General features: G+C 71.5%; 53 protein-coding genes and 1 tRNA gene (1 of these 54 cut by a window edge). 19 read left to right on the plus strand and 35 right to left on the minus strand.

What is annotated here, in order from left to right; all coding sequences use genetic code 11:
- From ABD224_RS07190 to ABD224_RS07200, 3 genes are all read left to right on the plus strand, one after another.
- Positions 1-1777 (plus strand): alkaline phosphatase family protein (locus ABD224_RS07190; protein ID WP_425580930.1); only part of this gene is annotated, 1777 nt, incomplete at its 5' end.
- Between the two features lie 228 nt (positions 1778-2005).
- A complete protein-coding gene (locus tag ABD224_RS07195; RefSeq protein WP_344048070.1) occupies positions 2006-3571 on the plus strand; it encodes a sodium-dependent transporter in 1566 nt (521 codons plus the stop codon).
- Entirely contained in the window at positions 3571-3708 is a 138-nt protein-coding gene (locus ABD224_RS07200; RefSeq protein ID WP_344048072.1) for a methionine/alanine import family NSS transporter small subunit, read from the plus strand. The genes ABD224_RS07195 and ABD224_RS07200 overlap by 1 nt, the downstream gene beginning before the upstream one ends.
- A 125-nt stretch (positions 3709-3833) precedes the next feature.
- On the opposite strand, the gene dusB is transcribed toward ABD224_RS07200, so the two are convergent.
- The 4 genes from dusB to ABD224_RS07220 form a co-directional block, all read right to left on the minus strand.
- The gene (gene dusB, locus ABD224_RS07205; protein ID WP_344048074.1) at positions 3834-4973 is read right to left on the minus strand and encodes a tRNA dihydrouridine synthase DusB; all 1140 of its coding nucleotides are present in this window, start codon (positions 4971-4973) and stop codon (positions 3834-3836) included.
- A gap of 215 nt (positions 4974-5188) precedes the next feature.
- Positions 5189-5623, minus strand: a complete 435-nt coding sequence (locus tag ABD224_RS07210) for a septal ring lytic transglycosylase RlpA family protein (protein ID WP_344048076.1) — start codon at positions 5621-5623, stop codon at positions 5189-5191.
- Between the two features lie 129 nt (positions 5624-5752).
- The gene (locus ABD224_RS07215; protein WP_344048078.1) at positions 5753-6598 is read right to left on the minus strand and encodes a glycoside hydrolase family protein; all 846 of its coding nucleotides are present in this window, start codon (positions 6596-6598) and stop codon (positions 5753-5755) included.
- Positions 6599-6612: 14 nt separating this feature from the next.
- On the minus strand, positions 6613-7413 hold the full coding sequence (locus ABD224_RS07220) for a thaumatin family protein (RefSeq protein WP_344048080.1): 801 nt from the start codon (positions 7411-7413) through the stop codon (positions 6613-6615).
- Between the two features lie 318 nt (positions 7414-7731).
- Between ABD224_RS07220 and ABD224_RS07225 the strand changes: the two genes are divergently transcribed.
- Positions 7732-7983, plus strand: a complete 252-nt coding sequence (locus tag ABD224_RS07225) for a hypothetical protein (RefSeq protein WP_344048082.1) — start codon at positions 7732-7734, stop codon at positions 7981-7983.
- Between the two features lie 126 nt (positions 7984-8109).
- Here ABD224_RS07225 and ABD224_RS07230 read toward each other — a convergent pair whose 3' ends face one another.
- Positions 8110-9492: a glycine--tRNA ligase gene (locus ABD224_RS07230; protein WP_344048084.1), complete on the minus strand. Its 1383-nt coding sequence runs from the start codon at positions 9490-9492 to the stop codon at positions 8110-8112.
- Positions 9493-9676: 184 nt separating this feature from the next.
- Between ABD224_RS07230 and ABD224_RS07235 the strand changes: the two genes are divergently transcribed.
- The 4 genes from ABD224_RS07235 (at position 9677) to ABD224_RS07250 (ending at position 12894) form a co-directional block, all read left to right on the plus strand.
- Entirely contained in the window at positions 9677-10639 is a 963-nt protein-coding gene (locus tag ABD224_RS07235; RefSeq protein ID WP_344048087.1) for a metal ABC transporter substrate-binding protein, read from the plus strand.
- A gap of 65 nt (positions 10640-10704) precedes the next feature.
- The gene (locus tag ABD224_RS07240) at positions 10705-11472 is read left to right on the plus strand and encodes a metal ABC transporter ATP-binding protein (RefSeq protein ID WP_344048089.1); all 768 of its coding nucleotides are present in this window, start codon (positions 10705-10707) and stop codon (positions 11470-11472) included.
- Positions 11472-12419, plus strand: a complete 948-nt coding sequence (locus ABD224_RS07245; RefSeq protein ID WP_344048091.1) for a metal ABC transporter permease — start codon at positions 11472-11474, stop codon at positions 12417-12419. Before ABD224_RS07240 ends, ABD224_RS07245 begins: the two co-directional genes overlap by 1 nt.
- 58 nt (positions 12420-12477) lie before the next feature.
- Positions 12478-12894 carry a Fur family transcriptional regulator gene (locus tag ABD224_RS07250; protein WP_344048093.1) on the plus strand — a complete coding sequence of 139 codons (417 nt, stop codon included), beginning with the start codon at positions 12478-12480 and terminating at the stop codon, positions 12892-12894.
- A gap of 159 nt (positions 12895-13053) precedes the next feature.
- On the opposite strand, the gene ABD224_RS07255 is transcribed toward ABD224_RS07250, so the two are convergent.
- From ABD224_RS07255 to leuA, 5 genes are all read right to left on the minus strand, one after another.
- On the minus strand, positions 13054-13890 hold the full coding sequence (locus tag ABD224_RS07255) for an isoprenyl transferase (RefSeq protein ID WP_344048095.1): 837 nt from the start codon (positions 13888-13890) through the stop codon (positions 13054-13056).
- Positions 13891-13960: 70 nt separating this feature from the next.
- Positions 13961-14707 carry a DNA repair protein RecO gene (recO, locus tag ABD224_RS07260; RefSeq protein ID WP_344048097.1) on the minus strand — a complete coding sequence of 249 codons (747 nt, stop codon included), beginning with the start codon at positions 14705-14707 and terminating at the stop codon, positions 13961-13963.
- Positions 14708-14776: 69 nt separating this feature from the next.
- A complete protein-coding gene (locus ABD224_RS07265) occupies positions 14777-15247 on the minus strand; it encodes a protein-tyrosine phosphatase family protein (protein WP_344048099.1) in 471 nt (156 codons plus the stop codon).
- A 272-nt stretch (positions 15248-15519) separates the two neighbouring features.
- On the minus strand, positions 15520-16218 hold the full coding sequence (locus ABD224_RS07270; RefSeq protein ID WP_344048101.1) for a TerB family tellurite resistance protein: 699 nt from the start codon (positions 16216-16218) through the stop codon (positions 15520-15522).
- A gap of 207 nt (positions 16219-16425) precedes the next feature.
- Positions 16426-18147 (minus strand): 2-isopropylmalate synthase, encoded by a 1722-nt coding sequence (gene leuA / locus ABD224_RS07275; protein ID WP_344048103.1) that lies wholly within the window; start codon positions 18145-18147, stop codon positions 16426-16428.
- A 403-nt stretch (positions 18148-18550) separates the two neighbouring features.
- On the opposite strand from leuA, the gene ABD224_RS07280 reads away from it, so the two are divergent.
- The 8 genes from ABD224_RS07280 to era all read left to right on the plus strand — a co-directional run bounded on the left by ABD224_RS07280 (position 18551) and on the right by era (position 25807).
- Positions 18551-19621 (plus strand): M4 family metallopeptidase, encoded by a 1071-nt coding sequence (locus ABD224_RS07280; RefSeq protein ID WP_344048105.1) that lies wholly within the window; start codon positions 18551-18553, stop codon positions 19619-19621.
- A 22-nt stretch (positions 19622-19643) separates the two neighbouring features.
- On the plus strand, positions 19644-19910 hold the full coding sequence (locus tag ABD224_RS07285) for a protealysin inhibitor emfourin (RefSeq protein WP_344048108.1): 267 nt from the start codon (positions 19644-19646) through the stop codon (positions 19908-19910).
- Positions 19911-19963: 53 nt separating this feature from the next.
- On the plus strand, positions 19964-21337 hold the full coding sequence (locus ABD224_RS07290) for a GH1 family beta-glucosidase (protein WP_344048110.1): 1374 nt from the start codon (positions 19964-19966) through the stop codon (positions 21335-21337).
- A gap of 152 nt (positions 21338-21489) precedes the next feature.
- Positions 21490-22569: a PhoH family protein gene (locus tag ABD224_RS07295; RefSeq protein WP_344048112.1), complete on the plus strand. Its 1080-nt coding sequence runs from the start codon at positions 21490-21492 to the stop codon at positions 22567-22569.
- Positions 22570-22581: 12 nt separating this feature from the next.
- A complete protein-coding gene (gene ybeY, locus ABD224_RS07300; RefSeq protein ID WP_344048115.1) occupies positions 22582-23079 on the plus strand; it encodes an rRNA maturation RNase YbeY in 498 nt (165 codons plus the stop codon).
- 7 nt (positions 23080-23086) lie between these two features.
- Entirely contained in the window at positions 23087-24409 is a 1323-nt protein-coding gene (locus ABD224_RS07305) for a hemolysin family protein (RefSeq protein ID WP_344048117.1), read from the plus strand.
- Positions 24410-24447: 38 nt separating this feature from the next.
- Positions 24448-24810, plus strand: a complete 363-nt coding sequence (locus ABD224_RS07310) for a cytidine deaminase (RefSeq protein ID WP_344048119.1) — start codon at positions 24448-24450, stop codon at positions 24808-24810.
- A 43-nt stretch (positions 24811-24853) separates the two neighbouring features.
- Positions 24854-25807, plus strand: coding sequence for a GTPase Era (gene era / locus ABD224_RS07315; protein WP_344048121.1), 954 nt, complete (start codon positions 24854-24856; stop codon positions 25805-25807).
- Between the two features lie 63 nt (positions 25808-25870).
- On the opposite strand, the gene ABD224_RS07320 is transcribed toward era, so the two are convergent.
- The 11 genes from ABD224_RS07320 to hrcA all read right to left on the minus strand — a co-directional run bounded on the left by ABD224_RS07320 (position 25871) and on the right by hrcA (position 39265).
- Positions 25871-27901 carry a glycoside hydrolase family 31 protein gene (locus ABD224_RS07320; RefSeq protein WP_344048297.1) on the minus strand — a complete coding sequence of 677 codons (2031 nt, stop codon included), beginning with the start codon at positions 27899-27901 and terminating at the stop codon, positions 25871-25873.
- A gap of 175 nt (positions 27902-28076) precedes the next feature.
- Positions 28077-29192: a carbohydrate kinase family protein gene (locus tag ABD224_RS07325; RefSeq protein ID WP_344048299.1), complete on the minus strand. Its 1116-nt coding sequence runs from the start codon at positions 29190-29192 to the stop codon at positions 28077-28079.
- 275 nt (positions 29193-29467) lie between these two features.
- Positions 29468-30376, minus strand: coding sequence for a ribonuclease Z (locus ABD224_RS07330; protein WP_344048123.1), 909 nt, complete (start codon positions 30374-30376; stop codon positions 29468-29470).
- Positions 30377-30399: 23 nt separating this feature from the next.
- Complete coding sequence (locus ABD224_RS07335; RefSeq protein WP_344048125.1) at positions 30400-30753, minus strand: histidine triad nucleotide-binding protein; 354 nt, start codon at positions 30751-30753, stop codon at positions 30400-30402.
- Positions 30754-30867: 114 nt separating this feature from the next.
- Complete coding sequence (locus ABD224_RS07340; protein ID WP_344048127.1) at positions 30868-34107, minus strand: S41 family peptidase; 3240 nt, start codon at positions 34105-34107, stop codon at positions 30868-30870.
- Positions 34108-34210: 103 nt separating this feature from the next.
- Positions 34211-34771: a hypothetical protein gene (locus ABD224_RS07345; protein ID WP_344048129.1), complete on the minus strand. Its 561-nt coding sequence runs from the start codon at positions 34769-34771 to the stop codon at positions 34211-34213.
- A gap of 209 nt (positions 34772-34980) precedes the next feature.
- Positions 34981-35721 carry a 16S rRNA (uracil(1498)-N(3))-methyltransferase gene (locus ABD224_RS07350; RefSeq protein WP_344048131.1) on the minus strand — a complete coding sequence of 247 codons (741 nt, stop codon included), beginning with the start codon at positions 35719-35721 and terminating at the stop codon, positions 34981-34983.
- Positions 35718-36413, minus strand: a complete 696-nt coding sequence (locus tag ABD224_RS07355) for a nitronate monooxygenase (protein WP_344048133.1) — start codon at positions 36411-36413, stop codon at positions 35718-35720. The genes ABD224_RS07350 and ABD224_RS07355 overlap by 4 nt, the downstream gene beginning before the upstream one ends.
- Positions 36414-36447: 34 nt before the next feature.
- A tRNA-Pro gene (locus ABD224_RS07360) sits at positions 36448-36549 on the minus strand.
- A gap of 559 nt (positions 36550-37108) precedes the next feature.
- On the minus strand, positions 37109-38248 hold the full coding sequence (dnaJ, locus tag ABD224_RS07365) for a molecular chaperone DnaJ (protein ID WP_344048135.1): 1140 nt from the start codon (positions 38246-38248) through the stop codon (positions 37109-37111).
- Positions 38249-39265 carry a heat-inducible transcriptional repressor HrcA gene (gene hrcA / locus ABD224_RS07370; RefSeq protein ID WP_344048137.1) on the minus strand — a complete coding sequence of 339 codons (1017 nt, stop codon included), beginning with the start codon at positions 39263-39265 and terminating at the stop codon, positions 38249-38251.
- Between the two features lie 139 nt (positions 39266-39404).
- On the opposite strand from hrcA, the gene ABD224_RS07375 reads away from it, so the two are divergent.
- Both ABD224_RS07375 and ABD224_RS07380 read left to right on the plus strand, forming a co-directional pair.
- Positions 39405-40139 carry an MBL fold metallo-hydrolase gene (locus ABD224_RS07375; RefSeq protein ID WP_344048139.1) on the plus strand — a complete coding sequence of 245 codons (735 nt, stop codon included), beginning with the start codon at positions 39405-39407 and terminating at the stop codon, positions 40137-40139.
- A gap of 32 nt (positions 40140-40171) precedes the next feature.
- Positions 40172-41026 (plus strand): DUF3097 domain-containing protein, encoded by an 855-nt coding sequence (locus ABD224_RS07380; RefSeq protein WP_425580931.1) that lies wholly within the window; start codon positions 40172-40174, stop codon positions 41024-41026.
- A gap of 154 nt (positions 41027-41180) precedes the next feature.
- Here ABD224_RS07380 and hemW read toward each other — a convergent pair whose 3' ends face one another.
- The 4 genes from hemW to lepA all read right to left on the minus strand — a co-directional run bounded on the left by hemW (position 41181) and on the right by lepA (position 48717).
- The gene (hemW, locus tag ABD224_RS07385) at positions 41181-42413 is read right to left on the minus strand and encodes a radical SAM family heme chaperone HemW (protein WP_344048141.1); all 1233 of its coding nucleotides are present in this window, start codon (positions 42411-42413) and stop codon (positions 41181-41183) included.
- Positions 42414-42518: 105 nt separating this feature from the next.
- Positions 42519-44483, minus strand: a complete 1965-nt coding sequence (locus tag ABD224_RS07390) for a SpoIIE family protein phosphatase (protein ID WP_344048143.1) — start codon at positions 44481-44483, stop codon at positions 42519-42521.
- 231 nt (positions 44484-44714) lie between these two features.
- Positions 44715-46589, minus strand: a complete 1875-nt coding sequence (locus ABD224_RS07395; RefSeq protein WP_344048145.1) for an AMP-dependent synthetase/ligase — start codon at positions 46587-46589, stop codon at positions 44715-44717.
- 259 nt (positions 46590-46848) lie between these two features.
- Positions 46849-48717 (minus strand): translation elongation factor 4, encoded by a 1869-nt coding sequence (lepA, locus tag ABD224_RS07400; protein ID WP_344048148.1) that lies wholly within the window; start codon positions 48715-48717, stop codon positions 46849-46851.
- Positions 48718-48937: 220 nt separating this feature from the next.
- Here lepA and rpsT point away from each other — a divergent pair, with 220 nt between their 5' ends.
- Positions 48938-49204 carry a 30S ribosomal protein S20 gene (gene rpsT, locus ABD224_RS07405; protein ID WP_344048151.1) on the plus strand — a complete coding sequence of 89 codons (267 nt, stop codon included), beginning with the start codon at positions 48938-48940 and terminating at the stop codon, positions 49202-49204.
- Between the two features lie 199 nt (positions 49205-49403).
- On the opposite strand, the gene holA is transcribed toward rpsT, so the two are convergent.
- The 10 genes from holA to ABD224_RS07455 all read right to left on the minus strand — a co-directional run.
- A complete protein-coding gene (gene holA, locus ABD224_RS07410; protein ID WP_344048153.1) occupies positions 49404-50393 on the minus strand; it encodes a DNA polymerase III subunit delta in 990 nt (329 codons plus the stop codon).
- A gap of 174 nt (positions 50394-50567) precedes the next feature.
- Complete coding sequence (locus tag ABD224_RS07415) at positions 50568-50813, minus strand: hypothetical protein (protein WP_344048155.1); 246 nt, start codon at positions 50811-50813, stop codon at positions 50568-50570.
- A gap of 33 nt (positions 50814-50846) precedes the next feature.
- Positions 50847-51659, minus strand: a complete 813-nt coding sequence (locus ABD224_RS07420) for an arylamine N-acetyltransferase family protein (protein WP_344048157.1) — start codon at positions 51657-51659, stop codon at positions 50847-50849.
- A 257-nt stretch (positions 51660-51916) separates the two neighbouring features.
- Positions 51917-52489: a class IV adenylate cyclase gene (gene cyaB, locus ABD224_RS07425; RefSeq protein WP_344048159.1), complete on the minus strand. Its 573-nt coding sequence runs from the start codon at positions 52487-52489 to the stop codon at positions 51917-51919.
- A gap of 153 nt (positions 52490-52642) precedes the next feature.
- Positions 52643-53758 carry an ATP-grasp peptide maturase system methyltransferase gene (gene tgmC / locus ABD224_RS07430; protein WP_425580935.1) on the minus strand — a complete coding sequence of 372 codons (1116 nt, stop codon included), beginning with the start codon at positions 53756-53758 and terminating at the stop codon, positions 52643-52645.
- 8 nt (positions 53759-53766) lie between these two features.
- Entirely contained in the window at positions 53767-54717 is a 951-nt protein-coding gene (tgmB, locus tag ABD224_RS07435; protein WP_344048163.1) for an ATP-grasp ribosomal peptide maturase, read from the minus strand.
- Positions 54714-55043 (minus strand): putative ATP-grasp-modified RiPP, encoded by a 330-nt coding sequence (gene tgmA / locus ABD224_RS29425; RefSeq protein WP_425580932.1) that lies wholly within the window; start codon positions 55041-55043, stop codon positions 54714-54716. The genes tgmB and tgmA overlap by 4 nt, the downstream gene beginning before the upstream one ends.
- A 227-nt stretch (positions 55044-55270) precedes the next feature.
- Positions 55271-55477, minus strand: coding sequence for a hypothetical protein (locus ABD224_RS07445; protein ID WP_245863097.1), 207 nt, complete (start codon positions 55475-55477; stop codon positions 55271-55273).
- Complete coding sequence (locus tag ABD224_RS07450) at positions 55474-55785, minus strand: DUF6415 family natural product biosynthesis protein (protein ID WP_344048171.1); 312 nt, start codon at positions 55783-55785, stop codon at positions 55474-55476. The genes ABD224_RS07445 and ABD224_RS07450 overlap by 4 nt, the downstream gene beginning before the upstream one ends.
- 221 nt (positions 55786-56006) lie before the next feature.
- Positions 56007-57001, minus strand: the 3' portion of a protein-coding gene (locus tag ABD224_RS07455) for a helix-turn-helix domain-containing protein (RefSeq protein ID WP_067389950.1). The gene runs 232 nt beyond the window's last position; the window shows 995 of its 1227 coding nt (coding positions 233-1227); its start codon lies beyond the right edge, outside the window; its stop codon occupies positions 56007-56009.

Here is a 57001-nt window from a genome sequence, read left to right on the forward strand (position 1 = left end):
CCCCGCCGCCGCCCGGCCCCGGGCCCCTCAGCCGGAGGCAGCCGCCCCGCGCCCCCTCCGTCTCCTCCGCGCCCTCGGCCCCCGCGCCGTCCGGCAGGGCTTCCGGCGCCGGCGGGAGGCGCACCCGGCACCCGCCCGTGTGCCGTCCCGCACCGTCACCGTCCTCGCCTTCCTCCTGGTCGTCGTCGCCCTGCTGCTGCCGAACAAGCCGGACCAGTTCAAGGTCGCGACCTTCACCCGGCTGCCGGTGGAACTGCTGCTCTGGGGAGCCCTGCTGATCGTGCTGCCGCGCCGGCCCCGCACGGTGGCGGCGGCGCTCGGCGGGCTGGTCCTCGGTGCGCTGACCGTGCTGGCCCTGATGGACATCCAGTTCCACGAGTACCTGGGCCGCGGCTTCAACGTGATCCTGGACTGGCAGCTGCTGGACGACGCCCAGTCGTATCTCGCGGACACCCTGGGCGGCACCGTCGCCCTGCTCGCCGCCGTCGGTGTCGTGCTCCTCGTCCTGGCGCTGCTCGTCCTGATGACGCTCGCGGTCGTCCGCATCGGCACCTTCCTCGGCCGCGACAGGACCCGCTCGATGCGCGGACTGCTGCTCCTCAGCGTGCTGTGGATGCTGTGCGCGGCCCTGGATCTGCGGATCTCCGGCTTCCCGGTGGCCTCCCGGCACACGGTCGCGATGTTCGAGTACCGCCAGGAGGGGATACGCACCACGCTCGAGGACGAGCGGGAGTTCGCGCGGATGGCGAAGGCCGACCCGTTCGGCGACACCCCGGCCGATCAGCTCGTGCCGGACCTGCGCGGCAAGGACATGATCTTCACCTTCATCGAGAGCTACGGCCGCAGCGCGATCGAGGACCCGATCATGGCGCCCGGCGTCAACCGCACTCTCGAGGCCGGCACCCGGGCCCTGGCCGAGAAGGGCTTCCACGCCAAGAGCGGCTGGCTGACCTCCGCGACGTACGGCGGCGGCAGCTGGCTCGGCCACTCCACGTTCATGTCGGGCCTGTGGATCGACAACCACAGCCGCTACCGCACGGTGACCGCCGGCGACCACCTCACCCTGACCAAGGTGTTCAGGAAGACCGGCGCCTGGGACACGGTCGGCATCATGCCGGGCGTGCAGAAGACCTGGCCGGAGGCCAAGTGGTACGGCCTGGACAAGGTCTACAACGCCTTCCAGATGGGCTACAGGGGACCCAAGTTCAGCTGGTCGACCATGCCCGACCAGTACGCCCTGGAGGCGTTCGAACGCCTGGAGCACGGCAGGAAGCGCGACAAGCCGCTGACCTCGTTCGTCATCCTGACCTCCAGCCACCAGCCCTGGGCGCCGATCCCGAGGATGGTCGGCTGGGACGAGCTCGGCGACGGCTCGGTCTTCAAGGAGATCGAGGCGTCCGGCGTCAAGGCGGCGGACATCATCACCGACCCGATCCGCTCCCGCGAGGAGTACGGCAAGTCGGTCCAGTACTCGCTGACCGCCCTCACCGAGTGGATGGAGCGCTACGCCAAGGACGACACCGTGCTCGTCGTCCTCGGCGACCACCAGCCCAAGGCCCAGGTCAGCGGCAGCAACGCCAGCCGGGACGTACCGGTCTCCATCGTCGCCAAGGACCCGAAGGTCCTGGAGAAGATCGCCGACTGGGGGTGGACCGACGGTCTGCGGCCCGCCCCTGACGCCCCGGTGTGGCGGATGGACGCCTTCCGCAACCGCTTCCTGACCGCGTACGGTTCCGTCCCCCACCCGGCCGGAGGCCAGGGAACGTTGCAAAAGTAACGACATCCGTACAGAGAGCTACCGGATCACGAACACGTTCCGTGTCACCGTCCGCCCGGCGACCGCAACGGCCCCCTCAGCCGCGCAGCCCCTGCGCGCCTCTTGACGGCACTGCGCGCCGGGCAGCGGTAACAAGTGCGTGCATCCTGCACAGACCCCTGTTCATCAGGCACTTCTGTTGCTAGCGTGCCGCTCTGCGCAAAAGAAGATGACCAAGGAAACGTGTTCATGTCCAGTCCCTCCCGCGAGCAGTGGGGAAGCCGCGCGGGCTTCCTGTTCGCCGCGATCGGGTCGGCGGTCGGTCTCGGCAACATCTGGCGTTTTCCCGCCGTTGCCTATGAGAACGGTGGCGGGGCCTTCCTGCTGCCGTATCTCGTCGCGCTGCTGACCGCCGGTATTCCGTTGCTCGTCCTCGAATACGCGATCGGGCACAAATTCCGGAAATCGCCCCCGGCGGCCTTCCGCGGACTCGCCAGACCCACGGAAGCGCTCGGCTGGTGGCAGGCCGCGATCTGCTTCGTGATCGCCGCCTACTACGCCGTCATCATCGCCTGGGCGGTGCGCTACATCGGCTATTCCTTCGGCGAGCAGTGGGGCAAGGACCCCAACGGCTTCTTCTTCGGAAACTTCCTCCAGGCCGCCGAGAAGCCCGGCCTCATGTCCTCCTACGTCGGCGGTGTGCTCTGGCCGCTCATCGCGGTCTGGGCGGTCGTGCTCGTCATCCTGGCGCTCGGCATCCGCAACGGCATCGAGAAGGCCAACAAGTTCTTCATCCCGCTGCTGGTGGTCTTCTTCGCGATCCTCGTCGTCCGTGCGCTCACGCTCGAGGGTGCCGCCCAGGGCCTGGACGGCCTGTTCCGGCCGGACTGGTCGGCGCTCGGCAACGGCAGCGTGTGGGTCGCCGCCTACGGACAGATCTTCTTCTCGCTGTCCATCGGCTTCGGCATCATGATCACGTACGCCTCGTACCTGCGGAAGCGCTCGGACCTCACCGGCTCCGCGATGGTGGCCGGCTTCGCCAACAGCGCCTTCGAGATCCTCGCGGGCATCGGTGTGTTCGCCACCCTCGGCTTCATGGCCGCGGCCCAGGGCGTCGGGGTGGACGAGGTCGTGAGCTCCGGCATCGGCCTGGCGTTCGTGGCGTTCCCGACGGTGATCTCCCAGATGCCGATGGGCACCCTGTTCGGCGTGCTGTTCTTCGCCTCGCTGGTGCTCGCCGGCCTCACCTCGCTGATCAGCATCGTGGAGGTCGTCATCGCCGCCGTACAGGACCGCACCGGCCTGGGCCGGCTCCCGGCGACCCTGGGGGTCGGCGGGGCCATCGCCCTGGTGTCGATTCTCGTCTTCCCGACCGACAGCGGCATCTACGTGCTGGACGCGGCCGACCACTTCATCAACCAGTACGGCATCGCCCTCGCCGCGCTGATCGTGCTCATCGCCGTGGGCTGGCTGCTGCGGCGCCTGCCCGTCTTCCAGAGGCACGCCAACGAGACCTCCGCGATCCCGCTCGGCCGCTGGTGGCTGGTCTGCCTCGGCATCATCACTCCGCTGGTGCTCGGCTGGATGATGACCGACAGCCTGCGCGCGGAGTTCGCCGAGAACTACGAGGCCTACCCGACGCAGTTCCTGCTCTGGGCGGGCTGGGGCGTCGCCGCGGCGGCGCTGCTCGTCGCCGTGCTCCTCAGCCTGCTGCCCTGGCGTTCCGCCGACTCCGAGGCCGCCCTCGAGGCGGGCACGGACACCGGCTCGGCGGCACGGGACGCACAGGACGCACGGGAGAAGGAGAGGAACTGATGTCGGCGAGTGCGATCATCATGCTGATCGTGGCCATCGTGATCGTCTGGGGCGGTCTGGTGGGTGCTGTCGTCCAGCTGCGCCGCCACCCCGAGCAGCCCGAGGACGACACGGCCCCGACGCAGCCGACGGCCTGAGCCCTCCGTACACGGACAGGACCGACACGGCGCGGCGCCCCGCCCGGGGCGCCGCGCCGTGCGTTCGTTCGCCCCAGCCGGACGATCCGGTCGATCCATCCGGTCCGGCTGGTGGGAGACGCCGGTCAGCCGCCGGAGGTGTCCAGCTCGGCGTCCTCGCCGACACGTGCGCAGTCGTACGGGTCGTCGAGCCAGCCCTCCGGCAGCACCACCCGGTTGTTGCCGGACGTACGGCCGCGGGGCCCGTCTGCGCCGGCCGGCCAGGGCTGGTCGAGGTCCAGTGCGTCCAGGCCGGCCTGCAGCTCCTCGAGCGAGGAGGTGAGCGCGAGCCGCTTGCGCATCTCGGAGCCGACCGAGAAGCCCTTCAGATACCAGGCGACGTGCTTGCGGAAGTCGACGACGCCCCGCGACTCGTCGCCGAGCCATTCGCCCAGCAGCGTGGCGTGCCGGACCATGACATCGGCGACCTCGCGCAGCGTCGGCCTCGTGAAGTCGTCGCGCCCTTCGAAGGCCGCCACCAGATCGGCGAACAGCCACGGCCGGCCCAGGCAGCCGCGCCCCACGACCACGCCGTCGCAGCCGGTCTCCCGCACCATCCGCAGCGCGTCCTCGGCCGACCAGATGTCGCCGTTGCCGAGCACGGGGATCTCGGGGACGTGCTCCTTCAGCCGGGCGATCGCGTCCCAGTCCGCCGTGCCGCCGTAGTGCTGGGCGGCCGTACGGCCGTGCAGCGCGATCGCCGCCACGCCCTCCTCGGCCGCGATCCGGCCGGCGTCGAGATAGGTGAGGTGGTCGTCGTCGATGCCCTTGCGCATCTTCATCGTGACGGGCAGGTCACCGGCGCCGCGGACCGCCTCGCGCAGGATGGCCCGCAGCAGGTTGCGCTTGTAGGGAAGGGCCGAGCCGCCGCCCTTGCGGGTCACCTTGGGCACCGGGCAGCCGAAGTTCAGGTCGATGTGGTCGGCCAGGTCCTCCTCCGCGATCATGCGGACGGCCTTGCCGACGGTGGCCGGGTCCACACCGTACAGCTGGATCGAGCGCGGCTGTTCGCTCGCGCCGAACGTGATCAGCCGCATGGTCTTGTCGTGCCGCTCGACCAGTGCCCGCGTGGTGATCATCTCACTGACGAACAGCCCTTTGCCTCCGCTGAACTCCCGGCACAGGGTGCGGAAGGGCGCGTTGGTGATGCCGGCCATGGGGGCCAGGACCACCGGCGGCTGGACGCTGTGCGGGCCGATCTGCAGGGAGAAGTTGGACGTGGGCATTTCCCCATTGTCGCGCATCGACAAGAAACCTGTACAGCTCATTAGTTAACCGCACTATTGGATCCGCTGCGCTGTCACCCCTGCCCGGGCCCGGCCACCGGCGGCGGCCGGTGCTCGCGGTCGGCCGATGGTCCCGTCCGGGCCGGGGGCCGCCCGGTGGGACCGCGGACGGGCGCGGTCCCACCGGGCGGCCGTCGCACGGCCGTGGCCTCGGATCAGCCCAGGACCTCCTGGGTGACGACGATATGACCGTCGTCCGGGTTGAGTCTGCCGCCGAGCCGGCTGAAGGCGCCGTCGGTCAGGTCCAGGCACTTGGGTTCCTGCGGAGTCTGCCGGAAGGTGCCGCGGTCGTTGATGCGGACGACCAGGGAGGCGCCGTTGGCGACGTTGGTGACCCTCACCCGGGTGCCGAACGGCAGTTGCGGCGAGCGGGTCAGGGAGGTGGCCGCGGTGTCGGCGTTGTTGTCGAACAGCTCACCGCTGGCGGTCAGCGCACCGGGCGGCTGGGGGCCGTAGTGCGTCGCCCAGCAGGTGTCGGCACTCGGGCTCACGGAGCCGGTGGCGTCGGCGCTGGCGGGAGCGGCGGCCAGCAGCGCGCACACGGCGGCCGCCGCGGCGGCCGGTCGCAGCAGCGGAAGGACACGGCGCATGGGGGGTTCCTTTCTCAAGGCGCCTTGGGGCGTCGTGCGGATGGGAAGGCGTGACGTCACGACCGTCGTGGCGTCGTGACCGTCGTGACGTCACGCGGGGAGAGAGCGCCCGGGAGGGCGGGCCGGCTGTCAGCCGGCGTTGCGGTAGGCGACGCCCGTCTCGTTCGCGGTCGTGCCGTCGTACAGGCCCGTGCCGTCACCGCGGCTGGTGGACAGCGTGAACCACGCGTAGCGCTCGACGAACGGCAGTTGCTCCAGCATGGCGGTGGACTGCCGTACGAACTCCGCCTGCTGGGCCCGGCTGGGGTAACGCGGGGTCCCGGAGGAGAAGTCGGTCAGGGCGTACTCGGTGAGCCAGATCGGTTTGTGGTAGCGGTTGTACACCGCCTGCAGGTACGACCGGAGGTGGCCGGTGGCACGAGTGGGGTCGAAGTCGGAGCCGTACCAGTGCAGCGGGATGAAGTCCACCCGGTGGCCGCGGGCCGCCGCGCCCTGCATGAAGCGGTCGAGCCAGCCGCCGGGGGTGTCGCCGCCGTAGGCGACCGCGGGGGCGCCGAGCCGCAGGCCGGTGGACTGCAGCCGGGGCCACAGGTCGAGGGCCTGCTCGACGCTCATGTTCGCCTGTCCGGGCAGGTCCGGTTCGTTGAAGCCGAGCAGGCTGGTGCCACTCCGCCGGGCCCGGTCGAGTTCGGCGTCGGTGACGGAGCCGGGGCCCCAGATCATGGGGACGAACTCCACGCCGGACGGGGCGGTGATCTGCTGCGGGTCCGACGCCCAGGTGTAGAACCAGCCGGAGCGCGAGTCCCGCAGCGCGTCGGTGACGCCGGGGAAGTTCCAGGCGCTGACGCCCTTCTTCTTCACCGCGTCCGCGGCGGCGGGGGCGCCGCCGGCGGCTCCCGCCGTGCCGCCCGCGGCGAACATGGCCAGCACCGCCAGCAGGACGGACAGCAGCCGGACGGTGCGTATGCTGCGCATGCCTGTCGCTCCCGTCACGCGCCGGCGTGGAACTCGACGGTGAAGCCGCTGCACGAACTGCACTGCTGCATCACCTGGTTGCCGGGCTCCTGGTCATGCCGCGACCAGCCGTAGGCCCGCGGGCAGTGCGTGGCGATCATGTCGCTGTAGGGGGTCTTGGCGTCCCGGTTGGGGTTGGTGCACAGCATCGGTTTGCCGTCGGGCCACCGGGTGAGGTTCCCGGGCGGGCACAGCGGCAGCAGGTTGGTCGAGCAGCCCATGGTGGCGCAACCGCCCCCGCCGGGGCCGACGTTGACCGGGGTGATGGTGATGGGCACCGAGAAGGCGTTGACGTAGCTGACGTTGTACCAGGGGGCCAGGCCGTCGGCGGTGTCGAAGTTGAACTCGGCGAGGCTGACCGGCTGTTCGCTCGTCTCGCAGCGGTCGGCGTACTTGCCGCAGTCGCCCAGCTGGCAGTGGAAGGTGCTGCCCGAGGTGCCGCTGCAGCCCATGCGGGCGAAGAACTTGCCGCGCCAGTGACCGGGGGCGGAGGTCTCGGGGATGGTGATGGTCGCCGACTGGCCGGGCTGCAGCACCGGCAGTCCGGTCAGCGGCCTGGAGCCGTCGTTGTTGACGGCGCTGCCGACCCACACCGTGCGTCCGGTGCGGTTGACGAACGTGACCGTGTGGGGGGCCGCCGCGGCAGCGGCCGCCTCGGTCCGGTGGGACACCGGGGCGGCGTTTTGGCCTGCGCCGGACGACGCGCTCGTGGACGGCGCCGCCGCCACCAGGACGGCGGCGGCCGCCGCGGCGAGCGTGGTCAGAATTCTGCGCACGTCTCCTCCAAGGAAGGCGCGGGGAGTGTGGGGGGTTGGGTCAGCGGACCGGGCGGCGGGCGAGGCGCCTGACATCACCGTGGGGCGCGCCGTCGGTCACTGCGGTTCATCTTTTGGATCTGTTCATGACAAACCGCACTCTCGGCCGGTCCGGAACTGACGGCCACATGACAGTGGCCTCCACCCCCGCCTGTCAATGGTCTGCACCAAGTGGCGAAGGATTCCGGCCATCTTCCGCCCGCCCGCACGGCGGCCGGGCGGCCGCCGATCCCTCGCTTTCCGCCCCGGCGGGGCCGCACCTGAGGCAGACTTCCGCCCATGTCCCGTACGGTGCGGCAACCCGACCGGAGTGAGATCAGCCGCTGGGACCGGCACGGCCGCCGGCACGTCGTGCGCGTCCGCCGCACGGCCGGCCTGCCCCTGTTCGGCGCCCTGCTCGGCTGCGACACCTGCGGCTGGCGGAAACGCGCTCTCCTGCCCGGGCCGCGGGCCGAGGAGCATCTGGCCGAGGTCCACCAGGCGACGGTCGACCCGGCGGCGTCCCGGCGCGACGGCTTTCCGACGCGATGACCGTCCGGAGCGACGACTGTCCGGCGCGGCGGCCGTCGCACCCGCCTCCCCCTCGGCACGCGTACTCGACACACGTACGGCCGCCGAGTCGCTCGGCGGCCGTACGTCGTTGCCGTGGCGTTCCGGTCAGCAGCCCACCAGGCGGCCGGCCAGGTAGCTCTCGACCTGGTCCAGCGACACCCGCTCCTGCTTCATGGAGTCGCGCTCACGGACCGTGACCGCGTTGTCCTCCAGGGTGTCGAAGTCGACCGTGACGCAGTACGGCGTGCCGATCTCGTCCTGGCGGCGGTAGCGGCGGCCGATCGCGCCGGCGTCGTCGAACTCGATGTTCCAGTGCCGGCGCAGGGCCTGGGCGAGGTCCTTGGCCTTCGGGGACAGCTCCGGGTTGCGGGACAGCGGCAGCACCGCGGCCTTCACCGGGGCCAGGCGGTGGTCCAGGCGCAGCACCACGCGCTTCTCCATCTTGCCCTTGGCGTTGGGCGCCTCGTCCTCGACGTAGGCGTCGAGCAGGAAGGCGAGCATCGCCCGGCCGACACCGGCCGCGGGCTCGATGACGTACGGCGTCCAGCGCTCGCCGGCCTCCTGGTCGAAGTAGGACAGGTCCTGGCCGGAGGCCTTGGAGTGGGAGCTGAGGTCGTAGTCGGTGCGGTTGGCGATACCCTCGAGCTCGCCCCACTCGCTGCCGGCGAAGTTGAAGCGGTACTCGATGTCGACGGTGCGCTTGGAGTAGTGGGAGAGCTTCTCCTTGGGGTGCTCGTACCAGCGCAGGTTCTCCTCACGGAGACCCAGGCCGGTGTACCAGTTCCAGCGCTGCTCCATCCAGTACTCGTGCCACTTCTCGTCCTCGCCGGGCTTGACGAAGAACTCCATCTCCATCTGCTCGAACTCGCGGGTGCGGAAGATGAAGTTGCCCGGCGTGATCTCGTTGCGGAACGACTTGCCCATCTGGGCGATGCCGAACGGCGGCTTGCGGCGCGAGGTGCTCTGCACCTGGGCGAAGTTGGTGAAGATGCCCTGGGCGGTCTCGGGACGCAGATAGGCGATGGAGCCGGAGTCCTGCGTCGGGCCGAGGTGGGTCGAGAGCAGGCCCGAGAACTGCTTGGGCTCGGTGAACTGGCCCTTGGTGCCGCAGTTGGGGCAGTTGATGTCCGCGAGACCGTTCTCCGGCGCGCGGCCCTTCTTCTCCTCGTACGCCTCCTCCAGATGGTCGGCGCGGAACCGCTTGTGACAGGAGGTGCACTCCGTCAGCGGGTCCGTGAAGGTGGCGACGTGCCCGGATGCGACCCAGACCTCGGGGGCCAGGATCACGGACGAGTCGATGCCGACCACGTCCTCACGAGCCGTCACCATGGAGCGCCACCACTGGCGCTTGAGGTTCTCCTTGAGCTCGACACCCAGGGGACCGTAGTCCCAGGCGGCGCGCTGTCCGCCATAAATCTCGCTGCAGGGGAAAACGAAGCCTCGGCGCTTGCTCAGGCTGACGATGGTGTCGATCTTGTCGGCGGCCACGGTGCTCTCTTCAATACGACGACGGGCGACGAAGCGAGACGCTTCACAGGGCGAATGCCTCAGGGTACCGGCGAGGGCTCCCCCTCGACCAAATCGATGCCGGTTAAGGGCCCTTTTGACCCTCGTCCGCCCCTCCAAGGAGGCTTGTTGACAACGGTTTCCATGTTAGTTGAAAATGACTGTCATGAACGTACGACGACGCCTCATACCCGGGACCGCGGCCGCGGCGGTCATCGCCCTCGGCCTCGGATCCCTCTCCGCCTGCTCCTCTGACGCGGCAGGCAACAGTAGCGGTACGTACAACGTCGTCGCCTCGTTCTACCCGATGGCCTTCCTCGCCGAGCAAATCGGCGGGAAGCACGTTCACGTCACCAGTCTCACCCAGCCGGGCCAGGAACCGCACGATCTGGAGATCAGCGCCCGGCAGACCGCGCAGTTGCAGGAGTCCGACGCGGTGCTCTACCTCAAGGGCCTGCAGCCCTCCGTCGACGAGGCCGTCGCCCAGTCGGAGATCAAGACGAAGATCGACGCGGCCTCCCTGACCACGCTGAGGGAACACGGCGGGAAGGGCGACGGGCACGCCCACGACACGCACGAGGAGGCCCACGAGGGCGAGGAGCACGGCGGCCGGGACCCGCACGTCTGGCTCGACCCGGTGCGCTACGCCCAGATCGCCCAGGGCGTCGGCAAGGCCTTCGAGAAGGGCGACCCGGCCCACGCGGCCGACTACCGCAGGAACACCGAGGCCCTGGTCAAGAAGCTCGACGAGCTCCACACCCGGTACGAGACCGGCCTGAGGAACACCAGGACCAGGACCTTCATCACCACGCACGCCTCCTTCGGCTACCTCGCCGAGCGCTACGGCCTGGACGAGAAGGCCATCAGCGGTCTCGACCCGGAGTCCGAGCCCAGCGCGGCCCGGGTGAGGGAGCTGGAGAGGACGGCGAAGGCCGAGAACGTCACGACCGTCTTCCACGAGACGCTCGTCAGCGACAGAACCGCGAAGACCCTCGCCAGGGACGCAGGCCTGAGGACGGACGTCCTCGACCCGATCGAGGGCATCACCGACGCGTCCCGCGGCACCGACTACTTCCAGGTCATGGACGCCAACCTCACGGCGCTGCGGAAGGCGCTGGGCGCCGAGTGAGCGGCAGGGGCGAAAGGGAACACGGGGACCACCGCAAGCACGGAGAGGACGGAGAGGACGGCATCATGGGCGAACCCGTCATAGCCGTGCACAAAGTGACCGCGGAACTCGGCGCACGCCCCGTTCTGCGCGGCGTCGACCTCACCGTGCGGCGCGGCGAGGTCGTCGCGCTGCTCGGCGCCAACGGCTCCGGGAAGTCGACGGCCGTACGCAGCGTCATCGGCCAGGTGCCGGTGAGCTCCGGCCGGATCGACCTGTTCGGCACCCCGCTGCGCCGCTTCCGCGGCTGGTCGCGGGTCGGCTACGTCCCGCAGCGCACGACCGCCGCGGGCGGCGTCCCGGCGACGGTCACCGAGATCGTCTCCTCGGGCCGGCTGTCGCGCACCCGCTTCGGCCTCTTCCGCAGGGCCGACCGCATGGCCGTGCACCGCGCCCTGGAGCTGGTCGGCATGGCGGACCGTGCGAAGGACTCCGTCGACACCCTCTCCGGCGGTCAGCACCAGCGTGTGCTGATCGCCCGCGCGCTGGCCGCCGAACCCGAACTGCTGATCATGGACGAGCCGATGGCGGGCGTCGACCTGGCCAGCCAGGAGGTCCTGGCGCGCACCCTCCGGGAGCAGGTCGCGACCGGTACGACGGTGCTGCTCGTCCTGCACGAACTGGGGCCCCTGGAGCCCCTGATCGACCGGGCGGTGGTGCTCCGCGACGGCTGTGTCGTGCACGACGGCCCGCCCCCGCGGGCAGTCGGCCAGCACGCCCTGCCCGGCCACGACCACGTCCATCCGCACGACTCCTCGGGCGCCGGCCCGATCCGCACGGGACTGCTGAGCTGATGGAACTCCTGACCTACGCCTTCATGCAGCGGGCCCTGCTCGCCGCCGTCCTGGTCGGCGTCACCGCCCCCGCCATCGGCATCTACCTCGTCCAGCGCCGCCAGTCCCTGATGGGCGACGGCATCGGCCATGTGGCCATGACCGGTGTCGGCCTCGGTTTCCTGCTGTCCGCCTCCCCGGTGTGGACGGCGGCGGCCGCCTCCGTCCTCGGCGCGGTGCTCATGGAGCTGATCCGCTGGTACGGCCGCACCCGCGGCGACATCGCCCTGGCGATGCTCTTCTACGGCGGCATGGCGGGCGGTGTGCTGTTCATCAACCTCGCCCCCGGCGGCTCCAGCGCCAGTCTGACCTCGTACCTGTTCGGCTCGCTGTCGACGGTCTCGCCGTCGGACGTGGCGGCGATCTGCCTGCTGGCGGCCTTCGTCGTCCTGGTCACCCTGGGCCTGCGCCGCCAGTTGTTCGCGGTCAGCCAGGACGAGGAGTTCGCCCGGGTGACCGGGCTGCCGGTGCGCGCCCTGAACCTGCTGACGGCCGTCACGGCGGCGGTGACGGTGACCGTCGCGATGCGTGTGGTCGGACTGCTGCTGGTCTCGGCGCTGATGGTGGTCCCGGTGGCCGCCGCCCAGCAGCTGAGCCGCAGCTTCGCCGCGACCTTCGCGATCGCCGTCGCCATCGGGGTGAGCGTCACGATCGGCGGCACGGTCACCTCGTACTACCAGGACGTGCCGCCCGGCGCGACGATCGTGCTGCTGACCATCGCCGTGTTCATCGCGCTCACCGCTCTGGCCGCTCCCCTGGCCCGGCGGCGCGCACGGGCACTGGCCGCGGCACGCCCGGCCGGGGAGCCGGCGGAGTACGCGCTCCCGGCCGGCCGGGAGACCGCCGACCAGGAGACCGGCGGCCGGGAGCCCGCCGATCGGGGGACGGCCGACCGGGCCGGCACCTGACCGCCCGCGGGCGCGGCTGGCACAATGGCCGGCAAGCCCTGACCTAAGGAGGCAACCGGTGACCACCGCTGGACCGCCCGTGAGGGGGCGCGCGACCAGGCAGCGTGCCGCTGTCGCGGCGGCCCTCGCCGAGGTCAACGAGTTCCGCAGCGCGCAGGAACTGCACGACATGCTGAAGCACAGGGGCGACTCGGTGGGCCTGACGACGGTCTACCGCACCCTGCAGTCCCTCGCCGACGCGGGCGAGGTCGATGTGCTGCGCACCTCCGACGGCGAGGCCGTCTACCGCCGCTGCTCCACCGACGAGCACCACCACCACCTGGTCTGCCGCACCTGCGGCAAGGCGGTCGAGGTCGAGGGGCCGATGGTGGAGAAGTGGGCGGAGGCGGTGGCGGTGGAGCACGGCTACGTCAACGTCTCCCACACCGTGGAGATCTTCGGCACGTGCGCGGAGTGCGCGGCCGCGAGCAACTGACCCCAGAGGGCTTGAGGGGGCGCTGAGCGCCCCCTCACGACGTTTCCCGGGCTTTCCCCGGGACCTCAGGCCCCGGGACCTCAGGCCCCGGGACTCAGGCCCCGGGACTCAGGACGCGTCGCCTCGGGACGCCCCTCGAGGGCGTCCCGTCACCACGCCCTACTGCTGCTGCTTGCCCTCCATCGCCAGCAGCTCCTCGTTGGGGATCGCGCCCCCGAAGCGGCGGTCCCGGGAGGCGTACTCGACGCACGCCCGCCACAGGTCGCGGCGGTCGAAGTCGGGCCACAGGACGTCCTGGAAGACCAGTTCGGCGTAGGCGCTCTGCCAGATGAGGTAGTTGGAGGTGCGCTGCTCGCCGCTCGGACGCAGGAACAGGTCGACGTCCGGCATGTCCGGGTAGTACAGGTACTTCTGGATGGTCTTCTCGCTGATCTTGGCGGGGTCGAGCCGGCCGGCCCTGACGTCCTCGGCCAGTGCCCTGGCGGCGTCCGCCAGTTCGGCCCGGCCGCCGTAGTTCATGCAGAAGTACAGGGTGAGCCGGTCGTTGTCCTTGGTCTGCTCCTGGGCGATCTGGAGCTCCTTGGCGACCGACTTCCACAGCTTGGGCATACGGCCCACCCAGCGCACACGGATGCCGAGCTCGTCGAGCTGGTCGCGGGTCTTGCGGATGAAGTCGCGGTTGAAGTTCATCAGGAAGCGGACCTCGTCGGGCGAGCGCTTCCAGTTCTCGGTGGAGAAGGCGTACAGGGAGACGTTGCCGATGCCGATCTCGAGGGCGCCCTGGAGGACGTCCAGCACCCGCTCGGCACCGACCTTGTGCCCCTCGGTGCGGGGCAGGCCGCGCTCCTTGGCCCAGCGGCCGTTGCCGTCCATGACGATCGCCACGTGCGCGGGGATCAGCTCGCCCGGCAGCTTCGGCGGGCGCGCACCGGAGGGGTGCGGCTCAGGCGTCCGGTACTCACGGCGCTGACGCCCCAGGATCCCGCGTACGGCCATGGTGCTTCTCGTCTCCTCGGTGGTGAACCGGTGTGGGTGGTGAACCGGTGTGGACTGCTGCTCGGGCGTACTACTTTTCCACGTACCGCAGGGAGCGCAGTCCGCGCTCCAGGTGCCAGTGCAGATAGGCGGACACCAGCCCGCTGCCCTCCCTGACGTACCGCGGCTCGCAGGCGTCCGCGGTCGCCCAGTCCCCGGTGAGCAGCGCGCCGAGCAGTTCCAGTGTCCGCGGCGAGGGGACGACGCTGCCGGGCACCCGGCAGTCGGCGCAGACGGAACCGCCGGACGCCACGGAGAAGAAACGGTTCGGGCCGGGCATCCCGCACTGGGCGCAGTCACTGAAGCTGGGGGCGTACCCGTTGACGGCCAGCGAGCGCAGCAGAAAGGCGTCGAGCACCAGGCGCGGGGCGTGCTCGCCGCGGGCGAGGGTGCGCAGGGCGCCCACGAGCAGCAGGTACTGCTGGACGGCCGGCTCGCCCTCGTGGTCGGTGAACCGCTCGGCGGTCTCCAGCATGGCCGTTCCGGCGGTGTAGCGGGCGTAGTCGGTCACGATCCCGCTGCCGTAGGGGGCGATGGTCTCGCTCTGGGTGCACAGCGGCAGCCCCCGGCCCACCAGCTCGCTCCCCCGCGCGAAGAACTGCACGTCCACATGCGAGAACGGCTCCAGCCGGGCCCCGAACTTCGACTTCGTCCGCCGTACGCCCCGGGCCACGGCGCGCACCCGCCCGTGTCCGCGGGTGAGCAGGGTGATGATCCGGTCCGCCTCACCCAGTTTCTGGGTGCGCAGCACAATGCCGTCGTCGCGGAACAGACTCATGTCCCCCATTGTCGCCCACGGCCCGTCCCCGCCGGACCGCGGCCCGCGCTCCCGCCGGCTCAGCCCGGCTCAGCCGGACGGGCGGGTGAAGCGGCGTACGTACCGCTTCTGCCACGGGGTCTCCACCGCGCGCCGGTCGTAGTGGGCACGGACGTACGCCACCGCCTCCTCGGGCGGTACGCCGTCGAGGACCGCCAGGCAGGCCAGCGCCGTGCCGGTGCGTCCCCGGCCGCCGCCGCAGGCGAGCTCGACGCGTTCGCCGGCGGCGCGCTCCCAGGCACGGGTGAGGACCGCGCGGGCCGTCTCCCGGTCCGCCGGAAGGCGGAAGTCCGGCCAGCGCAGCCAGTGGGTCTCCCAGGGGAACTCCGGGGGGCGCTTGCCCAGGAGGTAGACGCCGTACGAGGGGAGCGGCGCCGACGGGTCGAGGGGGTGGCGCAGTCCCCTGCCCCGCACCAGCCGTCCGGACGGCAGCCGCAGCACCCCGGGAGTCCGTTCGTCCCACAGGTGGTGCTCGTGGCGGTCGTTCACGGGCGCGGACATGGGCCTTCCCCCTTCGGTCTCGGACGGTGCCGTCACCGTCCGGCGACCCTACAAGCCGGCGGCCGCGAGGGCCGTGCGTTCACCGGGCGCGATCACGGCAGCGCGCAGGTGCACGGCGCCGTCGGCCGCCCGCCCACGGCGCAGCCGGAGGTGCTGCCGGCGGACCGGCGACGGACCGGCGGTGGACCGGCGGGAAAACCAACGAGAAAACCGGCGGAAAAAGAGCCGGGAGTGCCCGGCCGCGGCACAACCGGTGCGGGGACCGCGGTCGGTCAGGAGGGGGTGCGGGCCGCCGCCAGCAGGCGGGTGACGTCGTCCGTGCGGATGGTCAGGGCCGCGCCGACCGTGGCGAGGGTGTCGCGTTCGGCGGGGGTGTAGGGGCCGTCCGCCAGGGCGATGCGGGCGGCCTGGAGGAGGATCGACTCGCGGCCCGCGGGGGCCAGGTGGGGGGCGAGGGGATCGAGGGCCTCGTGCAGCTCTATGGCCAGGCCCGCGCCGCACGGCCGGCCGTCGCGGACGCGTCCGGTGTCCTCGGCCAGGGCCTCGACCAGGGCGGCCAGCTGTTCCTCGGTGCAGTCGGCGAGGCCGGCCGCGCGGACCGCGGCCGCGGCGGTCTCCAGAGCCGTGCGGGAGCCGGTGCCGCCCGCGAACAGCACGGCCAGGGCGACGGTGTGCACGGCGTCGCGGAGCATCGCCGAGAAGCGTGCCGTGGTCGGGTGGTCCAGGACGTCCGTGCCGAAGCGGCCGCCGCAGGCGGCGCACTCGACCACCGGTGCCGCCGTGCCGCGCGGCAGCAGCGGCACGCCGAGGACGGTGAAGCGCCGGCGACCGCTCAGGCGCTGGTAGTTGCGGTCACCGCCGCAACCGGGGCAGAAGAACTCGCCGTCGCCGACCGGTGTCCATGTGGTACGGGTGCCCAGCATCCGGGCAAGCCTGGCGGCACGGCCGTTTCGTCCCCGTACAGGCAGCACGTCGCACCTCCGTAACCGCACGGCGGCATCGCCGCGCTGGCGTGATGTTAGCCACACCGGCGAGGTGGAGTCAGCACCCGGACGGACCCTCCCCGCGCTCCGTGCGAACAGATGGCCGATATACGACGGTCGCACAGGGCGGTCGTACGACGGGGCCCCGGCCGCCCGTCGAGGCGGCCGGGGCCCGGACGCACACCGGTCGAGCGGTCAGCGCGCCGCCCGGTTGACGGCCGAGACGACCGCCTTCAGCGACGCACGCGTCGTGTTCGCGTCGATGCCGACGCCCCACAGCACCTTGTCGCCGATCGCGCACTCGATGTAGGAGGCGGCCTGCGCGGAGGCGCCCTCGCTCAGCGTGTGCTCCTGGTAGTCCAGCAGGCGTACGTCGATGCCGATGGACTGCAGGGCGTCGAAGAAGGCCGAGATCGGTCCGTTGCCGGTGCCGGTCAGGACGGTGTCCTCGCCGTCGACGGTGGCCTCCACCGTGAGGGTGTCCACTCCGTCCGTGTCCGTCGTGGACTGGCCCGTCTTGAGCTGGATGCGTCCCCAGGGGTTCTCCGGGTTCGGCAGGTACTCGTCCTGGAAGATCTCCCAGATCTCCTTCGGCGTGACCTCGCCGCCCTCGGCGTCCGTCTTGGCCTGGATGATCTTCGAGAACTCGATCTGCATCCGGCGCGGCAGGTCCAGCTTGTGGTCGTTCTTCAGGACGTAGGCGACACCGCCCTTGCCGGACTGCGAGTTGACGCGGATGACGGCCTCGTAGGACCGGCCGACGTCCTTGGGGTCGATGGGCAGGTACGGCACCGCCCACTGAAGGTCGTCGACCGTGACGCCCTTGGCCTTGGCCTCGGCCTCCATCGCCTCGAAGCCCTTCTTGATGGCGTCCTGGTGGGAGCCGGAGAAGGACGTGTAGACCAGGTCGCCCACGTACGGGTGGCGCGGGTGGACCTCCATCTGGTTGCAGTACTCCCACGTACGACGGATCTCGTCGATGTCGGAGAAGTCGATCTGCGGGTCGATGCCCTGCGAGAACAGGTTCATGCCCAGGGTGACCAGGTCGACGTTGCCGGTCCGCTCGCCCTGTCCGAACAGGCAGCCCTCGACCCGGTCGGCGCCGGCCATCAGCGCCAGCTCGGCGGCGGCGACGGCCGTGCCGCGGTCGTTGTGCGGGTGGGCCGACAGGCAGATGTACTCGCGCCGGGACAGGTTGCGGTGCATCCACTCGAAGCGGTCCGCGTGCGTGGACGGCGTCGAACGCTCCACCGTGGCGGGCAGGTTGAGGATGATCTCGCGGTCCGGACCCGGCTGCCAGACGTCCATGACCGCCTCGCAGACCTCGAGGGCGAAGTCCAGCTCGGTGTCGGTGAAGATCTCGGGGCTGTACTGGTAGCCGAACTCGGTCTCGTCGCCCAGCAGCTTCTCGGCGTACTCCATCACCCGGCGGGTGCCGTCGACGGCGATCTGCTTGATCTCGTCCTTGGAGGCACGGAAGACGACCCGGCGGAAGAGCGGGGCGGTGGCGTTGTACAGGTGGACGGTGGCCCGCCGGGCGCCCTTCAGGGACTCCACGGTCCGCTCGATCAGGTCCTCACGGGCCTGGGTCAGGACGGAGATCGTGACGTCCTCGGGGATCGCGCCCTCTTCCTCGATGATCGAGCGCACGAAGTCGAAGTCGGTCTGGCCGGAGGCCGGGAAGCCGACCTCGATCTCCTTGTAGCCCATCTTGACCAGCTGGTCGAACATCCGGCGCTTGCGCTCGGGCGACATGGGGTCGATCAGGGCCTGGTTGCCGTCGCGCAGGTCGGTGGAGAGCCAGCGGGGGGCGACGGTGATCCGCTTGTCGGGCCAGGTGCGGTCGGGCAGGTCGACCTGCTGGTAGCGGCCGTACTTGTGGATCGGCATGGGGCTGGGCTGCTGACGGTTCGCCATGGCTGCGTGGGCTCCTCGGGACGTTCCGCGAATTCGCGGGGACCGGATGACGGCCGACGGCGCAACGCCAAACACCGCGGGGAGGGGGTCGGCCTTCGACTTACAGGCCCTCGCCGCGGCAACTAAGGAGAAGCAGCCCGAAACGCATGGTGCTCCGCAGCCTAACCGAGCCGCACCGGATGCGCGGCCCTGTTTCAGTATGCGGAACAGGAAGAACAGAGAAGGAGTGAATCGGACAAAAAGTGTGCGGCATCACGTCTGCTTCCCCCGCGTTCCCCCGTGTCCGCCACAGCCTTCCGCACCCCTGCCACTTCACCCCCGGGCGGGGTTTGCCTCCCCTGTTTTTCATCAATCACGGTTGCGGGTAGTGACAGAGCCGTCACACAGTGCCATGGTTCCGAACATGACGACCAACGGGGGCCTCGAGCCCGTCTTCTGCACCATCGTGCCGCCCCATGTCCTCGACCGCCTGGCACGCAACACGGACCCCGCGCTCTCCGGGCCCGCCCGCCGCACCCTGGAGCGCGACGCCTTCGAACGCACCCGCCGCCGGCTGACCACCGTCATCGGCGCACCCGCCGTCGCCCCGCCCGCCGGCCGGACGGACGGACAGCCGCACCGCACGATCTACGACGCCCAGCACCGCACCCGTCTGCCCGGAAGGAAGGTGCGCGGCGAGGGAAGCCCGCCCGGCAAGGACGCCACGGTCAACCGCGCCTACTCGGGGCTCGGCACCACCTTCGAGCTGTACCTCGAGACGTACGGGCGCGACTCGATCGACGGCAGGGGCATGCCGCTGGACGCGACGGTGCACTACGGCGAGCAGTACAGCAACGCCTTCTGGAACGGCGAGCAGATGGTGTTCGGGGACGGCGACGGAGAGATCTTCCTCGACTTCACCATCGCGGTCGACGTCATCGGCCACGAGCTGACCCACGGCGTCGTCCAGCACACCGCCAACCTGGCCTACTTCGGCCAGTCCGGGGCGCTGAACGAGTCGATCGCCGACGTCTTCGGCTCGCTGATCAAGCAGTACGCGCTCGGCCAGACCGCCGCGGAGGCCGACTGGCTGATCGGCGCGGGCCTGCTGGGCCCGCGCGTCAGCGGCACCGCGCTGCGCTCGATGAAGGCACCCGGCACGGCGTACGACGACGACGTGCTCGGCAAGGACCCGCAGCCGGCCACGATGGACGACTACGTCCACACCGGCAGCGACAACGGCGGCGTGCACATCAACTCCGGCATCCCCAACCGCGCCTTCTACCTGGTCGCCACCGCGCTCGGCGGCCACGCCTGGGAGAGGGCCGGGCAGATCTGGTACGACGTCCTGACCGGCGGCCGGCTGGAGGTGGACGCGCAGTTCACGGACTTCGCCACGCTCACCGTGAGGGCGGCCCGGGAACGGTACGGCGACGGCGACGAGCTCGAGGCCGTGCGGAAGGCGTGGGAACAGGTGGGGGTGCGGACCCGGTAGTCCCGTACTAGACACAGTTCCCATGCGGATTCGAGTGAGGCGTACAGGAGGGTTCGCGGGCATCGAGCGCCACGCCGAGGTCGACACCTCGGGGCGGCCCGACGCCCAGGAGCTGCGGGACCTGGCCGAGCGGGCACTGGCCGCCGGCCGGGCCGCACCGCCGGCCGGGGTGCCCGACGGGTTCAGCTATGAGATCACGGTGGACGGCCGCACGGTGTACGCGGCCGATCCCCGGCTGACCGGGGAGCAGCGGGAGCTCATCTCCCGTGTGCTCAAGGAAGGCGCGTGACCCTTGGCCCCTGGCCGGCGCCCGGGGATTGACGTCCATTACCGGCGGTAAGGATGATCCGGCGCATGGTGACGAACCCGATGCCTCCGTTCCCGGCCGGCTTCCTGTGGGGCGTGTCGACCTCGGCCCACCAGATCGAGGGGGCGGTGAAGGAGCGAGAGCCGTCCGTGTGGGACGTGTTCACGGCCGAGCCCGGACGGGTGAGGGACGGCTCGACGGCGGCGGTGGCCTGCGACCACTACCACCGCCACCGCGAGGACGTGGCGCTGCTGGCCGGCCTCGGGGTGAACGCCTACCGCTTCTCGGTCTCCTGGCCGCGGGTGAACGTCCCCGGCGGCCTCGACTTCTACGACCGCCTGGTCGACGACCTGTGCGCGGCGGGCATCCGCCCGGTCCCGACCCTCTTCCACTGGGACCTGCCGGCGACGCTGGACTGGCTGGAGCGGGACACGGCCGCGCGGTTCGCCGAGTACGTGTCGGTGGTCGCCGCACGCCTGGGCGACCGCACACAGCAGTGGATCACGCTCAACGAGCCCGCCGAGCACACCCTGCTGGGACACGCCCTGGGGGTGCACGCGCCGGGGAAGCGGCTGCTGTTCGACGCGCTGCCGGCCGCCCACCACCAGCTGCTCGCCCACGGCCTGGCGGTGCAGGCGCTGCGCGCGGCCGGGGCCACGGACATCGGCATCGCCAACTCCCACGGCCCGGTCTGGCCGGCGTCCGGCGACCGGGCGGACGTGGAGGCGGCGGACCTCTACGACGTCCTGCTGAACCGGATGTTCGCGGAGCCGGTGCTGCTGGGCGCCTACCCCCAGCCCGTCGGCGACCTGCTGTCGGACGGGACGAGGGACGTGGAGGCCGATCTGAGGGTCATCGCCGAGCCGGTCGACTTCTACGGCGTCAACTACTACGCCCCCGCCAGGGTGGGCGCCCCGCAGGGCACCGGGACCGCGTTCGGCGGTGTGCCCCTGCCCGCCGGGCTCCCCTTCTCCCTCAGAAAGATCGAGGGCCGTCCGCTGACGGACTCCGGCTGGCCCGTGGTGCCCGAGGGACTGACGGAACTGCTCACCGGTTTCCGCGACCGCTACGGCGACCGCCTCCCGCCCGTCGTCATCACCGAGAACGGCTGCTCCGGCGAGGGCCTGGACGACCAGGACCGCATCACCTATCTGGACGCCCACCTCCGGGCCCTGCACCGGGCCATCGAGGCGGGTGTGAAGGTGCGCGGCTACTTCGTCTGGTCGCTGCTGGACAACTTCGAGTGGGCGGAGGGCTACGCACGCCGGTTCGGGCTGGTGCACGTGGACCACGACACGCTGACCAGGACGCCCAAGGCCTCCTACGCCTGGTTCCGGCAGGTGCTGAGGGCCCAGAGAAGCCGGGACGGGGCCGGGATCCGTCCGCGCGGCGACGCCGCGGGACGGTGAGACACGGCGGCGCGGCACGGGGGTGAGCCCGCCTCGGAGCGCCGAAAAGCCCTACGGCGTCGCGGCCGTCCCGTCGTACCCTGGGAAGCGCGAGGCCGCGGTCAGTGGCGCGGCCGTGACGAGGAGGAACAGCAGGCCTTCAGCGCCGGCCCATGACTCAGACACCCGCACACACCCCCGCGCAGGGGCAGGCGAGAGCACAGATCACCGTCCCCGCCCAGCACCCCATGGTGACCGTGCTGGGATCCGGCGACTCCCTTCTGCGCGTGATCGAGAAGGCCTTCCCGGAGGCCGACATCCATGTCCGGGGCAATGAGATCAGCGCGGTCGGCGATCCCGCGGACGTCGCTCTGATCCAACGTGTGTTCGACGAGATGATGCTGGTGCTGCGCACCGGGCAGCCGATGACGGAGGATGCGGTGGAACGCTCGATCGCCATGCTCAAGGCGAGCGAGAACGGCGAGAGCGACGGCCATGAGACCCCGGCCCAGGTCCTGACGCAGAACATCCTGTCCTCGCGCGGCCGCACCATCCGTCCCAAGACGCTCAACCAGAAGCGGTACGTCGACGCGATCGACAAGCACACGGTCGTCTTCGGCATCGGCCCCGCCGGCACCGGCAAGACCTATCTGGCCATGGCCAAGGCGGTGCAGGCCCTGCAGTCCAAGCAGGTCAACCGCATCATCCTGACCCGCCCGGCGGTCGAGGCCGGCGAGCGGCTGGGCTTTTTGCCCGGCACGCTCTACGAGAAGATCGACCCGTATCTGCGCCCGCTGTACGACGCGCTGCACGACATGATCGACCCGGACTCGATCCCGCGGCTGATGGCGGCCGGGACCATCGAGGTGGCGCCGCTGGCGTACATGCGCGGACGGACGCTCAACGACGCGTTCATCATCCTGGACGAGGCCCAGAACACCAGCCCCGAGCAGATGAAGATGTTCCTCACCCGGCTCGGCTTCGACTCGAAGATCGTGATCACGGGTGATGTGACCCAGGTGGACCTGCCCGACGGGCAGACGTCCGGGCTGCGGCAGGTGCAGGAGATCCTGGAGGGGGTCGAGGACGTCCACTTCTCCCGTCTGTCGTCGCACGACGTGGTACGGCACAAGCTGGTGGGCCGTATCGTCGACGCGTACGAGAGGTACGACAGCAAGCACGGCACCGAGAACGGCGCGCCCCGGCCCGCCGGTCGCGGCAAAACCGCCGGGCACAAGCACCAGGGGAAGTAGACCAGCACCACCATGTCGATCGACGTCAACAACGAGTCGGGAACCGAGGTCGACGAGCGGGCGATCCTCGACATCGCCCGCTACACGCTCACGCGGATGCGCATCCACCCGCTCTCCGAGCTCTCGGTGATCCTCGTGGACGCCGATGCCATGGAGCAGCTGCACGTCCAGTGGATGGACCTGCCGGGACCCACGGATGTCATGTCCTTTCCGATGGACGAGCTGAGGCCGCCGTCCAAGGACGGCGACGAGCCCCCGCAGGGCCTGCTCGGCGACATCGTGCTGTGCCCCGAGGTCGCCGCGAAGCAGGCCGCCGAGGCCCCGACCCGGCACTCCATGGACGAGGAGCTCCAGCTCCTCACCGTCCACGGGGTGCTGCACCTGCTCGGCTACGACCACGAGGAGCCCGGCGAGAAGGCCGAGATGTTCGGTCTGCAGGCCGCGATCGTGGACGGCTGGCGCGCGGAGCGGGGCCTGCCCGGGCCGTCCCCGGCACCCACCGTCTCGTAAGCCGCCCATGAGCCCTCAGATCGTTCTCGGCGCGGTCGCCCTGGTGGTCGTCGCCTGGCTCGCCGCCTGCGCGGAGGCGGCCCTGCCGCTCGTGACCAGCTTCCGTGCCGAGGAGGCCGTGAAGTCCGGCCGCCGGGGCGGCGCCAGGCTGGCCCAGGTCGCCGCGGACGCGACCCTGTACCTGAACCTGGCCCTGCTGATCCGCGTGGCCTGCGAGATGGCGGCGGCGGCACTGATCACCTATGCGTGCCTGGAGGCGTTCCCGGGCACGGCCCAGGCCCTGGTGGTCGCCATCGCGGTCATGGTGCTGGTCTCCTATGTCGCCGTCGGGGTCTCCCCGCGCACCATCGGCCGCCAGCACCCGCTGCACACGGCGACCGTGGCGGCGTACGTCCTGGTGCCGCTGGCCCGTGTGCTGGGCCCGCTCCCCTCGCTGCTGATCCTCATCGGCAACGCGCTCACCCCGGGCAAGGGCTTCCGCCGCGGCCCGTTCGCCTCCGAGGCGGAGCTGCGGGCGATGGTCGACCTGGCGGAGCGGGAGTCGCTGATCGAGGCCGAGGAGCGCCGCATGGTGCACTCGGTCTTCGACCTCGGGGACACGCTGGTGCGCGAGGTGATGGTGCCGCGCACCGACCTGGTGGTGATCGAGCGGTACAAGACGATCCGCCAGGCCCTCACCCTGGCCCTGCGCTCCGGCTTCTCCCGCATCCCGGTCACCGGCGAGAGCGAGGACGACATCGTCGGGATCGTGTATCTGAAGGACCTGGTCCGCAAGACGCACATCAGCCGGGACGCGGAGAACGAGCTGGTGTCGACGGCGATGCGCCCGGCCGTGTTCGTGCCGGACACCAAGAACGCCGGTGACCTGCTGCGCGAGATGCAGAAGGAGCGCAACCACGTCGCGGTGGTCGTCGACGAGTACGGCGGCACGGCCGGTGTCGTCACCATCGAGGACATCCTCGAGGAGATCGTCGGCGAGATCACCGACGAGTACGACCGCGAGCTGCCGCCGGTGGAGAAGCTGGGCGACGGCCGTTACCGCGTCACCGCGCGTCTGGACATCACCGACCTGGGCGAGCTGTACGGGCTGGAGGAGTACGACGACGAGGACGTGGAGACCGTCGGCGGGCTGCTCGCCAAGGCGCTGGGCCGGGTGCCCATCGCGGAGGCGTCGGCGGTCGTCGTGGTGCCGGACGGCCGGGAGCTGCGGCTGACGGCGGAGGCGGCGGCCGGCCGCCGGAACAAGATCGCGACGGTGCTGGTGGAGCTGGTGGCCCCGGAGGAGTCCGCCGAGGCCGAGGAGGAGCCGGAGGAGAAGAAGGCGGGCTGAGGGACCGGCCCGGTGACACGGCTCCGTATGCTCGGCTCATGACCGAGAGCAACGCGCTTGACCCCGAGGACCGCAAGATCATCACCCTGGCCCGCTCGGCCCGGGCCCGCAACGGTGTGCCGGAGGGCGCGGCCGTACGGGACGAGACGGGGCGCACCTATGTCGCGGGGTCGGTGGACCTCCCCTCGCTGAGGCTCAGCGCCCTGCGGACGGCGGTGGCCATGGCCGTGGCGTCCGGGGCGGCCTCGCTGGAGGCGGCGGCGGTGGTCAGCGAGGCGGACGGGATCGCTCCCGAGGACCGGGCGGCCGTACGGGACCTGGGCGGAGCGGACACGCCGGTGCTGCTGGCGGGGCCGGACGGGCAGGTGCGGCTGACCCTGCCCGCGGGGGCGGATGCGTAGTGCACGTGCAACGGGGGGTCGTGGATCAGGGAGAATGGGCGCCATGAGCGTTCGTACCCAGTCATCCGCACGGCCCGCCGAGGCTGTCCACCGGGCCGGCTTCTCCTGTTTCGTGGGCCGCCCCAACGCGGGCAAGTCCACTCTCATGAACGCTCTGGTCGGGCAGAAGGTGGCGATCACCTCGAACCGGCCGCAGACGACGCGCCACACCGTGCGGGGCATCGTGCACCGGCCCGACGCCCAGCTGATCCTGGTGGACACCCCGGGGCTGCACAAGCCGCGCACGCTGCTGGGGCAACGGCTGAACGACGTGGTGCGGACCACGTGGGCCGAGGTCGACGTGATCGGGTTCTGTCTGCCGGCCGACCAGAAGATCGGGCCCGGTGACCGGTTCATCGCCAAGGAGCTGGCCGGGATCAAGCGGACGCCCAAGGTCGCGATCGTCACGAAGACGGACCTGGTGACCCCCGAGGCGCTGGCCGAGCAGCTGATCGCGGTCGACCGGCTGGGCAAGGAACTGGGGATCGACTGGGCGGAGATCGTGCCGGTGTCGGCGGTGGCGAACAAGCAGGTGGACCTGCTGGCCGACCTGCTGATCCCGCTGCTGCCGGAGGGTCCGGCGCTGTATCCCGAGGGCGACCTGACGGATGAGCCGGAGCAGGTGATGGTGGCCGAGCTGATCCGGGAGGCGGCGCTGGAGGGGGTGCGGGACGAGCTGCCGCACTCGATCGCGGTGGTGGTGGAGGAGATGCTGCCGCGGGAGGGCCGGCCGGCCGACAAGCCGCTGCTGGACATCCACGCGAACGTCTTCATCGAGCGGCCGAGCCAGAAGGGCATCATCATCGGGCCCAAGGGCAGGCGGCTGAAGGAAGTGGGGATCAAGTCCCGCCGGCAGATCGAGGCGCTGCTGGGGACGCCGGTGTTCCTGGACCTGCATGTGAAGGTCGCGAAGGACTGGCAGCGCGATCCCAAGCAGCTGCGCCGCCTCGGCTTCTGACACGCCTCTTCCGACGCACCTCGCCGGGCCCCGGGGGCTCCTCCCCCCGGGGCCCGGCCCGTCTCAGCGCAGGGCCTCCAGGGCCTTGTCGGCTCCCTCGGCCCCGAGCCTGACGAAGACCGGGGTCACCTCCAGGGGCGTGGCATAGGAGCGGATGGTCCGGGGGCCCTGGAGGGTCCGGCCGTGGGTCACGTCGTACCAGGTGCCCGGGGGAAGGTGAACGGAGCGGGTGGGGGCGTCCGCCAGTTGCGGGGCCGCCAGGACCGCGGGGCCCAGCATCCAGGCGTCGGCGGTCGTGTACGCCTGCTCGTGGTCCGGGAAGTCGAAGAACAGCGGGCGCATGATCGGGTCGCCGGTTCTCAGGGTGTGCTGGACCTGGTCCCAGATGTACGGGGCCAGCCGGGTGTGGCGGGCGACGGCCTCGCGGTAGAGGGCGCTGGTCTGCTTGTCGTAGACCACCTTCTTGCCGGTTGTGATGTCGGTGGTGTCCACGGGGGACGTGGAGGCGTACATCAGCGGCATCAGGGACGCGGACTGGGCCCAGCGGACCAGCACCTCCTTCGTGGGGGCGGGCTGGACGCTGGAGCCGCCGATCATGTCGGTGGCGACGAAGGGGTAGCCGATCGTGGAGATGGCGAGGTTCTGGGTGACGGAGGCCCGCAGGGAGTCCCAGCCGGTGCCCTTGTCCAGCTGCCGGGTGACGAATCCGGCCCGGTGGGCGGCGGTGTCCCAGTGGACGCGGATGCCGACGCCCTGGAGGTCGAACTCGTCGGCGAGCCGGGCGCCCAGGCGCTGGTAGTCGGTGGGGGTGTGGCCCGCGCGCGGGGCGCAGCGCTCGTCGAAGAAGCGGGTGTCGAACTTCAGGCCGTCGATGCCGTAGGTGCTCATCAGGGTTCTGAGCCGGGCCTTGTACCAGGCCGCCGCCTCCGGGTTGGCGAGGTCGACGATGCCGGCGGTGCCGTTCCACCAGGTGACCCGGCAGGGCCGTGCGGGGTCGGCGGCGTCCGCCAGCAGATAGCCGCGGTCGGCGGCGTACTGGTACTGGTCGGAGTCCAGGTTGATCCACAGGGTCACCCAGAGGCCGAAGTCGAAGCCCAGTTCGTGGATCCGGCGTGACATCGCCCTGGGGTCGGGATAGGCCTTCGGGTCGAAGGTCAGGTTCCCGTAGGCGGACTCCCACTTGTCGTCGAGCTGGAGCGCGTGGCCGGTGAGGCCGTGGTCGTGGAGGTCCTGGGCGTAGTCGAGGAGCCTGGCCTGGTCGACGTGGGTGTAGAACTGGGCCCAGGAGTTCCACACCGGCTCCGCGTACTGGCGGTACGTCGCGTCGCTCTTCGCCGGTCTGCCCACGATGCCGATGTAGTCGCGGTAGACCTCCAGGGGCGTGGACTCCACGAAGACCGTCGCCCGGTACGGCTGTGCGGACTCGATGCCGAAGCGGCCCAGGCCGTCCCCGCCCTGGTTGATCGCCACGTTCATCACCTGTCCGGTGTCCACGTGCAGGCCGGCCGCCGAGGACGTGTACCAGAAGGGGTCGATCATGTAGTACGAGGCCGGGCCGAAGGCCGGGTGGACGACCTGTCCGTCGTCCAGCGGCCAGGGCTGGTCGGTGGCGGGGCCGCCGTTCGGGGTCTGGGTCTCGCCGTGGCCGTACCAGTGGCCGGCGGACTTCAGGTCACAGGCCAGTTCGAGACGCTCGGGGACCGCTCCCTCCACCCGCCAGTCGAGCCCGTAGCGGTCGGCGGAGGGGGTGATGCGGGCCCGTACCGTCGCACCGGGCAGCGTCGTGGCGGCGGTGAGGGTCAGGACACCGTTCCTCCAGTCCCAGCCGGTGACACGGGTGGCGTGCTGCCAGGCGCCGGCGGCACGGAAGCGCAGCGCACCGCCGGTGTCCTCGCCGGCGGTGGCCAGGACCGTGCCGCCCGAACGGCTGGTCATCAGCGACAGCTGACCGGTCATCACTCGAAGTGTGTAACCGGGAGCGGTGCCTTCCGACGGGACGGTCAGGGTGAGCGCGTCCGCGGAGGGGGTGAGCCGGGGGCCTCGCGGGGCGGGGGACGCCTCGGCCCGTGCCCGTGCCTGTGCCGGATCCGGCATGGTCAGCGCCACGGGAAGGGCCAGACTGAGGCCGAGGACGGCGAGGAGCACTCCGGGGCGGCGAGTCGGTCTGCGCACGACGCATGTCCTTCGACGGAGGGAGTCAGGAGACTGCTTGCCCCATCGTGCTCGATCGCACTCCTGATAAAACGTCAGAAATCGTCCGTCGATGCCTTCATGCCGGCCTGCGGAACCCGATCGTCGGTACGGCCCTGCGGCGCGGCCACGGCTCGACGCCCTCCTCCGGCACCAGGTCGTCCAGGAAGGCGTACCGCCGCAGCGCCGCCGGGTCCTGGCCCTCGACGGACTGCACCCGGCGCCACCAGGCGGCGATCTCGGCCCATCCGGGGGCCGACAGCGAGCCGCCGAACTCCTGGACGGACAGCGCGGCGGTGAGGCCGGCGAAGGCCAGGCGGTCGGCCAGGGGCCAGCCGGCCAGGGTGCCGGTGACGAAACCGGCCACGAACACGTCGCCCGCGCCGGTCGGGTCCAGCGCCTCCACGGCGATGGCGGGCACCTCGGCGGTCTCCCCCGTGCGCCGGTCGACCGCGTAGGCGCCCTCCGCGCCCAGGGTGACCACCGCGAGCGGCACGTACTCGGTGAGCGCGTGCGCGGCGGTGCGCGGGCAGTCGGTGCCCGTGTAGCGCATCGCCTCCTCGGCGTTGGGCAGGAACGCCTCGCAGTGCTTCAGGTCGACCAGGCTCGCCAGGTCCCAGGCGCCGGTCTCGTCCCAGCCGACGTCCCCGAAGACACGGGTGCCCTCGGCCGCGGCCTGGGCGATCCAGGGGGCGGACCGGCCGGGGGTGAGGGAGGCCACGGCGGCACGCGCACGGGGCCGGCAGGCCGGGGCGCCCTCCTGGGGGAACACCTCCTCCGGGGGCGGCTCGTGGCCGTGCGAGACCATCGTGCGCTCGCCCTCGTACGCCATGGAGACGGTGACCGGGGAGTGCCAGCCGGGCACGGTGCGGGACGCGGACAGATCGATGCCCTCGCCCCGCTCGAGGGCGTCCCAGCAGTAGTCGCCGTAGTGGTCGTCGCCGAACGCCGCCGCCAGGGAGGTCTTGAGGCCCAGACGGGCCAGTGCGGTCGCCATGTTGGCCACACCGCCGGGGCTCGACCCCATGCCGCGCGCCCAGGACTCGGTGCCGCGCACCGGGGCGGAGTCGAGCCCGGTGAAGATGATGTCGAGGAAGACGGTGCCCGTCAGATAGACGTCCCAGGGCGGGTCGTCGCTCGTGCGCAGCCGGGCCAGCGGGTCGACCTGGGAGTGGGCGTGCGCTGTTCCGAGGATGTACTCCCGGTCCTCCGGGTACTCTCCGGCGATCGTGCTGGACGGGGTCACGGCGTGCTCCCTGACATGGTGCGGGTCCGGCCAGTGTGCACCAGAGCACCGGTGGCGTGTCGACACCGCCCGGCGCGGGGACGCACGCCACCGGCACGACACCGGCACGGCACAGCACCGGCCGTGCCCGGCGGCACGCCGCCCGGCCCGGGCCCCGGGGTGCCCTCGGCCGGGCGGCGCGGTCCGGCCTCGGGCCGGGGCACCGAAGCGTCGTCCGGCCCCGGTCAGCGGCGTTTGGGCACCGGTATCCGCTGCAGGTCCCGGGCCACGGTCAGCTCCCCGTCGAAGCCGGCCGCCCGCGCCTGCCGCTCGAACTCCTCCCCGGCGCCGTTGTAACGCTGGCTGAAGTGGGTGAGGACGAGGTGCCGCACCCCGGCGTCCCGGGCCGCACGTGCCGCCTGACCCGCCGTCAGATGGCCGTATTCGGCGGCCAGTTGCCTGTCCTCGTCGAGGAAGGTCGACTCGATGACGAGCAGGTCGCAGTCCTCGGCGAGCGCGTGCACCCCGTCGCACAGCCGGGTGTCCATGACGAACGCGAACCGCTGTCCGCGCCGCACCTCGCTCACCGCCTCCAGCGTGACCCCGTTCAGGGAGCCCTCCCGCTGCAGACGGCCCACGTCCGGGCCCTTGATGCCGTGCGCGGCGAGCCGGTCGGGCAGCATCCGGCGCCCGTCGGGCTCGACGAGCCGGTAGCCGTAGGACTCCACCGGGTGGGAGAGCCGGCGGGCCTCGAGGGTGTACGCCGGTGTCGTCGCGAGGACCCCGTCGGCGTCGACCGGGACCTCGGTGAGCCGGACCGTCTCGCGGTAGGCGGTGGCGTACCGCAGACGGTCGAAGAAGTGCCGGCCCGAGCGCGGGTAGTGCGCGGTGACCTCGTGCGGCACCCGGTCGAGGTTGATGCGCTGGATCACCCCGGCCAGGCCGAGACAGTGATCGCCGTGGAAGTGGGTGACGCAGATCCGGTTCAGGTCGTGCGCGGCGACCCCGGCGCGCAGCATCTGCCGCTGGGTGCCCTCGCCGGGGTCGAACAGGATGCCCTCGCCGTCCCAGCGCAGCAGATAGCCGTTGTGGTTGCGGTGCCGGGTCGGGACCTGGCTGGCGGTGCCGAGGACGACCAGTTCACGGACGGACATGACGTGGCTTCACCCGACGCGGCTCATCCGGGGGGCCACTGGAGGCCGCGGCCGCCGAGGACATGGGCGTGGGCGTGCCAGACGGTCTGGCCGGCGCCGGAGCCCGTGTTGAACACGATGCGGTAGCTCTCCAGCTTTTCCTCGTCGGCGACCGCCTGCGTCTCGCGCAGGACGTCCGCGGCGAGGTCCGGGGCGGCGGCGGCCAGGGCGGCGGCGTCCTTGTAGTGCGCCTTGGGGATCACCAGAACATGGGTGGGCGCCTGGGGGTTGATGTCGCGGAAGGCGACGGTGGTGTCCGTCTCGCGGACGACCGTCGCGGGGACCTGACCCGCGACGATCTTGCAGAACAGGCAGTCGTCCTGGGGTTCCCCAGCCATGCGATGCCTCCTGAGTCGATCGAGTACGGGGGCCATGGTAGCCACCGGCGCCGGCGCACCCCCCGCACGGTCCGGTGGGGGGTGCGCCGGCGCGCGCTCACGGGGCGGCCGCGGTCACGGCAGCTCCGGCGGGGTCTTCGCGGGTGTCCTCTCCAGGGCCTCCAGCGCGATGCGGATGGCCGCGTCCAGCTGGACGTCCCTTCCCGCCGCGTAGTCCTGCGGGCGCTGGACGACCTCCACGTCCGGCTCCACCCCGTGGTTCTCCACGCCCCACTCGTATCCCTCCAGCCAGAACGCGTACTTCGGCTGGGTGATCAGGGTGCCGTCGACCAGGTGGTAGCGGCTGTCGATGCCGATGACGCCGCCCCAGGTGCGCGTGCCCACGACCGGCCCGATGCCCAGCGCCTTGATCGCCGCGTTGACGATGTCGCCGTCGGAGCCGGAGAACTCGTTGGCGACGGCGACGACCGGGCCCCGGGGCGCGTCCAGCGGGTAGCTGTCCGGCTTCATGCCGCGCGGCAGGTCCCAGCCGACGATCCGCCGGGCCAGCTTCTCCACCACGAGCTGGGAGGTGTGGCCGCCGCGGTTCTCGCGGACGTCCACGACCAGGCCCTCGCGGGCCACCTCGACCCGCAGGTCGCGGTGGATCTGCGCCCAGCCGGGGGCCTGCATGTCCGGCACGTGGAGATAGCCGAGCCGGCCGCCGGACTTCTCGTGGACGTAGGCCCGGCGGTCGGCGACCCACGCGTGGTAGCGCAGGGGTTCCTCGTCGGCGATGGGGATCACGACCGCGTGCCGCAGATCGCCGCCGCCGGCGGGCGAGACGGTGAGCTCCACCGGTTTGCCCGCCGTACCGACCAGCAGCGGGCCGGGGCCGGTCACCGGGTCGACCGGCCGGCCTCCGACGGCGACGATCGCGTCCCCGGCGCGCACCGCGACGCCGGGCGCGGCGAGCGGGCTGCGCGCGTCCGGGTCGGAGGTCTCCGAGGGCAGGATCCGGTCGATGCGCCAGCTGCCGTCCTCGTGCCGGGAGATGTCCGCGCCGAGCAGTCCCTGCCGGGGTCCGCGGCCGTGGCCGCCGCCGGGGACGACATAGGCGTGCGAGGTGCCGAGCTCGCCGTGCACCTCCCACAGCAGGTCGACCAGGTCGTCATGGGTGGCGATGCGGTCCAGGACGGGCCGGTAGCGCTCGAGGACGCCGTCCCAGTCGACGCCGCCCATGTCGGGCCGCCAGAAGTGGTCCCGCATGATGCGGCCGGTCTCCTCGTACATCTGCCGCCACTCGGCGGCCGGTTCGACGGTCTGCCGGATCCGGCCGAGGTCGACGGTGACGTGGGAGTCGCTGTCCTCGTCGCCGGAGGCGCGCCGGTCGCTGGGGACGACCTTGAGTTTGCCGTCGGTCCACAGCAGCACGCGCTTGCCGTCGCCGCTGACCTCGAAGTGGTCGGCGTCCGAGGCCAGCTGCTCGAGACGCTGCTGGGCGAGGTCGTAGCGCTCCAGCTCGGTCTTGGGGTCGGGGTCGTCGTCCGTGGCGCGGGAGGCGCCGAGGACGCCGCGCACCGGGTGCCTGAGCCAGAGCACGCCGTCCTTGGCCGTGCGCAGGTTGGAGTAGCGGGCGGCCTCGACCGGGAAGGGCACGATGCGGTCGGCGAGCCCTTCGATGTCGATGCGGGTCGTCGGGGCGCCCTCGCTGTCGGGGGTCTCCTCCTTGTCGGGGGCCTCGAAGGGCCGGCCGTGCCGCTGCGGGCCGAACGGGGAGGGCGTGGTCGCGGCCAGGGGGATCAGATACGGACGGGTGCCGTCGACGAAGGCCAGGTCGAAGACGTGCTCGTCGTAGACGGGGTCGAAGGAGCGCTGGGAGAGGAAGACGAGGTGCTTGCCGTCGAGGGTGAAGGCGGGGGCGTAGTCGCGGAAGCGCAGCGGGGTCGCGTCGGTGACCGACAGGTCGGTGGTGTTGGCCAGGCGCAGCTGGCTGAGCGGACGCGGCCCGGGGTGCGACCAGACGAGCCAGGCGGAGTCGGGCGAGAAGGCGAGCCCGTCGACGTCCCCGTGCTCGCTGCGGTCGACCTCCCGGACCTCGCCGGTCTCTCGTTCGACGAGCAGCAGCCGCCCGTCGTGCGAGGCGACGGCCACCCGGGCGCCGTCGGGGGACACGGCGAGTTCCAGGACCCGGCCGAGCTGCCCGGCGCCCAGCCGGCGCGGGGTGGCGCCGGGGGCGAGGCCGGTGGCGGGCGCGAACTCCAGGGCGTCCTCGCCCTCCGCGTCCGTCACCCACACCACCCACTCCTCCCCGTCGGCGCGGAAGGTGCGCGGCAGCCGGTTCCGCACCCCGGGTTCGGCGGCGAGCGCCCGGGCGGGACCGGAGCGGTGGGTGATCCAGTGGACGGCACCGCGCACCGAGACGGCGCTGCCGCGCGCGGTGTGGTCGGGAGAGGCGGAGCCGAACCAGCGGGAGGCGTTGACCGGGCGGGGCCGCAGGTTGGTGCGGGGGCCGCCGAGCCGGATGTCGATCCGGCGCGGCTCGGCGCCGTCGAGGTCCTCGAGCAGCCACAGCTCACCGGCGCTGGAGTAGACGACCCGGCTGCCGTCGGTGGCGGCGTGCCGGGCGTAGAAGCCTCCTGCGCTCCCGGCTCCGTCCGGGCCCGAGGGGTTTCCGAGCGGGGTGTGACGGCGCAGGTCGGAGCCGTCCGCGAGGGAGGAGTACAGGGCACCGGTGCCCTCGTGGTCGGACAGGAACGCGATCCGCTCCCCGACCCACAGCGGGTACTCCAGGTTGCCGTCCAGTTCTTCGTGCAGCCGTACGAACTCGCCGTCACCTTCGCGGTCGATCCACAGCTTGCCCGCCGTGCCGCCCCGGTACCGCTTCCACCAGGCCGCCTCGCGGCCCATCGTCGCGGACAGCAGCACGGTGTGCGGGCCGTGGGCGACACCGCCGACCGGCCCGTACGGCAGGGTGGTGGCCGGTCCGCCGTCGAGCGGGACGGCGTGGGCCCAGGTGCGGCGCAGGCTCGCCTGGCCGTGGGCGCTGATCACGAGGACCTTCCCGTCCGGGGTCCAGCCGAGCACCTGGGTCCTCCAACTGCCCCAGTGGGTCAGGCGCCTGGCGGGGCCGCCGTCGACGGGGGCGATGTACACCTCGGGGGCGCCGTCACGGGTGGAGGTCCAGGCGACGGTGGTGCCGTCGGGCGAGATGCGGGGGTGGTTCACGGGCACGTTGTCGGCGCTGACCCGCCAGGCCCTGCCGCCCTCCAGCGGTGCGAGCCACACGTCGTCCTCGGCGGTGAAGGCGACCAACTCGCCGTGCGGATGCGGGAACCGAAGATACGCAGACGAAGACGATACGGACTGAGTCACTCGATCACCCTACGCAGCGGCGGCGTCCGCCGACAGAGGGCGAAGGCGCATTCACTCCCGCATGTCACACCGTCTCCCGCACGTCACACCGGGGATGCCGGTCTCACTTGCCCTGGACGGGCCCGCAGGCGGGGTTGTCCAGGCACCAGATCGTCCGGGTGACGGTCACCGTGACCGTCGGGCCCGGCTGTCCGGGGGTGGTGGGACGGTAGGTGACGGGCGGCCGGTACGTCGGCCCGGTCGTGGCCTCGCAGTTGCCGAGGCCGCTGACACGGAACCACTCCTTCCCGCCCACTTCGGCGACCAGGTTCCCGCGCACACAGGCGCCGTCGACGGCCCGGGTGACCTCCCCGGTGACGGTGATCCTCCGGCCGTCCTGCGTCTCCCCCCGGCAGTCGACGGTGACCACGGTGGTGTCGGACGCCGGCGCCGTGCGCGCCCTGTCGCGGCCGTAGCCGCCCGTGCAGTCGAGCCGGCGCACGGACGCGTTCTGCCGGTTCAGCTCCGCGGTGACCGTCCTGTCGGTCGTGTACGCCACCGACGCGGCGTTCAGCCCGCCGGGATCACAGGCGGCGACCCCGCCCACGGCACCCGCCGCGAGCACCGCACCGGCCATCATCCGCCGCCCCCGCGACAGGTGCGCAATCCTCCCTGATCCCCTCATGTCCGGCAGCGTGCCACCGCCGGGCCCGGGGCGGTAGAGCGCATATGGCCACGCATGTCGCATGCGCCCGCGCCCTCAGGGACCCCCACGGCGCCGCACGGCGCACCGGCCCCGTTCCGGGCGGCCGGGGCGCGCGCCCGCCGCACCCGGCCTCCACGCCGTCCGCGCTCCCGCCGGCACGGGGCGGGCGGGGCCGCGGCGGTCAGGGGTCAGGACCAGCGGCCCGTGCGGCCCAGGAGCAGGGCGGTCGCCGCCGTGCCCGCGGTCGAGGTGCGCAGCACGGTGCGGCCGAGGACGTACGCCTTGGCGCCCACCTCCCGGAAGAGGGCCAACTCCTCGGGGGAGACCCCGCCTTCGGGGCCGACGACCAGCACGATCTCGCCCTCGGCGGGGAGTTCGGCGGTGGCCAGGGGTTCCTCGCCGGCCTCGTGGAGCACGGCGGCGAAGTCGGCCTTGGCCAAAAGTGCGGCAACCTGCGGGGTCGTCGCCGCGTCCGCGACCTCGGGGAAGCGGACCCGGCGGGACTGCTTGCCGGCCTCGCGGGCGGTCGAGCGCCACTTGCCGAGCGCCTTCAGGCCCCGGTCGCCCTTCCACTGCGTGATGCAGCGGGACGCGGCCCACGGCACGATCGCGTCGACGCCGACCTCGGTCATCGTCTCCACGGCGAGTTCGCCCCGGTCGCCCTTGGGAAGGGCCTGGACGACGGTGATACGGGGCGACGGGGGCGGTTCCTCGGCCGGGTCCGTCAGACCGGTGACCACCAGCCGGTCCTTGCCCTCGGCGGCCTTCACCACGCCCTCGGTCCAGCGCCCCCGGCCGTCGGTGAGCACCACGTCCTCGCCCGGCCGCAGCCGCTTGACCGTGACCGCGTGCCGTCCTTCGGGGCCGTCGAGCACGAACTCCGTCCCGATGCCGTCGAGCCGGTCGACGACGAACACCGGCGCGGTCATCGCGCACCCCCTCCCGCCGCCGGACGGGCCGTCAGCCCTGCCCTGGCCGCGTCGTATTCGGTCATCAGCACCTCCATCAGCCGCCCCGCGGGCAGCGCGCGGGCCATCCGGTGGCCCTGCCCCGCCCACAGTGCCATGCCCTGCGCGTCGCCCGCCCGGGCGGCCGCCCTGCGCAGGGGTGCGGTGAGGTGGTGGACCTCCGGGTAGGCGGCGGGCGCGTACGGGCCGTGCTCCCGCAGGAAGCGGTTGACCAGTCCGCGGGCCGGCCGCCCGGTGAACGCGCGGGTCAGCTCCGTGTGCGGGAACAGCGGGTCGGTCAGCGCCTGCTTGTGCACGGGGGACGCCCCGGACTCGGGGGTGGCGAGGAACGCCGTGCCGAGCTGGGCCGCGCTCGCGCCCGCCGCGAGCACGGCGGCGATCTGGCCGCCGTGCATGATGCCTCCGGCCGCGACGACCGGGAGGTCCACCGCCTCGCGGATCTGCGCGACCAGCGACAGGACGCCGATCCCGGCTTTGTCGTTCTCCGGCAGGTCGCGGTGGGTGCCCTGGTGGCCCCCGGCCTCCACGCCCTGGGCGATCACCGCGTCCGCGCCCGCCCGTTCCACGGCGAGCGCCTCCTCGACGGTGGTGGCGGTGGCGAGGACGAAGGTGCCGGCCCGGTGCAGTGCGTCCACCACCTCAGGGCCGGGCACGCCGAAGTGGAAGGAGACCACCGGTACCGGGTCGTCCAGCAGGACGGCGAGTTTGGCGTCGTAACCGTCGTCACGGCCGCTCTCCGGGTCGCCCAGCCCGGTGCCGTACCACTCTGCCTCACCGGCCAGCTGCTGGGCGTAGAGGCCGACGGCGCCGGACTCGGCGCTCTCCGGCTGCGGCATGAACACATTGACGCCGAAGGCACGGCCGGTCAGCCCGCGCAGCTGGTTGATCTCCTGGCGCATGCCGTCCGCGGTCTTGTGGCCGGCGGCGAGGAATCCCAGCCCGCCCGCCTCGGACACCGCGGCGGCCAGCCCCGGCACCGAGGGCCCGCCCGCCATGGGCGCCTGCACGATCGGGTGCGGGAAGAGATCGGTCAGTGGGGAGGACATGACCGCATGGTGTCACGTCCTCCCCACACGTCCGCATCCGGACGGCCTTCGGCACATGCCGGGGAAGTCCCCTCCGCACCGGTTCCGGCGCCCGGTGAACGCGTCCTTCGGCCACAGGCGACCGCAGGGCGGCCGGGCACCGCGGGCGGTCACGAGAACGGTCCCTGCCGGCCCGGCCGGCTGCGTCCGCCCATGAGGGACCCGGCCGGCGTGGACCTTGCCGTCCTCGGGGACGGCGCACTGCGTCTGCCTGCGGAGGGGGCGGCCCGGCCCTCGGCCGTCAGCCGGGCTCCACGCGCCCGTCAGCGCCCGTTGAACGCGTCCTTCAGCCGTGCGAACAGCCCCTGCTGTCCCGGCTGGAACTGCCCCTGCGGGCGCTCCTCGCCGCGCAGCTTGGCCAGCTCGCGCAGCAGGCGCTCCTGCTCGGGGTCGAGCTTGGTCGGGGTCTGCACCTCGACGTGCACGACGAGGTCGCCGCGTCCGCCGCCGCGCAGATGCGTGACGCCCCGGCCGCGCAGCGGGATCGACTGGCCGGACTGGGTGCCCGGACGGATGTCGACCTCCTCCAGGCCGTCCAGCGTCTCCAGCGGCACCTTGGTGCCGAGGGCCGCCGCGGTCATCGGGATGGTGACCGTGCAGTGCAGGTCGTCGCCGCGCCGCTGGAACACCGGGTGCGGCAGCTCCTGGATCTCGACGTAGAGGTCACCGGCGGGACCGCCGCCGGGGCCGACCTCGCCCTCCCCCGCGAGCTGGATGCGCGTGCCGTTGTCCACACCGGCCGGGATCTTCACGGTCAGCGTGCGGCGGGCGCGGACACGGCCGTCACCGGCGCATTCCGGGCACGGGGTGGGCACCACCGTGCCGAAGCCCTGGCACTGGGGGCAGGGGCGGGAGGTCATGACCTGGCCCAGGAAGGACCGGGTGATCTGGGAGACCTCACCGCGGCCGCGGCACATGTCGCACGTCTGGGCGCTGGTGCCGGGGGCCGCGCCCTCGCCGTTGCAGGTGTTGCACACGACGGCCGTGTCGACCTGGATGTCCTTCGTCGTGCCGAAGGTCGCCTCGTCCAGCTCGACCTCGATCCGGATCATCGCGTCCTGGCCCCGGCGGGTGCGCGAACGCGGTCCGCGCTGCGACGCCGTTCCGAAGAAGGCGTCCATGATGTCGGAGAAGTTCCCGAAGGCACCCGCCCCGAAGCCACTGCTCGCGCCGGCGGCGGCGGACTGCGAGAGCGGGTCGCCACCGAGGTCGTAGACCTGCTTCTTCTGCGGATCCGACAGCACCTCGTAGGCGGCGTTGATCTCCTTGAACCGCTCCTGGGTCTTCGGATCCGGGTTGACGTCCGGGTGCAGCTCGCGCGCGAGCCGCCGGAAGGCCTTCTTGATCTCTTCCTGCGACGCGTCGCGACGCACGCCGAGGACGGCGTAGTAGTCCGTGGCCACCTACGACTCCGCCAGGATCTGTCCGACGTACCGTGCCACTGCGCGTACCGCTCCCATCGTTCCCGGGTAGTCCATGCGGGTCGGTCCGACCACGCCGAGCTTGGCCACTGCCTCGCCGCCTGAACCGTAACCGACCGACACGATGGACGTGGAGTTGAGTCCTTCGTGGGCGTTCTCGTGACCGATGCTCACGGTCATGTCCGCGTTCTTCGTCTCGCCGAGCAGCTTCAGCAGGACGACCTGCTCCTCCAGCGCCTCCAGGACGGGCCGGATGGTGAGCGGGAAGTCGTGCGCGAAGCGGGTCAGGTTGGCGGTGCCGCCGATCACCAGCCGCTCCTCGTTCTGCTCGACGAGCGTCTCCATGAGCGTGGACAGCACGGTCGAGACGGTTCCGCGGTCGTCGACCTCGAAGCTCTCGGGCAGGTCCTCCACCAGCTGCGGGACGTCCCGGAAGCGGCGGCCGGCGACCCGGCTGTTCAGCCGCGCCCGCAGATCGGCCAGGGACGTCTCCCCGAAGGGGGCGGGGCAGTCGATCACCCGCTGCTCGACCCGGCCGGTGTCCGTGATCAGCACCAGCATCAGACGGGCGGGCGCGAGCGACAGCAGCTCCACATGCCGCACGGTCGAACGGGTCAACGACGGGTACTGCACCACGGCGACCTGCCGGGTCAGCTGCGCGAGCAGTCGCACCGTGCGGGCCACCACGTCGTCGAGGTCGACGGCGCCGTCGAGGAAGTTCTGGATGGCACGCCGCTCCGGCGCGCTCATCGGCTTGATCTCGGCCAGCTTGTCGACGAACAGGCGGTACCCCTTGTCGGTGGGGATACGTCCGGCACTGGTGTGCGGCTGGGCGATGTAGCCCTCTTCCTCCAGGGCCGCCATGTCATTGCGGACCGTGGCCGGCGAGACGCCGAGGTTGTGCCGCTCGGTCAGGGCCTTGGAGCCGACCGGCTCCTCAGTGCCGACGTAGTCCTGGACGATCGCGCGCAATACCTGAAGTCTCCGCTCGCTGAGCATCGCGCACACCTCCAGAAGTCGTTGGTCGGCTTCCCCGCCTGGCACTCGACGCATAAGAGTGCCAGCTTTACTCGCACAGTGTACGGCTGTCGGGTATACCCCGGGCAAGGCGGTTGCGCTGTGGCACTAGCGTCTCCCCATGAGCGTGACGTGGGAAGAGTCGGGATGGGAGCGGCTGGCGGACGGGGTCGGGCGGGTGCGTCTCCCGGGGTGGGACTGCACCGTCGGGCTGGTGGCCGGGACGGACCGCGCGCTGCTCGTCGACGCGGGGTCGAGCCTGGCGGAGGGAGCGCGGCTGCGCGCGCAGGCGCGGGAGCTCGCCGGCGGCGATGTGAGGCTTCTCGCGCTGACGCATCCGCACTTCGACCATGTCTTCGGGGCGGCGGCGTTCACGGGCGCGGAGATCTTCGCCGCCGAGGGCTCCCGCGCGGTGTACGGCGACGCGGAGGGCGCACGTGCCGAGCTGCGCGCGGACGCGGTGCGCCACGGGCTGGACGCACGGGCGGCCGAGGAGGCGGCGAACGCCCTGGTGCGCCCCGGGCACGAGGTCGGCGACCGGCTCGCCCTCCCGCTCGGCGGGGGACGCGAGGTGCTGCTGGCGAACGCGGGCCCCGGTCACACCGCCCACGATCTCGCGGTCGTCGTCCCGGGTGAGCCGGCCGTCGTCTTCTGCGGCGACCTGGTCGAGGAGTCCGGTGAGCCCCAGGCGGGCCCCGACGCCGTGCCGTCCCGGTGGCCCGCCGCCCTCGACCGGCTGCTGGCGCTCGGCGGCGAGGACGCGCTGTACGTGCCCGGTCACGGAGCGGTGGTGGACGCGGCCTTCGTCCGGGCCCAGCGGGACGCCCTGGCCGCGCGCTTCGGCGTGTCACGCTGACCGGCCGCGGGTTTCTCCCTATCGTCACTCGAATGCGCCCACCCGTCTCCCGTCACCGCCCTTTCGGCGAGGGCTCCCCGGGCCCGCGCTCCCGTGTGTACTCCCCCGATCTGACCCCGCCCTGGAGGAAGCCGAGGGCCGTGCCGGAGGTTCCGGCCGAGCCCGGTCTGGTGGTGGAGGAGCCGGGCAGCGGTTTCTGCGGGGCGGTGGTCCACTGCGAGGCGGGCACGGTGACCCTGGAGGACCGCTTCGGCAGGCACCGGGTGTTCCCGCTCCGGCCCCGCGGCTTCCTGCTGGAGGGCAGGGTGGTCACGCTGGTGAAGCCGTCGTCCGGGCCGCCGCGGCCCACCCGTACGGCCTCCGGTTCGGTGGCCGTCCCGCACGCACGCGCGCGCGTGGCCCGCGCCGGACGCATCTATGTCGAGGGGCGGCACGACGCCGAACTGGTCGAGAAGGTGTGGGGCGACGACCTGCGCATCGAGGGCGTGGTCGTGGAGTACCTGGAGGGCATCGACGACCTGCCGGCGGTCGTCGAGGAGTTCGCCCCCGGGCCGGACGCCCGTCTCGGCGTCCTCGTCGACCACCTGGTCCCCGGCACGAAGGAGTGGCGCATCGCCGAGGTGGTGACCAGCGAGCACGCCCTGGTGGTCGGCCACCCGTTCGTCGACGTCTGGCAGGCCGTGAAGCCGTCGTCCCTGGGCATCGCGGGCTGGCCCGACGTCCCCCGCGGCCAGGACTGGAAGACGGGCGTGTGCCGGTCGCTGGGCTGGCCCGAGGACACGGGCGCGGCGTGGAGGAGGATCCTGTCCCGGGTGCGGTCGTACAAGGACCTGGAGCCGGAGCTGCTGGGCAGGGTGGAGCAGCTGATCGACTTCGTGACGGCATGACGGCATGGCGGCCCGGGCGCGGGGTGTTGTGCCGCCGGGGCAGCGGCTCCCCTCGGGCGAGGGCGGGTGAGCGCACACGCCTCGGGGGCGGCGCGCCCTCGATGCCTCAAGTCCACCGGTGCCTCGGTCACCGGTGCCTCGGTCCGCCCGTTCCTCAGTCCACCAGGTCCCGCACCACCGCGTCCGCCAGCAGCCGGCCCCGCAGGGTGAGCACGGCGCGCCCGGCCGCGTACGGCTCCTGCTCGAGCAGCCCGTCGGACAGCGCCCGCCGGGAGGCCTCCAGGCCCTTCGGGCGCAGCACGTCCAGCGGAAGGCCCTCCCGCAGCCGCAGCTCCAGCATGATCCGCTCCACCCGGCGGTCCTCCTCCGTGAGGAGCTCCCGGCCCGCACCCGGGGAGCGCCCGGAGGCGAGGGCCGCCGCATAGGCGCCGGGGTGCTTGACGTTCCACCAGCGCACGCCCCCCACATGGCTGTGCGCCCCGGGTCCCGCGCCCCACCAGTCGGCGCCCCGCCAGTACAGCTCGTTGTGCCGGCAGCGCCCCGCGTCCGAGGCGGCCCAGTTGGACACCTCGTACCACGAGAAGCCCGCCGCGGAGAGCGTCTCCTCCGCGATCAGATACCGGTCGGCATGCACGTCGTCGTCCGTCGTCGGGATCTCTCCCCTGCGGATCCGGCGGGCGAGCCGTGTGCCCTCCTCCACGATCAGCGCGTACGCCGACACATGGTCGGGCCCGGCTCCGAGAGCCGCGTCCAGCGAGGCCCGCCAGTCGTCGTCGGACTCGCCGGGCGTGCCGTAGATCAGATCCAGGTTGATGTGCTCGAAACCCGCCGCACGGGCCTCGGTCACGCATGCCTCGGGACGCCCGGGCGTGTGCGTGCGGTCGAGGATCCTCAGCACGTGCTGCCGGGCGCTCTGCATCCCGAAGGAGATCCGGTTGAAGCCGCCCTCCCGCAGCGCGGCCAGGTAGGCCGGGTCGACCGACTCGGGGTTGGCCTCCGTGGTGACCTCCGCGTCGGCCGCGAGGCCGAACTCGTCACGGATCGCCCTCAGCATCCGTACCAGGTCGTCCGCGGCCAGCAGCGTGGGCGTACCGCCGCCGACGAAGACCGTGCGGACCTCGCGCGGATCGTCGCCGAGGACCTTGCGGGCGAGGCGGATCTCGTCGACGAGGATCCCGGCGTAGTTGTCGCGGGAGGCGAGCACTCCCCCGGTGCCGCGCAGTTCGGTGGCGGTGTAGGTGTTGAAGTCGCAGTAGCCGCAGCGGGTCGCGCAGTAGGGGACGTGCAGATAGAACCCGAGGGGCCGGTCGGCCGCCCCGGCGAGCGCGTACGCGGGCAGCGCACCGTCGTCGGGCACGGGCTCGCCGTCGGGAAGTGCGGAAGGCATGCGTTCCATTGTCCAGCACCACGAGGCCGGCACCGCGCCTCCGGCACCACGGCGCAGGCCCGCCCCTCCGGCCGGCTCTCCCGGGCCGCTGCCCCGCGGCCCCCGTCACCCCGCCCGCGCGCACTCCGCCTGGAGCACCAGAAGGGCCAGGTCGTCCTCCGGCGGTCTGGCCCCGAAGTCGTGCACGAGCTGCCGGATGCGCTCGGCGATGCCGTCCGCGTCGAGCCCCACGCAGCCGGCGAGGGCCCGGGCGAGCCCGTCGCCGTCGTCGAACTGGCGGGAGCCGGAGCGCCGCTCGGTGACGCCGTCGGTGACGCACAGCAGGGTGTCGCCGGGGCCGAGCTCGAAGGTCTCGCAGGTGTACGTCTCGTCCTCGATCACCCCGAGCAGGGTCTGCGGCCGGGCGACCGTGCGCACGCCCCCGTCCCGCCCGAGGACCAGCGGCAGCGGGTGCCCGGCGCTGGCGAGGGTGCAGCGGACGCCGCCGTCGTGGGGGACGAGCTCGCCGTAGAGAAGGGACAGGAAGCGGGTCTGGGGGCTGTCGCCGGAGGCCGGGGCCCGGCCGCCGGCCGCCACCAGGACCCGGGCGGCGGCGTCGGCGGCCTCGGTGGCGTCGTCGAGGAGAAGCTGGTTGAGGCGGTCGAGGACGTCGGCGACGCCGTAGCCCTCGCGGGCCAGCAGCCGCAGCCAGGGCCGGACGAGCCCGATGACGACGGCGGCCTCGGGCCCCTTGCCCTGGACGTCGCCGATGGCGAAGCACCAGCGGCCGTCACCGGCCGGGAAGAGGTCGTAGAAGTCGCCGCTCGGGCCGCCCTTGTCGCACGGCTCGTACACCAGCGCACTGCGCAGACCGGGGATCCGGGCGACCGCGCCGGGCAGCAGTCCGCGCTGCAGCACGGCGCTGATGGTGGCCTGCCGGGCGTACTGGCGGGCCGCGCCGATGGCGAGCGCGACCCGGCGGCTGAGGTCCTCGACCAGGCCGGTGACCTCGTCGGGGAAGCGGTGCAGCCCGGTCCGCCCGATGACCAGCGTGCCCAGCGGACGGCCGCCGGCGATCAGCCGGTACGCGAGCGCCGTGCCGTGGGCCGCGTGGGGGCCGAGGGCCTCCGCGGGCCAGGGATAGGGGACGGGCCCGGAGCTCAGGCCGCCGGCGGGGCGCGGCGGGTCCTTCTCCAGGGCGCGGCGCAGCTCCTCCAGGCGGTCCTCGCTGACGTGCCAGACGCGGGCGAGCCGGGGTCCGGCCAGGCCGGTGCCGCCGCCCCAGCCCGCCCCGCTCTCGGCCCCGCTCCAGTGGGAGGTCCCCCAGCGCGCGGTGGACTCGTCCTCCAGCCACACCGCGCACCAGTCGGCCAGCCGGGGGACGAGCAGCTGTCCGGTGAGCGAGGCGACCAGGTCCTCGTCGAGCTGTCCGGCGAGCAGGTCGGAGGCCTCGGCGAGGAAGGACAGCGCGCCCCGGCCCAGCCACTCCCGGTCCCGGCCGGTGTACTGCGGCCCGGGAGCGAAGAGCTCGGCGACGGCGAACCCGCCCTCGGTGTCGTAGGTCTGTGCGCTCTCGCCCACCGTGCTGCCCTCGGCGGGCAGCCGCGCCCACACCGTCTTGGTGCCGGCCCGGTGGGTGACGCCCCAGGCCTCGGAGAGGGCGGCGACCAGGCGCAGGCCGCGGCCGTACTCGGCGGGCTCGCACGGCGTCTCGCCGCCGTGGTCACGGGGGACGCGCGTGGGGTGGCGGTCGCAGACCTCGATGACGCAGGCGCCGGTGTCGGGCTCCAGCCGGCAGGTCAGCTCGACGTCGGTGCCCGCGTGGACGACGGCGTTGGTGACCAGCTCGCTCACCACGAGAACGGCGTCCTCGGCCAGTCGCTCGGCGATCACGAATCCGAGGTCCGCCCACTCCGTCAGCACCGTGCGCAGCAGGGCGCGGGCGGAACCGGGCGCGAGAGGGCTGCCGGGCAGGGTCGTGTACACCTCCGTACCCGTTCTCGCGCCGCGGTGCGCGGTCGTGCCGGAGGCGTGCGCAGGCACCTCGGAGACAGGGGAGACGGTCTCCCGTTGCGTCGGAATGGCCCCCATCAGCGGCTCCCCGAGCAGAGCGGACGAATCGGTTCAGTCGTTGGGGACAGGGTGACAGAACGGCCGCGCTCATAAGCATGGAGTTACCGAAGTGAGCCACCGGGCGGGGAAACCGCACTGCAAAAGCGATCAAAGGCGGGCAGATCCGGGCACGCTCGAACGCCGGCCGTACGCGGCCGGGCCCCTCGCCTCTCCGGAGAGGCGAGGGGCCCGGTCAGGCCGGTACGCCGGCTACGCCTCGCGCGTGCCCTCGTACATCTCGTCGAGCAGGTGCTTGTAGGTGCGCTCCACCACGGGCCGCTTCAGCTTCAGGCTCGGGGTGACCTCGCCGTGCTCGACGTCGAGGTCGCGCGGCAGCAGGCGGAACTTCTTGATGGTCTGCCAGCGCTGCAGCTTCTGGTTGAGCCGCTGGACGTAGCCGTCGACCATCTCCACCGTCCGCGGATCGGCGACGACCTCGGCGTAGGTCCTGCCCTCCAGGCCGTTCTCCTTGGCCCACCCCAGGATGGCGGTCTCCTCCAGGGCGATGAGGGCGGTGCAGTAGTTCCGGTCGGCGCCGTGCACGAGGATGTTGGAGACGTACGGGCACAGCGCCTTGAACTGGCCCTCGATCTCGGCGGGCGCGACGTACTTGCCGCCGGAGGTCTTGATGAGGTCCTTCTTGCGGTCGGTGATGCGCAGATAGCCGTCCGGGGAGAGCTCGCCGATGTCGCCGGTGTGGAGCCAGCCGTCGGGCTCCAGGACCTCGGCGGTCTTCTCGGGCAGCTTGTGGTAGCCCTCCATGATGCCGGGGCCGCGCAGCAGGATCTCGCCGTCGTCGGCGATACGGACCTCGGTGCCGGGCAGCGGCTTGCCGACGGTGCCGGTGCGGTAGGCCTCGCCGGGGTTGACGAAGGAGGCGGCGGAGGACTCGGTGAGGCCGTAGCCCTCCAGGATGTGGATGCCGGCGCCGGAGAAGAAGTAGCCGATCTCCGGGGCGAGGGCGGCGCTGCCCGAGATGCAGGCGCGCATCCTGCCGCCGAAGGCCTCGCGGATCTTGGCGTAGACGAGCTTGTCGGCGACCTTGTGCTGGGCGGCCAGGGCGAACGGCGCGGAGCGGGTGCCGGTGCGCTGGAAGTTGTCCTGGGTGACCTTGGCGTACTCGCGGGCGACCCCGGCGGCCCACTTGAAGATCTTGTACTTGGCCGCGCCGCCGGCGCGGGCCTTGGCGGCGACGCCGTTGTAGACCTTCTCGAAGATGCGCGGGACGGCCGCCATGTAGGTGGGCCGGACGACCGGCAGATTCTCGACGATCTTGTCGACCCGGCCGTCGACGGCGGTGACATGGCCGACCTCGATCTGGCCGGAGGTGAGGACCTTGCCGAAGACGTGGGCGAGCGGCAGCCACAGGTACTGCACGTCCTCGGAGCTGATCAGCCCGGTGGCGGCGATGGCCTTGGCCATGTACGACCAGTTGTCGTGCGGCAGCCGGACGCCCTTGGGGCGGCCGGTGGTGCCGGAGGTGTAGATGAGGGTGGCGAGCTGGTCCTTGGTGATCGCGTCGACCCGCTCCTTGACCAGCGAGGGGTGCTTGCCCAGATGGGCGGCGCCGCGGCTCTCCAGCTCGGCGAGGGTGAGCACCCAGTCGCTCGTCTCGACGCCGTCCGGGTCGATGACCACGACATGGTGCAGCTCGGGCAGCTCGGCGCGCTTCTCCAGCACCTTGGCCAGCTGGCCGGCGTTCTCCGCGATGAGGACCCTGCTGCCGGAGTCGGAGAGGATGAACGCGGACTCGTCGGCGTTGGTCTGCGGGTAGATGGTGGTCGTGGCGGCGCCCGCGCACATGATGCCGAGGTCGGCGAGCACCCACTCCACCCGGGTGGTGGAGGCGAGGGCGACCCGCTCCTCGGGCTGGACGCCCAGCTCGATGAGTCCGGCCGCGATCGCGTGGACCCGCTCGGCGGCCTGCGCCCAGCTCAGCGACTTCCATTCGTCCGGCCCCTGGCCGGAGGCGGGGGGCACGGGGTAGCGGTAGGCCTCGGCGTCCGGTGTGGCCGCCACACGCTCCAGGAAGAGGGCCGCCACGGACGGCGGACGGTTCTCGATCAGGGTTTGTGCGTCGCTCACGACATCCTCCGGGGCCCGCGACATTGCGGCTGGCTCAAGTGTGGCTGGGTCGACTCACGGGGGTGGTTCGACTTGCTGTTTAACTCGCGAGTAACTATCGGGCGGGCATCAGCGTAAAGGCCTCCCGGCCACCGCGTAAGGGGCTGTGGCCTGTCGATTTCTCCAGAGAGCGCTACCACGTGCACGCGCGAAGCCCGCCGCACTCGCGTGCGACGGGCCCTTTTCCACCGGTTTGCCGGGTGGCCACGGCCGGGGACGGCTACTTCTTGCCCTTGCCCGACCCCGAGGCGTCGTCACTGGAGAGCACCGCGATGAAGGCCTCCTGGGGCACCTCCACGGACCCCACCATCTTCATGCGCTTCTTGCCCTCCTTCTGCTTCTCCAGCAGCTTCCGCTTGCGGGAGATGTCACCGCCGTAGCACTTGGCGAGGACGTCCTTGCGCAGGGCGCGGATGGTCTCGCGGGCGATCACGCGGGAGCCGATGGCCGCCTGGATGGGCACCTCGAAGTTCTGCCGGGGGATGAGCTCCTTGAGCTTGCTGACCAGCCGGACGCCGTACGCGTACGCCTGGTCCCTGTGGGTGATCGCCGAGAAGGCGTCCACCTTGTCCCCGTGCAGCAGGATGTCGACCTTCACCAGGTTGCTGCTCTGCTCGCCGGTGGGCTCGTAGTCCAGCGAGGCGTACCCGCGGGTCTTGGACTTCAGCTGGTCGAAGAAGTCGAAGACGATCTCGGCGAGCGGGAGGGTGTAGCGGATCTCGACGCGGTCCTCGGAGAGGTAGTCCATGCCGCGGAGGGTGCCGCGGCGGCTCTGGCACAGCTCCATGATCGCCCCGATGAACTCGCTGGGCGCGAGGATCGTGGCCCGGACGACCGGCTCGTACACCTCGGCGATCTTGCCCTCGGGGAACTCGCTGGGGTTGGTGACCGTGTGCTCGCGGCCGTCCTCCATGATCACGCGGTAGACCACGTTGGGGGCGGTGGCGATCAGGTCGAGACCGAACTCCCGCTCGAGCCGCTCGCGGATCACGTCCAGGTGGAGCAGGCCGAGGAAGCCCACGCGGAAGCCGAAGCCGAGGGCCGCGGAGGTCTCCGGCTCGTAGACCAGGGCGGCATCGTTGAGCTGCAGCTTGTCGAGGGCCTCGCGCAGCTCGGGGTAGTCGGAGCCGTCCAGCGGGTACAGGCCCGAGAAGACCATGGGCTTGGGCTCCTTGTAGCCGCCCAGCGGTTCCTCGGCGCTCTTGTCCTGGCTGGTGACGGTGTCGCCGACCTTGGACTGGCGGACGTCCTTCACGCCGGTGATGAGGTAGCCCACCTCGCCGACCCCGAGCCCGTCGGCGCTGATCATCTCGGGCGAGTTGGTGCCGATCTCCAGCAGCTCGTGCGTGGCGCCGGTGGACATCATCCGGATCCGCTCGCGCTTGTTGAGCCGGCCGTCGACGACACGGACGTACGTCACGACGCCCCGGTAGGAGTCGTAGACCGAGTCGAAGATCATCGCGCGGGCGGGGGCGTCGGCGTCGCCGACCGGGGCCGGGATCTTCTCGACCACCCGGTCGAGCAGCGCCTCGACGCCGAGGCCGGTCTTGGCGGAGACCTTCAGCACCTCGTCCGGCTCGCAGCCCACCAGGTTCGCCAGCTCCTCGGCGAACTTCTCCGGCTGCGCCGCCGGAAGGTCGATCTTGTTGAGCACCGGGATGATCGTGAGGTCGTGCTCCATCGCCAGGTAGAGGTTGGCGAGGGTCTGGGCCTCGATCCCCTGGGCCGCGTCGACGAGGAGGATGGTCCCCTCACAGGCGGCGAGCGACCGCGACACCTCGTAGGTGAAGTCGACGTGACCCGGAGTGTCGATCATGTTGAGGATGTGCGTGTTGCCGGGGTCGTGGGTGGGGGCCCACGGCAGACGCACCGCCTGGGACTTGATCGTGATGCCGCGCTCGCGCTCGATGTCCATGCGGTCGAGGTACTGAGCACGCATCTGCCGCTGCTCGACCACGCCGGTCAGCTGGAGCATCCGGTCGGCGAGCGTGGACTTGCCGTGGTCGATGTGCGCGATGATGCAGAAATTGCGGATCAGAGCCGGGTCGGTACGGCTCGGCTCGGGCACGTGGTTAGGGATCGCGGGCACGCAGGGTCCTGTTCCTTGAGGCACCTTATGCCTCGGGTCGGATCGATACGTAGCTTCCATGGTCCCACGCGCCCAGGACCGGTGGCCGGTTTGGGCTGCCCGGCGGGCCACTGGTAGCGTGGGGGGCTGTGTCTCATGCCCTCCGGCGCGAGACACGTCTCAAGAAAACACCGGTACGGGATCCCCGCGGCCCCGCACCAGAATCCGAAAAGGCTTATTCGTGGCGAACATCAAGTCCCAGATCAAGCGGAACAAGACCAACGAGAAGGCTCGGCTGCGCAACAAGGCTGTCAAGTCCTCTCTGAAGACTGCGATCCGCAAGGCTCGCGAGGCCGCTGACGCGGGTGATGTCGAGAAGGCCGTCGAGCTGCAGCGCGCCGCCGCGCGCCTGCTCGACAAGGCCGCCTCGAAGGGTGTCATCCACAAGAACCAGGCTGCCAACAAGAAGTCGGCCCTGGCCATCAAGGTCGCGTCCCTCAAGGGCTGAACCTCTTCTTGATCTGACCGCCGGAAGGACCCAGGGCGAGCCCTCTCACTTCCGCCCCCGACCGGCACCCCGGATCTGCGCGCGGCCTGCGTTCGCCACGCGGGCGTAGATCCGACCGACGTGACCGAAGGCCCCGGAGCCATCCCTTTTTCCCCAGGGGGAGGCGTCGGGGTCTTCGGCGTGCGCGCGTCGGTGTCGGCTATGCCCGGCCTCGGGAGCGGGCCGCACGGGCGATGGTCACCACCGCCTTCTCCAGGACGTACTCGGGGTCGTCGCCGCCGCCCTTGACGCCGGCGTCGGCCTCGGCCACGGCGCGGAGGGCGAGGGCCACCCCGTCCGGGGTCCAGCCGCGCATCTGCTGGCGCACCCGGTCGATCTTCCACGGCGGCATGCCGAGCTCCCGCGCGAGGTCGGCCGGACGGCCACCGCGCGCGGAGGACACCTTTCCGATCGCCCGCACGCCCTGGGCGAGCGCGCTGGTGATCATCACCGGTGCCACACCGGTCGCGAGCGACCAGCGCAGCGCCTCCAGGGCCTCCGCCGTCCGCCCCTCGACGGCCCGGTCGGCGACCGTGAAGCTGGAGGTCTCGGCCCGGCCCGTGTAGTACCGGGCGACGACGGCCTCGTCGATCGTGCCCTCGACGTCGGCGACCAGCTGGGACACCGCCGAGGCCAGCTCCCGCAGGTCACTGCCGATCGCGTCGACCAGCGCCTGGCACGCCTCGGGCGTGGCCGACCGTCCGAGCCCGCGGAACTCACCGCGGACGAACGCCAGCCGGTCGGCGGGCTTGGTCATCTTCGGGCAGGCCACCTCCCGCGCCCCCGCCTTGCGCGCAGCGTCCAGCAGCCCCTTGCCCTTGGCGCCGCCCGCGTGCAGCAGCACGAGCGTGATCTCCTCGGCGGGCGCCTTCAGATACTCCTTCACGTCCTTGACCGTGTCCGCCGACAGGTCCTGCGCATTGCGCACGATCACGACCTTGCGCTCCGCGAAGAGCGACGGACTGGTCAGCTCGGCGAGCGTGCCGGGCTGCACCTGATCCGCAGTGAGATCCCGTACGTCCGTGTCGGCGTCGGCGGCCTTGGCGGCGGCCACCACCTCCTGCACGGCACGGTCGAGCAGCAGCTCCTCCTGCCCGACGGCGAGCGTCACCGGGGCGAGGGGGTCGTCGTTCGCAGTCTTCCTGGCCATCGCGACAAGCATCCCACGGGCCGCCGACAGCACCGCGGGGCCGGACGCCGGACGGGGCAGGCGGCTCTCCCAGGGCACCGCGGCTCCTGCCGCGAGGCCCCCCTGACGCCGCGACTCCTCCCGCGAGGACTGCGGAAACTTCCCTGTGGGAACTGCGAAGCTTCCCTGTGCGGACTACGGCTCCTCCCGCCAGCCCTCCCACTCCCCCACGAAGGCGTCCAGCTCCTGCGGATCGAGCCGGCCCGCCTCGTCCCGCAGAAGGACCAGCCACTGCGCGTCCTCGGCGTCGTCCTCCCCGGCCAGCTCGTCGCGGACGGTCCTCGGTTCCTCGTCGAGGGCGAACCGCTCCCCGAGGGCATCGGCCACCTCCTCCGCGGCCTCCCGGTCGGGCAGCACCAGCACGTGTCTCACATCGCTCACACCGACATTCTCGAGCACCCGGCCCGGCCCTCCTCAGCCGCTCCCTTCCCCGGAGCCTCCCTTGGGGGCCCGCACGACCGGGACCTCGCCGAGCTCGATCCCGAACCGCTCCCGGTACACCGCGAGCACCTCCTCGTCCGAGTCCAGGTCCCGCACCTCGCGCTTCCCGTCCGCCCCCGTCGTGGTCAGCGTGCGCCCGCTGAGGGTGATCCGTCCGCCGTCCTCGGTGAGCCGCGAGCACACCAGCGACCGCGTGAAGTACGAGGTGGGCGAGGTGCTGTGCCACCAGACCCCGGCCAGGAAGTCGGCGAGCGCCCGGGGCCGCACCTCCAGCCGGTACTGGGGCTGCCCCTCCCGGAGGACGTCCAGATCGCCGGCCTCCGCCTCGACGATCCTGAAGGTGCCGCCCGGATCGACCTGTTCACCCCGCTCCCCGAACGCCAGCGGGAAGTGGCTGAATGCCCCGAAGCCCACGTCGGTCAGCCAGTCACCCCCGTCCACCGTCCGCACCCGCAGCGCGAGATGGTCGTACGGGATGCCCAGCCGCCCCTCCGGCCCGTACGTCCGCGCCGCGAGCAGCATGACGTCGAACCCCAGCGCCTCCAGCAGCGCTGCGAACGCCCCGTTGAGCTCGTAGCAGAACCCGCCCCGGTGCTCGTCCACCACCTTGGCCACCAGCCGCTCGTCCTCCAGCACGATCTCCTGGCCGAGATGGATGGACAGATTTTCGAAGGGCACGGTCCCCAGGTGCCGCAGATGCAGCTCCCGCAGGGCGTCGGTGGTGGGCGAGGCCGGGCGCTCGGCCCCGATGCGGCGAAGATAGGCGTCGACCCGTACGGCATCCATGCCCCCAGTCTCGCGCCCTCCACAGCCCCACAACCCACTCGGGTCACCACGAACGCCCCGTCCCGGTCCGTGCACAGCACCGCCACGCCCGCACACGCAGGGCAAGGGCGGCGACGGGCTGCCCTCTTGCTCCAACGCCCTCCCTCGAATGGGGCCGTACTCGCCATCCGCACCCCGCCCCATCGGCTTGCCTCTGAGCACGCCAAGGCCCCGCTCATCCGCCACGGGGGGACGGACGAACGGGGCCGGTCCGGTCGTCACGCAGGTGCGTGACGCAGAGCCAGGTCCCGGTACGGCAGGTCGACGACGGGGCAGTCCGACACACCGCGCCGGGTCTCGGTCTCCGAGACGATTCGCGCTGCCGCGTCGGCGTCCGCGCTGAGCACTTCGGTCTCCACGAAGACACCGACACCGACCACTGTGTCGACACTCACCGTGACGTCGGGGTGCGACCTGTGCCGGTAGACAGTGCGGTGCTTCTCCACACGAACCAGGCGCCGCATGCCGATGTTCTCCAGCAGCTGCTCGGCACGGCAGGCATTGCCCGGCATCAGGTGGACATTCGTCTCCGGCTTGGAGATCACGTCGTCAGCACTGTGCGTGGCCTCGGTGGACGGCGGCTTGTAGGTGATCTCGGCGAAGTCGCCGCGCTGCCGCACCCGCAGGCACTCCACGGTCTGCATGTAGTCGACGTCCGGACGGCTGTAGTAGGTGTCCACCTCGGTCACAGTCGGATCCGGCACCCAGCCGAGGCGGTCCAGCATCTGCGTCAGCGCCTCGCCGTCGTCGGCCAGCTGCCGCTTGCGTTCGACCTCGATCGGCCGGGTCACGTCATCCTCCCGAGTTGATGGCCGCATACACGCGGGCCAGGCTGCTCTTGCTGCACCACTGCTGAAGGCAGTGCATCTCCTCGGTGTCCCTGAGCAGGTTGGCAACGCGTGACGCAGATACCAGTTGCAGACGCCCGACCCCTGCGCATCACATCAGCCCTTCGGCCAAGTGAAGTGCTGTCCCTCGGGGGTGACGAGGATTTCGAAGCGGGTCAGGGCCGGAGAGCCGTCTGCCTGCCAGCGCAACAGGTGCTCCTCGACCTGGTCCCACAGCTGTACAGGCCCGCCCTGACGGACGGTCCGGTGTTCGCCGTCCAGGACCAGGGCCGCCCAGGCGCCCGCCTCCACGTCGATCAGGACGTGCTGGGTCTTGTCGGCGAGCGTCAGGGAGAGGCGCTGCGCGTGCGGGGCCGCCAGCTGGGCCACGAACCGTGCGTCCCAGGCGTCCAGGACCTCGGGACCGAGCCGGGCCACCCTCTCCTGGCCGGACTCCAGGTCGGGGAGCGTCCCGAGCGGCGGCGGCATCTGCGGTCGGGCCGGCATGAAGGAGACCTGTCCCCCGAGGAGCCGGCCGCGGGCCTCGCCGTCGTCACCGACGGTCAACCGGGCCAGTTCGGAGGCATGCATCCAGCCGCCCACCGTGGCGAGGATGACACCGCCCGGCTTGGTCTGCTCGATCCAGGAGTACGGCAGCTGTCGCACACCACAGGTGGCGACCAGCCGGTCGTACGGGGCGCCGTCCTTGTGCCCGGCCAGACCGTCGCCGACCACCAGCTCCGGGAAGTAGCCGCAGGCCACCAGAGCAGTGCCGGCCCGGCGGGACACCTCGGCGTCCACTTCCACCGACGTGACCAGGTCGTCCCCGAGCCGGTGACACAGCAGACCCGTGGAGTAGCCCGTGCCGGTGCCGATCTCCAGCACTCGGTCGCCGTCCTCCACCTGGAGGTCCTCCAGCATCCGCACGACCAGGCTCGGCAGCGTGCTGGAGGAGGTGGGCTCACGCAGAATCTCACCACGAATGTCACCGGGAACGATGGTGCCCGCGATCTGGGTGACCAGGGACTCGTCGGCGTAGCAGCGCTCCAGCCAGCCGTCGGCGTCGGCCAGGACCGGCCGCCAGGCATCCGGTGCGGAACGCACGAAGAAGCCACCGCGCAAGAACTCGTGCCGGGGCACGGCTTCGACGGCCTTCCGCCATGGCTCGGTGCGCAGAGAACCGCCTGCGGCAAGGCGGCCGGCCAGCTCCCGGCGCAGGGCGGCGGAGTCCATGACGGTCATCAGCGGCTCTTCCTTTCCAGGAGGTCGGCCATGGCCGCGAGCATCGGCAGGCCGGTCTCGTCCTCCAGCCAGTACCACTGGCCCGAGGGATTGCACTCGAGGAACCACCATCGCCCCGCACGGTCAACGGCGAAATCGAAAGCACCGAAGACGAGACCGAAGTGGGACAGGTATGCGTGCAGAGCCTCGGTGACGCCCGGCGGCGGTGTGTCGACGCTGTAGCGCAGACGGCTGTAGTCGGTGCGCCAGTCCAGCAGGTCCGAGTCGATACGGACGGCGAAGACCTGGTCGCCGATGACAGTGACCCGCACGTCCGAGGTCTTCTCCACACGCTGCTGGAACAGGTGCGCCGTCCCGGCCACGCCGTCGTCGATGTCCTCGACCGCCACTTCGGCGATCTTGACGACTGACGAGACACCGTCGATCCGGTACACGGGGTTGTACAGCGGCTTGTAGATGACCGAGCCGTGCTGCTTGATGAAGGCTCGTGCTGCGTCGGGGCTGGAGGTGATGAGCGTGGGCGGGACCAGGAAGCCCGCGCTCACCGCAGCCACCGGGCCGGAGGGCTTGAACTCTGCGTCTCCGATGCGGTGGGGATGGTTGACGTACAGGCAGCCGGGCAACGAGGCCAGCGCACCGCCGAGCCCGTACCGGGCCTGGGTGACGGCGTACCGGGCGTCCTGCTCGTCGAGATGAGGGAACGCGAACCCGGTCGGCCTGCGGTAGTACAGGGAGCGAACACCGGCCAGATCGGCCGTGCGGGAGGGAGTACGGAGGCGGCCTCGTAAGCCGCTCGAGGTGATCTCTGCCTCCACCGACAGTGATGCGGGGAAATCCCCGGAGTCGAGCCGCACGACCGGGACACCCCGGTCGTGCAGCTCGCGGATCACCACGTCGGCGGTGGGGTCGTGCAGGCTGGTGACGACCAGCACCGGACGCGGCTCACTCACTGGTCGCTGTCACTTCCCGTGTCGCTGTCCTGCGTGGTGCCGTTGCCGTCCGGGCTGGTGCCCGTGGCCGGGCTGGTGCCGGTGCTGGTGTTGTGCTTGCCCATCTCCATGACCTGGTCGTCCTTGTCGAAGAAGACGGCGGTCTGGGTGTCCGGGTCGAGTTCGACGCGCGCGTGGTCGGGAGCCGTCGTCGGGTAGGGAGCCATACGGCTGACACCCCACGGAACGGGGGTGGGTACGCCGGACGGAAGCGGCGATGAGACCGGGAATCGATCGGAGTGAACGAACAACGGATCTTCCTCTCTCGTGCGCTGGGATGAACCCACCCCCAGGACCGGACCTGCCGAGGTTCGGGGTTCCCGGAAGCGAGATCTGTGGGACCCGTCCCGCCGGAGACTTGCGGTCCTCCGACGGGACGGGCAGTCAAGAGATGCGACCCTGACCCTGAGGTCGCCATGGGGGTGCTTGTGTCAGTGCGGGGTCCGCGCCAGCACCACGGCGAGGACAGGGCCGGTCACGACCACCACGTAGGCGACCAGCCCGACGACGGCTTTCACGGCTGAAGAGCCCGCGCGATCAGGACTCGGGCCAGGATCCGCTCCGCCACCGGATCCGGCCGCACCTGCTCGATGTGCGCACGGTGCGCCCAGATCTCCCAGCCGGGTCCGGAAGCGGCTTCCTTATGCCCCAGGTAGACGGCGTCGTCCGGGTCGGCGATGTCCTCGCCGCAGGCCTGGCACACACGCACCGCGGCGGTCACCGGTGGCCGCCGATGCTCTCGTAGTGGTCGGCGAGCGCGTCGACGGAGCGGGCCAGGAGCCGCGCATGCGCGATGCCTGCGGGCAACGTCCAGCCGGGCTCCCGGCACAGCCGCACCCGAGCCTCCTCGATGCACGCCTTGACGCAGGCGCACAGCGCGTCGCCCTCCGGCAGACGGCCGGCCACACTCTCCACCGCGGGAATGACGACCATCAAATGTCCGCGCAGCAGCAGCGTCAGCGTCTCCAGCTCCTCCGGGCTGGGCGGCTCGGCGTCGTCGGCGAGCAGCCGGCGAACGGTGGCACGCATTGTCTCAACGTCCGGCGGGAGACTGCTCTGCTCTTCGCTGACGGGTGGTGGGGCAGTACCGTTTTTCATGTCGACGCTCCTTCGCAGCGTTGGCCATGCCCCGGGACCGTGTCAGCGGTCGCCGGGGTCTTGTCGTAGCCATAGACGCTAGGAGCGTCAGAGCACTCAGAGGGGTACAAGCCGTACCCCCTTGCAGAGGGGTACAGCTTGTACCTTTCTGATTACGCAGGGATACCGAGATTGCGGGCGAGTTGCTGGGCGTCGTCACGAATCATCGTGTTGTTGCCGGTGGCGAGTTCCACCACCGCGGAGCGGGTGAACAGGTTGAAGCGAACGGTCTCCGGGCTCTCCTTGTACGCCTTCTTCAACAGGTGCACGACGGCGACGTCCTCGCCCTGGAGGTGACAGGCGCGCGCCGATTCCACGAGGTGGAAGCTGCGGCGCGTCGCTGAGCGCATCGGCGCGAGATCGATGCGCTTCGCCACCTCGACAGCCGGCCCGGACCGTACGAGGTCCGTGTACATGGTGATCGCGTACGCGTCGACCATGTCCTTACCGAAGATCAACCACTCGTGTGCGTAGCCGTCACCGAGTCGCTTCGCGGCCTCACTGGCCCGGTCCCAGTAGCGTTCGGCATCTCCACGCCGTCCGACCTTCGCGTATGACAAGGCTGCGGCCAGATGCAACAGCCCCCACAGGGCCAGGTCTTCCGGACCACGCTCACGGTCGAGCAGGTCCGCGGCCTTCATCGCGAGATCGACACGGGCTTCGTGCCGCTCACCGGCATCCCGGAAGACATGGTTCATGTACCAGGCGGCCGCCGCGATCGCGTGCGGGTCGTCGGCGTCCTGCGCGGCGGTCATGGACCGGTCGCCGGTCAGCATCACCAGCTCGGGCGCCGGCTGAAAGCTGAGGTACAGCTGGGCGAGGTGATAGGTCTGCGCGAGAGCGACCAGGGCGCGGCGGCGCGCTTTACCCTCCAGAGCCCGGGCGGCGTACTGGCAGTCGGCGAGCAGGTCCGGCAGCAGTATCGCGATGCGTGTGCGGTGGTCACCGAAGCCGTGCCACATCTGCCAGGCCTGCCGCACGCGTGCGGCCAGCGCATCAGCGCTCTCCGGTTCCTCGTCGCTGCTGTTGAAGCGGTAGCTGGTCAGCGCGGCCTTCACGGCGGACAGCGCCGTGTGCGCAGCTTTGCCGTACGTAGCAGACGACAGTC

The sequence above is a fragment of the Streptomyces thermoalcalitolerans genome (assembly GCF_039525155.1).
Classification (GTDB): domain Bacteria; phylum Actinomycetota; class Actinomycetes; order Streptomycetales; family Streptomycetaceae; genus Streptomyces; species Streptomyces thermovulgaris.

Bases quoted from the DNA above. Each gene is read 5' to 3' on its own strand.
- ABD224_RS07195 (WP_344048070.1), top strand. From the start codon at position 2,006: ATGTCCAGTCCCTCCCGCGAGCAGTGGGGAAGCCGCGCGGGCTTCCTG.
- ABD224_RS07200 (WP_344048072.1), top strand. From the start codon at position 3,571: ATGTCGGCGAGTGCGATCATCATGCTGATCGTGGCCATCGTGATCGTC.
- dusB (WP_344048074.1), bottom strand. From the start codon at position 4,973: ATGCCCACGTCCAACTTCTCCCTGCAGATCGGCCCGCACAGCGTCCAG.
- ABD224_RS07210 (WP_344048076.1), bottom strand. From the start codon at position 5,623: ATGCGCCGTGTCCTTCCGCTGCTGCGACCGGCCGCCGCGGCGGCCGCC.
- ABD224_RS07215 (WP_344048078.1), bottom strand. From the start codon at position 6,598: ATGCGCAGCATACGCACCGTCCGGCTGCTGTCCGTCCTGCTGGCGGTG.
- ABD224_RS07225 (WP_344048082.1), top strand. From the start codon at position 7,732: ATGTCCCGTACGGTGCGGCAACCCGACCGGAGTGAGATCAGCCGCTGG.
- ABD224_RS07235 (WP_344048087.1), top strand. From the start codon at position 9,677: ATGAACGTACGACGACGCCTCATACCCGGGACCGCGGCCGCGGCGGTC.
- ABD224_RS07240 (WP_344048089.1), top strand. From the start codon at position 10,705: ATGGGCGAACCCGTCATAGCCGTGCACAAAGTGACCGCGGAACTCGGC.
- ABD224_RS07245 (WP_344048091.1), top strand. From the start codon at position 11,472: ATGGAACTCCTGACCTACGCCTTCATGCAGCGGGCCCTGCTCGCCGCC.
- ABD224_RS07255 (WP_344048095.1), bottom strand. From the start codon at position 13,890: ATGGCCGTACGCGGGATCCTGGGGCGTCAGCGCCGTGAGTACCGGACG.
- recO (WP_344048097.1), bottom strand. From the start codon at position 14,707: ATGAGTCTGTTCCGCGACGACGGCATTGTGCTGCGCACCCAGAAACTG.
- ABD224_RS07265 (WP_344048099.1), bottom strand. From the start codon at position 15,247: ATGTCCGCGCCCGTGAACGACCGCCACGAGCACCACCTGTGGGACGAA.
- leuA (WP_344048103.1), bottom strand. From the start codon at position 18,147: ATGGCGAACCGTCAGCAGCCCAGCCCCATGCCGATCCACAAGTACGGC.
- ABD224_RS07280 (WP_344048105.1), top strand. From the start codon at position 18,551: ATGACGACCAACGGGGGCCTCGAGCCCGTCTTCTGCACCATCGTGCCG.
- ABD224_RS07285 (WP_344048108.1), top strand. From the start codon at position 19,644: ATGCGGATTCGAGTGAGGCGTACAGGAGGGTTCGCGGGCATCGAGCGC.
- ABD224_RS07290 (WP_344048110.1), top strand. From the start codon at position 19,964: ATGATCCGGCGCATGGTGACGAACCCGATGCCTCCGTTCCCGGCCGGC.
- ABD224_RS07295 (WP_344048112.1), top strand. From the start codon at position 21,490: ATGACTCAGACACCCGCACACACCCCCGCGCAGGGGCAGGCGAGAGCA.
- ybeY (WP_344048115.1), top strand. From the start codon at position 22,582: ATGTCGATCGACGTCAACAACGAGTCGGGAACCGAGGTCGACGAGCGG.
- ABD224_RS07305 (WP_344048117.1), top strand. From the start codon at position 23,087: ATGAGCCCTCAGATCGTTCTCGGCGCGGTCGCCCTGGTGGTCGTCGCC.
- ABD224_RS07310 (WP_344048119.1), top strand. From the start codon at position 24,448: ATGACCGAGAGCAACGCGCTTGACCCCGAGGACCGCAAGATCATCACC.
- era (WP_344048121.1), top strand. From the start codon at position 24,854: ATGAGCGTTCGTACCCAGTCATCCGCACGGCCCGCCGAGGCTGTCCAC.
- ABD224_RS07320 (WP_344048297.1), bottom strand. From the start codon at position 27,901: ATGCCGGATCCGGCACAGGCACGGGCACGGGCCGAGGCGTCCCCCGCC.
- ABD224_RS07330 (WP_344048123.1), bottom strand. From the start codon at position 30,376: ATGTCCGTCCGTGAACTGGTCGTCCTCGGCACCGCCAGCCAGGTCCCG.
- ABD224_RS07335 (WP_344048125.1), bottom strand. From the start codon at position 30,753: ATGGCTGGGGAACCCCAGGACGACTGCCTGTTCTGCAAGATCGTCGCG.
- ABD224_RS07345 (WP_344048129.1), bottom strand. From the start codon at position 34,771: ATGAGGGGATCAGGGAGGATTGCGCACCTGTCGCGGGGGCGGCGGATG.
- ABD224_RS07350 (WP_344048131.1), bottom strand. From the start codon at position 35,721: ATGACCGCGCCGGTGTTCGTCGTCGACCGGCTCGACGGCATCGGGACG.
- hrcA (WP_344048137.1), bottom strand. From the start codon at position 39,265: ATGCTCAGCGAGCGGAGACTTCAGGTATTGCGCGCGATCGTCCAGGAC.
- ABD224_RS07375 (WP_344048139.1), top strand. From the start codon at position 39,405: ATGAGCGTGACGTGGGAAGAGTCGGGATGGGAGCGGCTGGCGGACGGG.
- ABD224_RS07380 (WP_425580931.1), top strand. From the start codon at position 40,172: ATGCGCCCACCCGTCTCCCGTCACCGCCCTTTCGGCGAGGGCTCCCCG.
- hemW (WP_344048141.1), bottom strand. From the start codon at position 42,413: ATGCCTTCCGCACTTCCCGACGGCGAGCCCGTGCCCGACGACGGTGCG.
- ABD224_RS07390 (WP_344048143.1), bottom strand. From the start codon at position 44,483: ATGGGGGCCATTCCGACGCAACGGGAGACCGTCTCCCCTGTCTCCGAG.
- holA (WP_344048153.1), bottom strand. From the start codon at position 50,393: ATGGCCAGGAAGACTGCGAACGACGACCCCCTCGCCCCGGTGACGCTC.
- ABD224_RS07420 (WP_344048157.1), bottom strand. From the start codon at position 51,659: ATGGATGCCGTACGGGTCGACGCCTATCTTCGCCGCATCGGGGCCGAG.
- tgmC (WP_425580935.1), bottom strand. From the start codon at position 53,758: ATGGACTCCGCCGCCCTGCGCCGGGAGCTGGCCGGCCGCCTTGCCGCA.
- ABD224_RS07450 (WP_344048171.1), bottom strand. From the start codon at position 55,785: ATGCGTGCCACCGTTCGCCGGCTGCTCGCCGACGACGCCGAGCCGCCC.